52 protein-coding genes (1 of these 52 running past the window's edge) are annotated in these 57,671 nt (G+C 35.6%); 28 read left to right on the top strand and 24 right to left on the bottom strand.

Annotation, left to right across the window (positions count from 1 at the left end; all coding sequences use genetic code 11):
- From AC27VX_RS20005 to AC27VX_RS19970, 8 genes are all read left to right on the top strand, one after another.
- Positions 1 to 313 carry the 3' end of an LIC_10190 family membrane protein gene (locus tag AC27VX_RS20005; protein WP_488697522.1) on the top strand. It extends 1,322 nt beyond the left edge of the window, so only the last 313 of its 1,635 coding nucleotides appear in the window; its start codon lies beyond the left edge, outside the window; its stop codon occupies positions 311 to 313.
- A 50-nt stretch (positions 314 to 363) separates the two neighbouring features.
- A complete protein-coding gene (aroC, locus tag AC27VX_RS20000; RefSeq protein WP_236855985.1) occupies positions 364 to 1,434 on the top strand; it encodes a chorismate synthase in 1,071 nt (356 codons plus the stop codon).
- A 17-nt stretch (positions 1,435 to 1,451) separates the two neighbouring features.
- Positions 1,452 to 2,015, top strand: coding sequence for a thioredoxin family protein (locus AC27VX_RS19995; RefSeq protein WP_236855986.1), 564 nt, complete (start codon positions 1,452 to 1,454; stop codon positions 2,013 to 2,015).
- Between the two features lies 1 nt (position 2,016).
- The gene (locus AC27VX_RS19990) at positions 2,017 to 2,769 is read left to right on the top strand and encodes a hypothetical protein (RefSeq protein ID WP_488697520.1); all 753 of its coding nucleotides are present in this window, start codon (positions 2,017 to 2,019) and stop codon (positions 2,767 to 2,769) included.
- A gap of 5 nt (positions 2,770 to 2,774) precedes the next feature.
- Entirely contained in the window at positions 2,775 to 3,323 is a 549-nt protein-coding gene (locus AC27VX_RS19985) for a TlpA family protein disulfide reductase (RefSeq protein ID WP_236855988.1), read from the top strand.
- A gap of 84 nt (positions 3,324 to 3,407) precedes the next feature.
- Positions 3,408 to 3,749, top strand: a complete 342-nt coding sequence (locus AC27VX_RS19980) for a YkvA family protein (RefSeq protein WP_236855989.1) — start codon at positions 3,408 to 3,410, stop codon at positions 3,747 to 3,749.
- Between the two features lie 120 nt (positions 3,750 to 3,869).
- Positions 3,870 to 5,249 carry an orotidine-5'-phosphate decarboxylase gene (gene pyrF / locus AC27VX_RS19975; RefSeq protein WP_300690435.1) on the top strand — a complete coding sequence of 460 codons (1,380 nt, stop codon included), beginning with the start codon at positions 3,870 to 3,872 and terminating at the stop codon, positions 5,247 to 5,249.
- A 53-nt stretch (positions 5,250 to 5,302) separates the two neighbouring features.
- Positions 5,303 to 8,125 carry a gluzincin family metallopeptidase gene (locus tag AC27VX_RS19970; RefSeq protein WP_488697517.1) on the top strand — a complete coding sequence of 941 codons (2,823 nt, stop codon included), beginning with the start codon at positions 5,303 to 5,305 and terminating at the stop codon, positions 8,123 to 8,125.
- Between the two features lie 128 nt (positions 8,126 to 8,253).
- On the opposite strand, the gene AC27VX_RS19965 is transcribed toward AC27VX_RS19970, so the two are convergent.
- The 3 genes from AC27VX_RS19965 to AC27VX_RS19955 all read right to left on the bottom strand — a co-directional run bounded on the left by AC27VX_RS19965 (position 8,254) and on the right by AC27VX_RS19955 (position 10,867).
- The gene (locus AC27VX_RS19965) at positions 8,254 to 9,063 is read right to left on the bottom strand and encodes a T9SS type A sorting domain-containing protein (RefSeq protein ID WP_488697515.1); all 810 of its coding nucleotides are present in this window, start codon (positions 9,061 to 9,063) and stop codon (positions 8,254 to 8,256) included.
- A gap of 127 nt (positions 9,064 to 9,190) precedes the next feature.
- The gene (locus AC27VX_RS19960) at positions 9,191 to 9,982 is read right to left on the bottom strand and encodes a T9SS type A sorting domain-containing protein (RefSeq protein ID WP_300690441.1); all 792 of its coding nucleotides are present in this window, start codon (positions 9,980 to 9,982) and stop codon (positions 9,191 to 9,193) included.
- Positions 9,983 to 10,075: 93 nt separating this feature from the next.
- Positions 10,076 to 10,867 (bottom strand): T9SS type A sorting domain-containing protein, encoded by a 792-nt coding sequence (locus tag AC27VX_RS19955; RefSeq protein WP_300690442.1) that lies wholly within the window; start codon positions 10,865 to 10,867, stop codon positions 10,076 to 10,078.
- Between the two features lie 178 nt (positions 10,868 to 11,045).
- Here AC27VX_RS19955 and AC27VX_RS19950 point away from each other — a divergent pair, with 178 nt between their 5' ends.
- Complete coding sequence (locus AC27VX_RS19950; RefSeq protein ID WP_236855995.1) at positions 11,046 to 14,246, top strand: DUF8818 domain-containing protein; 3,201 nt, start codon at positions 11,046 to 11,048, stop codon at positions 14,244 to 14,246.
- Between the two features lie 206 nt (positions 14,247 to 14,452).
- Positions 14,453 to 15,448 carry a tRNA dihydrouridine synthase DusB gene (dusB, locus tag AC27VX_RS19945; RefSeq protein ID WP_236855996.1) on the top strand — a complete coding sequence of 332 codons (996 nt, stop codon included), beginning with the start codon at positions 14,453 to 14,455 and terminating at the stop codon, positions 15,446 to 15,448.
- A 53-nt stretch (positions 15,449 to 15,501) separates the two neighbouring features.
- Here the strand turns inward: dusB and deoC are convergent, their stop codons facing one another.
- From deoC to AC27VX_RS19920, 5 genes are all read right to left on the bottom strand, one after another.
- Positions 15,502 to 16,245, bottom strand: a complete 744-nt coding sequence (gene deoC, locus AC27VX_RS19940) for a deoxyribose-phosphate aldolase (RefSeq protein ID WP_488697512.1) — start codon at positions 16,243 to 16,245, stop codon at positions 15,502 to 15,504.
- Positions 16,246 to 16,249: 4 nt separating this feature from the next.
- A complete protein-coding gene (locus AC27VX_RS19935; protein ID WP_236855999.1) occupies positions 16,250 to 16,720 on the bottom strand; it encodes an Lrp/AsnC ligand binding domain-containing protein in 471 nt (156 codons plus the stop codon).
- A gap of 30 nt (positions 16,721 to 16,750) precedes the next feature.
- A complete protein-coding gene (locus AC27VX_RS19930; protein WP_300684905.1) occupies positions 16,751 to 17,686 on the bottom strand; it encodes an endonuclease/exonuclease/phosphatase family protein in 936 nt (311 codons plus the stop codon).
- A 364-nt stretch (positions 17,687 to 18,050) separates the two neighbouring features.
- Positions 18,051 to 18,722, bottom strand: a complete 672-nt coding sequence (gene trmD / locus AC27VX_RS19925; protein WP_236856001.1) for a tRNA (guanosine(37)-N1)-methyltransferase TrmD — start codon at positions 18,720 to 18,722, stop codon at positions 18,051 to 18,053.
- Positions 18,719 to 19,981: an NAD(P)/FAD-dependent oxidoreductase gene (locus AC27VX_RS19920; RefSeq protein ID WP_236856002.1), complete on the bottom strand. Its 1,263-nt coding sequence runs from the start codon at positions 19,979 to 19,981 to the stop codon at positions 18,719 to 18,721. Before AC27VX_RS19920 ends, trmD begins: the two co-directional genes overlap by 4 nt.
- A gap of 66 nt (positions 19,982 to 20,047) precedes the next feature.
- Between AC27VX_RS19920 and AC27VX_RS19915 the strand changes: the two genes are divergently transcribed.
- Entirely contained in the window at positions 20,048 to 20,911 is an 864-nt protein-coding gene (locus tag AC27VX_RS19915; protein ID WP_488697509.1) for a glycoside hydrolase family 25 protein, read from the top strand.
- Positions 20,912 to 21,105: 194 nt separating this feature from the next.
- Here AC27VX_RS19915 and AC27VX_RS19910 read toward each other — a convergent pair whose 3' ends face one another.
- A complete protein-coding gene (locus tag AC27VX_RS19910) occupies positions 21,106 to 22,755 on the bottom strand; it encodes an alpha/beta fold hydrolase (RefSeq protein WP_488697507.1) in 1,650 nt (549 codons plus the stop codon).
- 144 nt (positions 22,756 to 22,899) lie between these two features.
- A complete protein-coding gene (locus tag AC27VX_RS19905; RefSeq protein ID WP_236856005.1) occupies positions 22,900 to 23,412 on the bottom strand; it encodes a 5' nucleotidase, NT5C type in 513 nt (170 codons plus the stop codon).
- A 213-nt stretch (positions 23,413 to 23,625) separates the two neighbouring features.
- On the opposite strand from AC27VX_RS19905, the gene AC27VX_RS19900 reads away from it, so the two are divergent.
- Positions 23,626 to 25,518, top strand: a complete 1,893-nt coding sequence (locus tag AC27VX_RS19900; protein WP_300684892.1) for an ABC-F family ATP-binding cassette domain-containing protein — start codon at positions 23,626 to 23,628, stop codon at positions 25,516 to 25,518.
- A 79-nt stretch (positions 25,519 to 25,597) separates the two neighbouring features.
- Here AC27VX_RS19900 and AC27VX_RS19895 read toward each other — a convergent pair whose 3' ends face one another.
- Entirely contained in the window at positions 25,598 to 26,653 is a 1,056-nt protein-coding gene (locus AC27VX_RS19895; RefSeq protein ID WP_488697504.1) for a Gfo/Idh/MocA family oxidoreductase, read from the bottom strand.
- A 184-nt stretch (positions 26,654 to 26,837) separates the two neighbouring features.
- On the opposite strand from AC27VX_RS19895, the gene AC27VX_RS19890 reads away from it, so the two are divergent.
- From AC27VX_RS19890 to AC27VX_RS19880, 3 genes are all read left to right on the top strand, one after another.
- Positions 26,838 to 29,108 (top strand): TonB-dependent siderophore receptor, encoded by a 2,271-nt coding sequence (locus tag AC27VX_RS19890; RefSeq protein WP_488697502.1) that lies wholly within the window; start codon positions 26,838 to 26,840, stop codon positions 29,106 to 29,108.
- A 95-nt stretch (positions 29,109 to 29,203) separates the two neighbouring features.
- A complete protein-coding gene (locus AC27VX_RS19885; RefSeq protein ID WP_236856009.1) occupies positions 29,204 to 29,719 on the top strand; it encodes a hypothetical protein in 516 nt (171 codons plus the stop codon).
- A gap of 268 nt (positions 29,720 to 29,987) precedes the next feature.
- Positions 29,988 to 30,578, top strand: coding sequence for a porin family protein (locus AC27VX_RS19880; RefSeq protein WP_236856010.1), 591 nt, complete (start codon positions 29,988 to 29,990; stop codon positions 30,576 to 30,578).
- Positions 30,579 to 30,675: 97 nt separating this feature from the next.
- Here the strand turns inward: AC27VX_RS19880 and AC27VX_RS19875 are convergent, their stop codons facing one another.
- Positions 30,676 to 31,311, bottom strand: a complete 636-nt coding sequence (locus AC27VX_RS19875) for a peroxiredoxin (RefSeq protein WP_488697500.1) — start codon at positions 31,309 to 31,311, stop codon at positions 30,676 to 30,678.
- 94 nt (positions 31,312 to 31,405) lie between these two features.
- Between AC27VX_RS19875 and AC27VX_RS19870 the strand changes: the two genes are divergently transcribed.
- Entirely contained in the window at positions 31,406 to 32,293 is an 888-nt protein-coding gene (locus AC27VX_RS19870) for a mechanosensitive ion channel family protein (RefSeq protein WP_236856012.1), read from the top strand.
- A 189-nt stretch (positions 32,294 to 32,482) separates the two neighbouring features.
- On the opposite strand, the gene sucC is transcribed toward AC27VX_RS19870, so the two are convergent.
- Positions 32,483 to 33,673 carry an ADP-forming succinate--CoA ligase subunit beta gene (gene sucC, locus AC27VX_RS19865; protein WP_236856013.1) on the bottom strand — a complete coding sequence of 397 codons (1,191 nt, stop codon included), beginning with the start codon at positions 33,671 to 33,673 and terminating at the stop codon, positions 32,483 to 32,485.
- Positions 33,674 to 34,251: 578 nt separating this feature from the next.
- Between sucC and AC27VX_RS19860 the strand changes: the two genes are divergently transcribed.
- Genes AC27VX_RS19860 through AC27VX_RS19850 form a run of 3 tightly spaced genes read left to right on the top strand, consistent with a single transcriptional unit; the run spans position 34,252 to position 38,627 of the window.
- Positions 34,252 to 35,925 carry a peptidase domain-containing ABC transporter gene (locus AC27VX_RS19860; protein WP_488697497.1) on the top strand — a complete coding sequence of 558 codons (1,674 nt, stop codon included), beginning with the start codon at positions 34,252 to 34,254 and terminating at the stop codon, positions 35,923 to 35,925.
- A gap of 1 nt (position 35,926) precedes the next feature.
- Entirely contained in the window at positions 35,927 to 37,240 is a 1,314-nt protein-coding gene (locus AC27VX_RS19855; protein WP_488697495.1) for an HlyD family secretion protein, read from the top strand.
- The gene (locus AC27VX_RS19850; RefSeq protein ID WP_488697494.1) at positions 37,224 to 38,627 is read left to right on the top strand and encodes a TolC family protein; all 1,404 of its coding nucleotides are present in this window, start codon (positions 37,224 to 37,226) and stop codon (positions 38,625 to 38,627) included. Before AC27VX_RS19855 ends, AC27VX_RS19850 begins: the two co-directional genes overlap by 17 nt.
- An 86-nt stretch (positions 38,628 to 38,713) precedes the next feature.
- On the opposite strand, the gene AC27VX_RS19845 is transcribed toward AC27VX_RS19850, so the two are convergent.
- The 5 genes from AC27VX_RS19845 to AC27VX_RS19825 form a co-directional block, all read right to left on the bottom strand.
- Positions 38,714 to 39,991 carry a chloride channel protein gene (locus AC27VX_RS19845; RefSeq protein WP_236856017.1) on the bottom strand — a complete coding sequence of 426 codons (1,278 nt, stop codon included), beginning with the start codon at positions 39,989 to 39,991 and terminating at the stop codon, positions 38,714 to 38,716.
- 171 nt (positions 39,992 to 40,162) lie between these two features.
- Positions 40,163 to 40,549, bottom strand: a complete 387-nt coding sequence (locus tag AC27VX_RS19840) for a DUF423 domain-containing protein (RefSeq protein ID WP_236856018.1) — start codon at positions 40,547 to 40,549, stop codon at positions 40,163 to 40,165.
- Between the two features lie 31 nt (positions 40,550 to 40,580).
- On the bottom strand, positions 40,581 to 41,243 hold the full coding sequence (locus tag AC27VX_RS19835) for an energy transducer TonB (RefSeq protein ID WP_488697491.1): 663 nt from the start codon (positions 41,241 to 41,243) through the stop codon (positions 40,581 to 40,583).
- A 1-nt stretch (position 41,244) separates the two neighbouring features.
- Positions 41,245 to 42,333 carry a hypothetical protein gene (locus AC27VX_RS19830; RefSeq protein ID WP_488697489.1) on the bottom strand — a complete coding sequence of 363 codons (1,089 nt, stop codon included), beginning with the start codon at positions 42,331 to 42,333 and terminating at the stop codon, positions 41,245 to 41,247.
- Positions 42,334 to 42,499: 166 nt separating this feature from the next.
- Positions 42,500 to 43,828, bottom strand: coding sequence for a hydroxymethylglutaryl-CoA reductase, degradative (locus AC27VX_RS19825; RefSeq protein ID WP_236856021.1), 1,329 nt, complete (start codon positions 43,826 to 43,828; stop codon positions 42,500 to 42,502).
- 155 nt (positions 43,829 to 43,983) lie between these two features.
- Here AC27VX_RS19825 and AC27VX_RS19820 point away from each other — a divergent pair, with 155 nt between their 5' ends.
- On the top strand, positions 43,984 to 45,243 hold the full coding sequence (locus AC27VX_RS19820; RefSeq protein ID WP_488697487.1) for a putative DNA modification/repair radical SAM protein: 1,260 nt from the start codon (positions 43,984 to 43,986) through the stop codon (positions 45,241 to 45,243).
- A 40-nt stretch (positions 45,244 to 45,283) separates the two neighbouring features.
- Here AC27VX_RS19820 and AC27VX_RS19815 read toward each other — a convergent pair whose 3' ends face one another.
- Positions 45,284 to 45,649, bottom strand: coding sequence for a winged helix-turn-helix transcriptional regulator (locus AC27VX_RS19815; RefSeq protein WP_236856023.1), 366 nt, complete (start codon positions 45,647 to 45,649; stop codon positions 45,284 to 45,286).
- Between the two features lie 94 nt (positions 45,650 to 45,743).
- On the opposite strand from AC27VX_RS19815, the gene AC27VX_RS19810 reads away from it, so the two are divergent.
- Positions 45,744 to 46,607, top strand: a complete 864-nt coding sequence (locus AC27VX_RS19810; protein WP_488697485.1) for a pirin family protein — start codon at positions 45,744 to 45,746, stop codon at positions 46,605 to 46,607.
- A gap of 108 nt (positions 46,608 to 46,715) precedes the next feature.
- Complete coding sequence (locus AC27VX_RS19805) at positions 46,716 to 47,474, top strand: TIGR03915 family putative DNA repair protein (RefSeq protein WP_488697483.1); 759 nt, start codon at positions 46,716 to 46,718, stop codon at positions 47,472 to 47,474.
- 838 nt (positions 47,475 to 48,312) lie between these two features.
- Here AC27VX_RS19805 and AC27VX_RS19800 read toward each other — a convergent pair.
- Genes AC27VX_RS19800 through AC27VX_RS19790 form a run of 3 tightly spaced genes read right to left on the bottom strand, consistent with a single transcriptional unit; the run spans position 48,313 to position 49,748 of the window.
- Positions 48,313 to 49,113, bottom strand: coding sequence for a DNA alkylation repair protein (locus AC27VX_RS19800; RefSeq protein WP_488697481.1), 801 nt, complete (start codon positions 49,111 to 49,113; stop codon positions 48,313 to 48,315).
- Positions 49,110 to 49,529: a peroxiredoxin-like family protein gene (locus tag AC27VX_RS19795; RefSeq protein WP_488697479.1), complete on the bottom strand. Its 420-nt coding sequence runs from the start codon at positions 49,527 to 49,529 to the stop codon at positions 49,110 to 49,112. The genes AC27VX_RS19800 and AC27VX_RS19795 overlap by 4 nt, the downstream gene beginning before the upstream one ends.
- Positions 49,530 to 49,748, bottom strand: coding sequence for a hypothetical protein (locus AC27VX_RS19790; RefSeq protein ID WP_488697477.1), 219 nt, complete (start codon positions 49,746 to 49,748; stop codon positions 49,530 to 49,532). It lies immediately after the preceding gene.
- A 96-nt stretch (positions 49,749 to 49,844) separates the two neighbouring features.
- On the opposite strand from AC27VX_RS19790, the gene AC27VX_RS19785 reads away from it, so the two are divergent.
- The 4 genes from AC27VX_RS19785 to gap all read left to right on the top strand — a co-directional run bounded on the left by AC27VX_RS19785 (position 49,845) and on the right by gap (position 53,239).
- Positions 49,845 to 50,195: a winged helix-turn-helix transcriptional regulator gene (locus AC27VX_RS19785; protein WP_488697475.1), complete on the top strand. Its 351-nt coding sequence runs from the start codon at positions 49,845 to 49,847 to the stop codon at positions 50,193 to 50,195.
- A gap of 80 nt (positions 50,196 to 50,275) precedes the next feature.
- The gene (locus tag AC27VX_RS19780) at positions 50,276 to 51,133 is read left to right on the top strand and encodes a DUF4846 domain-containing protein (RefSeq protein WP_488697473.1); all 858 of its coding nucleotides are present in this window, start codon (positions 50,276 to 50,278) and stop codon (positions 51,131 to 51,133) included.
- 83 nt (positions 51,134 to 51,216) lie between these two features.
- Complete coding sequence (pfkA, locus tag AC27VX_RS19775; RefSeq protein WP_236856030.1) at positions 51,217 to 52,203, top strand: 6-phosphofructokinase; 987 nt, start codon at positions 51,217 to 51,219, stop codon at positions 52,201 to 52,203.
- A 31-nt stretch (positions 52,204 to 52,234) separates the two neighbouring features.
- The gene (gap, locus tag AC27VX_RS19770) at positions 52,235 to 53,239 is read left to right on the top strand and encodes a type I glyceraldehyde-3-phosphate dehydrogenase (protein ID WP_236856031.1); all 1,005 of its coding nucleotides are present in this window, start codon (positions 52,235 to 52,237) and stop codon (positions 53,237 to 53,239) included.
- A gap of 56 nt (positions 53,240 to 53,295) precedes the next feature.
- Here gap and AC27VX_RS19765 read toward each other — a convergent pair whose 3' ends face one another.
- Complete coding sequence (locus tag AC27VX_RS19765) at positions 53,296 to 53,682, bottom strand: hypothetical protein (protein ID WP_488697471.1); 387 nt, start codon at positions 53,680 to 53,682, stop codon at positions 53,296 to 53,298.
- 180 nt (positions 53,683 to 53,862) lie between these two features.
- On the opposite strand from AC27VX_RS19765, the gene AC27VX_RS19760 reads away from it, so the two are divergent.
- On the top strand, positions 53,863 to 55,053 hold the full coding sequence (locus AC27VX_RS19760) for an oxygenase MpaB family protein (RefSeq protein WP_488697469.1): 1,191 nt from the start codon (positions 53,863 to 53,865) through the stop codon (positions 55,051 to 55,053).
- 28 nt (positions 55,054 to 55,081) lie between these two features.
- Here AC27VX_RS19760 and AC27VX_RS19755 read toward each other — a convergent pair whose 3' ends face one another.
- Complete coding sequence (locus AC27VX_RS19755) at positions 55,082 to 56,029, bottom strand: hypothetical protein (RefSeq protein WP_488697467.1); 948 nt, start codon at positions 56,027 to 56,029, stop codon at positions 55,082 to 55,084.
- Between the two features lie 603 nt (positions 56,030 to 56,632).
- Between AC27VX_RS19755 and recA the strand changes: the two genes are divergently transcribed.
- Entirely contained in the window at positions 56,633 to 57,634 is a 1,002-nt protein-coding gene (gene recA / locus AC27VX_RS19750) for a recombinase RecA (RefSeq protein WP_236856035.1), read from the top strand.
- The last annotated feature ends 37 nt before the right edge of the window (positions 57,635 to 57,671 follow it).

Raw genomic sequence — 57,671 nt, 5'->3', positions numbered from 1 at the left:
ACCTGGAAATTTTATGGTGGGATTTGAAAAAGAACAGCTTTATCAACCTTCAACCTACGAATACCATCAATTCGATAATTATAAAGTCGGCAATTTAAAATTCAATGTTTCCAAAGACTATCCTTATAGCTTTGATACACCATTGCCTTCTATTTCCCCTAGCTATATTAATGACGATAACAAGGCGGGAATTTTCCCTCAGCTTATTGATAAAAAAGACATCAGAAAAGGATTTATCTGGAAGAGAATGAATTCTGATGAAAAAAAGGAGGCAGAAAAAGTGATCAATAATATCGAAAACACTGATAAATAGAACAAATCCAGAAACTTTATTATTTGGAGAAAAAAAGGTAATTTTGTATTATGTTCAATACATTAGGTAATCTTCTTAGTCTTACAACATTTGGAGAAAGTCACGGAGTGGCTTACGGTGGTATCATTAATAATTTTCCGGCAGGTTTAACGGTAGATCTTGATCAGGTTCAGTATGAGCTGAACCGAAGAAAACCCGGCCAGTCCGCAATCGTTACACAAAGAAAAGAAAGTGACACAGTAAAGTTTCTTTCAGGAATCTTTGATGGGAAAACAACAGGTACACCCATTGGTTTTATCATCGAAAACGAGAATCAGAAATCAAAAGATTATGACCATATTGCAGGTGCATATCGTCCAAGTCATGCAGATTTCACTTATGATCAGAAATTTGGTTTCAGAGACCATCGCGGCGGGGGAAAATCTTCAGCAAGAGAAACGATGAACTGGGTAGTGGCAGGAGCTCTTGCCAAGCAGCTTTTACCCGATATTGAAATCAATGCTTACGTTTCTTCCGTAGGTGATATTTTCTGTGAAAAACCCTATCAGGCTTTAGATTTTTCTAAAACTGAAAGCAATGATGTCCGTTGCCCTGATGCTGAGACTGCTGAAAAAATGATTGCCAGAATCAAAGAAATCAAAAAAGAAGGGAATACTATTGGCGGAACAATTACCTGTGTAATTAAAAATGTTCCAGTAGGAATTGGAGAACCTATATTCTCAAAACTTCAGGCTGAACTTGCAAAAGCAATGCTGAATATCAATGCCTGTAAAGGTTTTGAATACGGAAGCGGTTTCTGTGGTGCTAAAATGACAGGAAAAGAGCATAATGATGCTTTCAATACAGATTTTACTACAAAATCTAACCTTTCCGGTGGTATTCAGGGAGGAATTTCCAACGGGATGGATATTTATTTCCGTGTTGCATTCAAACCTGTGGCTACTATTCTAAGACCTCAGGACAGCATTGACAAAGATGGAAATCCTGTGATCGTAGAAGGAAAAGGACGTCATGATCCATGTGTGGTTCCCAGAGCAGTTCCTGTAGTGGAAAGCCTTGCAGCATTTGTATTGGCTGATCTGTTTCTGATCAATAAAACAAGAAACATCAACAATTTTTAACATAAATATTTTTGGTAATGAAAAATTACTGGGATCAAGGAATTTCTTTTGAAGAATACCTTACAATTGCAAATAAAAGATTAGAAAATCCTGCCAACCAGCAGGAAGCTGACTATAAACAATATTACGAACTGGGTCTTCAGAGAATGGACAGAACGGTAAAGAAATACATTCCCGATGAAGAACAGCTGAAAGAACTGGCGGCAAAAAACTTTGACGGAAATATTTTAATTATTTCTGAAGCTTGGTGTGGTGATGCCAGTGCAACCGTACCTGCTCTTTTCAAATTCTTTGAAGGACGCAACGAAGTCCGGGTTTTCTTAAGAGACAGTGATAAAAGTTTAATCAACCAATTTTTGACCAACGGCACAGAATCTATTCCGAAAGTACTGATTCTTGATAAGGATTTTAATGTGAAAAATTCATGGGGCCCTCGTCCAAAATATGGATACGAGCTTTTAATGAAATATAAAGCAGATCCTGAAGCCTATCCAAAAGAAACCTTCTATAATGATCTGCAGATATATTATGCTAAAAACAGAGGGAAAGATGCTGTTCAGGAAATTCTAGACCTTATCTAATATGACAAAGCTTTTCAGATTTCTGGTTACATTTTGTCTTATTTCAAATATCTCATATGCTCAAAAAGGGAAATCTGAAAATAAGGAAATCTATTTTTTAAAGGAATATGAAAAGTTATTGGACAATAATGATTTTGACACTAAAGAAGCTCAATCCTTAAAATTCTCAGGAGATTTTAAAAAGTTTATTTCTGAAAATCCGGAAACACTTACCAAGGATTTTAAGGAGTTGAATAAAAGATTATACATCATTACTTCTGAAGATAAAAAATTAAGATTTTATGTTTGGGATACAGAACTTGGAGGAACAATGAAGAGTTTTGATCAGATTGTTCAGTATTCTTCCAACGGAAAAGTACAAACATTATATGATAAGGGACAGTCTGACACTCCTTATTTTGTATCTGAAATTATAAAAACGAATATTAATAATCAAAAATATTATCTTGTTATTTCTAATGGAATCTTCTCTACGAAAGATCAGTCGCAGGCCATTCAGGCATATACGATCAGAAATAACAAATTAATTGATACGGATAAAGTTTTTAAAACGAAGACCAAAACAATTAACAGAATTGAAGCTGCATTTGACTTTTTCAGTGTTGTTGACAGACCGGAACGTCCTCTGAAACTTATTAAATTTAATCAGGATAAACTTTATATTCCTGTCGTGGATGAAAAAGGTGCGGTCTCACAAAAGTTTTTACTTTATCAGCTAAATAATAATTACTTCCAGTATATTGGAGTAAAATAAATAATATGAAGTTCATCAAGAAAAATGCAATTTATTTAATATTGCTAATCATCATCGGGGCGGTTTTTGTCATTCCAGGAGTGAAAAATAAGCTGCAGGATTTATTTTTTCCGGTTGCTACCATTGAAAATGCTGTTCACATCAGCGAAGAAGATTATGATGTGGAGCTTAAAGGAATTAATACTCCAAGCACCAATCTTAAAAACTTCAGGAACAAAGGTGTTTTCTTAAACTTTTGGGGAACCTGGTGCCCGCCATGCAGAAAAGAATGGCCTTCTATTCAGAAATTATACGACTCCAGAAAAGATAATGTAGATTTTGTATTGATCGCTATGAACGATAAAGAAGAAGATATAAGAAAATTTTTGAAAGAAAATAATTATAACGTTCCCGTGTATATTGCACAAAGCCCAATCTCAGAAAAAATTCTTCCTAAAGTATTTCCTACCACTTTTCTTTTAGATAAAACCGGAAGGATCCTTATAAAAGAAGATGCTTCAAAAGATTGGAACACAGAAACTGTACATCAGTTCATTGATAATATTATCAAATAGTTATTTAACTTAATTTTATAATTTATTGGTACAGGATTTGTGAAATTTATAGCATTGAAAAATTTATTTAAATCCAAACACAAAATGAAATATTCAAAATTAAATCTTGCAAAAGAAGCTATCAACCACAAGGGCTTTGTAAAAAAAATTCCTGATATTTTCAGAATGGTCAAAATGTGGAAAAGAGGAATCTATCCAATGAAGTCTATAGATATTCTTCTTCCTCTACTTGGAGTTGTATATGTGATCTCTCCTATTGATCTGATTCCTGAATTTGCTATACCGGTACTGGGAGTGATGGATGATCTTGTTGTATTGTCACTAACCATTCCAAAGCTTATCAAAGAGGTAGACAAATTCCTGCTTTGGGAAGCTGAACAAAAATATAAAGGCAATCAGATAATTGATGCCGAAATCATAAAATAATAGTTTATTATATTTTTCAAACCATCCTGGAATATCCAAGGGTGGTTTTTTATTTAAATGGGCGATAAATTTTTAAGCCTTATTTCAAATCCTTAAATTTGCAACATCTAATAAAAAATAATGGAAAGTAAAAAAGAATTCTTCTTAGAGTGCTACAAACTAGGTATCATCAAATTCGGAAGGTTTACCCTTAAAAGTGGTATTGAAAGCCCTTTTTATGTAGACTTAAGACCTTTGGCTTCAGATCCTAAAATTTTAAAAAATCTTGCTAATTATTTATTGGAAATGCTTCCATTGGATAATTTTGATTTAATCTGTGGAGTTCCTTACGCTGCTCTTCCTATGGCGACTGCGATGTCACTGGAAAGCTATATTCCATTAATTATTAAAAGAAAAGAAGCAAAAAGCTACGGAACAAAGAAACTTATTGAAGGAATTTATCAGAAAGGACAAAACTGTCTTTTGGTAGAAGATGTGATTACTTCCGGAAAATCTTTGGTAGAAACACTTGCTGAAGTTGAACAGGAAGACCTTAAAGTTTCGGATATTGTAGTGGTACTGGACAGAGAGCAGGGAGGAAAACAGCTATTGGAAAACAAAGGATATAGAGTACATACTCTTTTCAATATTTCGGAAGTATGTGACATTCTTCAGGAAACCGGTGAACTTTCTGATGAAGAGGTAAAAAGAATTCAGGATTTCCTTCAGGGGAACCACATTCAGTTTGAAGAAGAAATCAGAGCTTCTTATGAACAAAAACTTCAGAATACACAGCATTCTGTGTCTAAAAAACTTCTGGAAACGGCTTTAGCAAAAAAATCTAATTTGATTGCATCTGCAGATGTTACAACGACTCAGGAACTATTGGATTTAGCTGAAAAAGTAGGCCCTCATATCATTGCTTTAAAAACGCACATCGATATTATTTCAGACTTCGACTATGAGAAGACAATCACTCCTTTAAAAGAAATTGCAGCAAAACACCAGTTTTTACTGATGGAAGACAGAAAGTTTGCTGATATCGGAAATACTCAGGAGCTTCAGTTCACGAGTGGCGTGTTCAAAATTACAGATTGGGCAGATTTCGTAACTTCTCAGGTAATCGGAGGTTTTGAATCGTTAGACTGTTTCAGTAATGTAGGAGTGGTAGCCATCGTTGGGATGTCTTCCAAAGGAGCATTAACTACTGCAAACTATCGTGAAGAGGCTTTAAAAGTTGCTTTATCTCACCCGAATGTAATAGGAGGTGTATCTCAGAATAAAATTCCTGAAGAGCTTTTATTATTCACTCCTGGAGTAAACTTAGCAGATTCTGGAGACGGAAAAGGGCAGCAGTATAATACGCCTGAACATGTTTTCAAAACCCTGCATACTGATTTTATCATCGTAGGAAGAGGAATCTACAAGTCTGACAACCCGGAGCTATCTGCTGTTACTTACAAAAATGAAGGTTGGAATGCTTATATTAATTCTTTAGAAAAAAAAGCAATTCAGGGTTAAAATCCTACAAAGTATATACAAAATAAGCTATATTTGAGCTTTATCACGAATATTTGAAAAAGATCAGCATTTGTCTTATTTTGTTTTGGGGAGTTGTACAGGTTTCTGCACAGAAAGACAGCATATATATTGAAGCTAAATTGTCTTCTGACAAAAAGAACCTTGAGGTTAATCAGGAGATTGTGTATTACAATCATTCTGAAAGAGACCTGCATTCTGTAAAACTTCTGAACTGGGTTTCTGCCTATAATAAACGAGGAACATCGTTAGTATACAGAAAACTGGAAGACCGGAATAATGATTTGCATTTTGCAAAAACGAATCAGCTGGGCAAACTTCTTGAACTGAATATAAAAAATTCAGACAACGAGATCATTCCTATCAATACCCTTTCAGATGAAAATCTTTTTATTCCTCTGAAAGCAGTATTAAAACCTGGTGAAAGTGTCACTTTACAGTTACAGTACCGGATGCAGCTTCCTGATAAAAAATTTACAGGATATGGTACATCCCCTCAGAATACACTATTAAAATATTTCTTTATTGTTCCGGATCATTTTGATCCGGACAATATTTACAAGAGAAGCTATAACGATATTGAAGAATCGGTAAGTTTCAATACTTCCTGGACCATAAATTTCGACATCCCGGTCAACAGTTTTGTGGAAGGAAACCTTCCTCAGGTACAGATGAATTCTTTCAAAGGTGATCTTAATTCCGATCCTGAATTTTTGATTTCCCCAACTGAACATCCTTCTATAATAACTACTATTGACGGAATGGATACTGAAGTGAAATTCGGTTATAATCTACAACCTGCAGAGAAAGAAAATCTAGAGTTTTATCTTCCTCTGCATTTAAAATTCATTAAAGAAAAAATGGGTTCGCTCCCAAAAAGTATTTTTATTTCTGATAAATTCAGAGCTAAGGAAGACTTTTTCGGAAACAATGATATTACCTTCTGGAAATTCAGATTTCCACTATTCGCAGATGCTGAGAAAACGGATCTTGACTATTTCGGAATAATTGCTAAAAAAGTTCTCGACGAAAGTGTCATTGCTGACAAACAGAAAGACCATTGGTTTAAAAATGGATTAAAATCTTATTTTGAAATCCAGTACCTGAAGAGATTCTATCAAGATGCAAAACTTTTGGGTATCCTGACAGATGCAAGTATATTCGGAATTAAACCTCTAAAAATATTCCATGCTTCCCAGGTCAAGCTTCTGGACCGCTACGGCTTAGCCTACCAGTATATCATGCTTCAAAACCTGGATCAGAAGATTGATGAAAATTTTACTGCTTTGAGTAATTTTAATGATATGGCCATCAGTAGTTTTGAAACCGGCAGCCTGTTCAATTATTCAGCTGATAAAATGGGGTATGAAGCCTTCAACGATGTTGTAAAAAACTACCTTGCTCAAAATACCGGAAAAAAAATTAATACAGAAGAATTCCTTACAAACCTTTCTGAAAAAAATAAGTCCACGAGTTATCTTTCCGGCTTTTTAAAACAGAAAAACCGGGTCGATTTTAAATTAAAGCATATTATAAAAGAAAACGACTCTTTACAAATAAGAATCGCAAAAAATACTGATATAGCCATTCCTGTAAAGCTGGAAACGGAAACGAAAAAAGGAGAAAAAAAGGTTTACTGGATAGATACTGAAGAGAATCAGCATATCACCAACTTATCACTTCCTGCTTCTGATAATATCTATAAAATAACATTAAATAATGGCTACCTTTTCCCGGAATCAAACTATAGAGATAACTTTCTGTATGCAAAAGGTTTGTTCTCGAATGCAAAAAAAGTTAAACTTAAATTAATAAAAGATATTCCAAATCCGGAATACAATGAAATTTATATAAGCCCGAGGGTTCGTTTCAATAATACTTACGATAAGTTTCTTTTAGGTGCTAATTTTAAAAATCAATCTTTTTTTGATCAGAAGTTTCTGTACTCGGTTACTCCATTGTACAGTACAGGAACGGGAAAACTCACAGGATCCGGTGCTGTCTCCTACTCTTTTCTACCTGCTGAAAGCATTATCCGAAGCCTGACTTTTGGAGTTTCAGGTTCTTATTTCCATTATGATTACGGGCTGGCCTACAAAAAGACGTCCCTGAGTTCATCAATCAGCTTTAGAAAAGATCCAAGAAGTACCGTAGGCAGAAGCATTGGAATTTCTTACAATTATTTTGAAAGAGATCTGAGTCCTGCTATGATCGCAAGCAATGATTACAGTAAATATAATCTGTGGAGTATTGGCTATGGCTATAGTGATAGCCAGATGATCCATGAAAAAAGTTTCAGCCTGAGCACTCAGGGAATGGAAGATTTCAATAAAATAACAGCTGAAGGGTTTTACAGATGGGAATTTGCGCCTAAACAAAAATTAAGTTTGCGCTTATTTGCAGGGTATTTCCTAAGAAATGACACCCGAAATAATTTGTTTAACTATGGTATTTCCAGGGTTTCCAACTATTCTTTCTCATATACTCTTTTGGGAGAAAGTGCCAGCAGTGGTCTGCTTTCTCAGCAGTTTATCTTAGCTGACGGTGGTTTCAAGTCATTCCTTCCCGGAACTGTCAATCAATGGATCACCTCTGTGAATGTAGACTCCAGCATTTGGAAAATATTCCATGTTTATGCAGATGCAGGAATTTATAAGAACAAAGATTTTCCGACAAAATTCATCTGGGACAGCGGTATTAAAGTAAGGATTATACCAGACTTTTTAGAAGTTTATTTTCCCATACAGTCTTCTCTTGGTTTTGAACCTGCTTTCAAAGATTATGCAAAGCGTATCAGATATACATTGGTTCTTAATCTGGGCTCTGTTATTAATGCCGCGAGAAGAGGATGGTATTAGATGAATTCAAAAATGGAAGGTTTTCTTAATATTTTTAATGATTAAATTGGTATGAAGAGCTACCAGTTTCTTCCAGATAATTAAAATAAAAGAGCAGTTCACGTCATGAACTGCTCTTTGTAATAAAACTAATCTTTTATAATTTTCTGTGAAATAGGAGCATTATCAATTGTTCCTGTCACAATATAAGTTCCTTTAGGTAATTCTGAAATATCTAACATCGAAGCTAGTTTGGTAGGTGATTTTTTGACAACCTGTCTGAATGTGTCATATACTTTCACATCCCTCACCTCGGTTCCAAAAACAATCGTATTATCTTTAATAAAGGGGTTTTGTACAAATCCTGCTTTTACATTTCCTTCAAGAAAAAATTCCGTCATATTATCACTGTTATTCTCTGAAATTCTTTTTATCGCCGTTGTCGTCGTTAAAGATGGAGCCGGACCTTCCCCTTTAAACTGGTCAGCACCGGAACCATAGCCTACAAAATCCAATACATTAGATGCTGTTGGCCCTGTCACCTGTACAATATTTCCAGCCAAAGCCAGTTTTCCAGATATATTGGATATTTTTATACCTGAAGATGTATTGGGAGTTCCATCAAAATTGGTAATAGAAGTTGCGATAAAATCCGGCGTTGGCAGATTCTCAGTACCTCCTTCAAGCGCTGCTTCCTGTATCAGATAAGTTTGCTGAGGGCCAAGAGTAAAATCCGGAAGAGTGTGGTACTGTGTAAAAGCCCCTACTGCAGGAGCATACTGTATACTTGCTCCCGTTAAAGATATTAAATTTGTTCCAACATTTTTGAGCATAATATAACTATTCTTCAATGCAGTTCCAGAATCAGCATTACCGCCATAGATCTCATTGATAACAATTTGGGCGTTCGAAAATGCTGTTGCCAACACCGTCCCAACAATAGTAAATATTTTTTTCATCATTTTAATTTTAGAAATGGTTTTCTAATAAAAATATCAAAAACAGTACCAGTTCTTTTAAAGAATTAAATATAAAAAAGGCCGGTTATTTTGATTAAAATAACCGGCCTTTTTATAGTTTTTTTTGTTATTGTTTTAAAATTTTCTTAACAATAATATTACCATTTTGATTAATTTGAACAAAATTAACTCCTACAGGTAATTTTGAAGCATCAAAAGTAGCAAAGTCTCTTACTTTTTGGCTATCAATTATTTGTCCTGAAGTAGAAATAATTTTTACTTCCGCATTACCTGTTAAATATAAGTCAAAAGAATTTTTCACTAAAGTATTGGAAATCTTAATACTGTTTTTTAGAATCTCCGGACTTTTTGTTCCTAAACTACCAGCTGCTGCCAATACTATATCATCAAAATAAATAGCACCTGTAGTGACATTATTCTGAGCATACACTCTTAAGCTTACTCTTAGCGTTACTGTACCAGGAAGCGTCGTTGTAGTAGCTGTAGTATTTACCCATCCGGCATTATCTGTAGTATATGTTGAAGGCTGAAAAGGATTTCCTGCTGCCGGAGAAATATTTGCCGTTGCACTTCTAAACTGGACCCAATGTCTTGCTCTGGCATTAGGATCATTATCAAGAACCCAGTAAGATAAAGTATATTCTGTATTCTCAGCCACAGGAACATCTACGTAATCCAGATTTCCATTTGTAGTTGCCGAGACTGGAGAAATCTTAACTGAATTACTTCCACTATGCACAATTGATGTTTCTTTAGCCCCCCCTGCCATACTAAACCAACCATCTGGTTTAACAGAAGCGTCTGTCCAGGTTTCAAGACCACCATTCGTTATAAGGTTTTGAGCGTTTGAGCACGTAAATGCTGCGACGGCTGCTAAAACTGTAAAGATCTTTTTCATAAATATTTTTTTTTAATACATCATAAAACTACAAAAAAAGCGCTATTCAAATTGAACAGCGCTACATATTTAACAATTAGTTAATTAATGATACTATTTTTTAATCACTTTCTCAGAAACATTTTTCCCATTTACCGTTCCTGTTACAATATAAGTACCTTCTTTAAGGTCGGAAACATTCAATGATTGATTTTCAGACACAGCAGCCGATTTTACAACCTGACCTGCAATATTAAAGATCTTAATATCAGATTTAGCTCCGAAGGTAATATCATTATTTACAACAGTATTCTTAACGAAAACAGCTTTAGGTTTATTTAAATTAGAAGTTCCTAATGTAGCAGCCGTTCCTACCACTTTTACATCATCAATTCTATAGTTACCATTACTACTTGTAACAGAAGACCACCTAAGGCTTAAAGTTGTAGCATTCTCTACCTGTACTGGCAACTGAATAGCTACACCACCATTTACAAGAGCCCAAGAAGTACTATTTTTAGAATAGGTATAAGCTACACTATTCCATGTAATCCCATCCACACTCCATTGAAAATCAACATTTTGAGAAAAAGTGCCAGTTCCTCTACCAGCCCAGATAATATTAATATTACTGTATCCAATGGTTGATAAAGAATAGGTTAATGTGTGAGTAACTCCTCCTGATCCTATCCCATAAAATACCGCATTCGCTCCTCCTGAAGCTCCGGCATATGAAGTTGAGGCAGAAGCTGTACTCCCAGCCCATCCATTAGTAGTATTTGTACTTGTCCAGCCTGTAGGTAAAGTATTATTTGTAGTTCCAAAAGTTTCAGACAAAAGAGTTGTCTGTCCAAATGCCGTTACGGCAAAAATAGTTGCTGCAACTAACGAATAAAGTTTTTTCATGATTAAAAAATTTTTGTTATTAATAATTTCGGACGCTAAATTACGTCGATTTTTTATTACTCCACAATATTTGGATTAAATTTCTGTTAATAATAGTTAATCCATTGCTGTTATTATTTTTTAAGTATTTTTACCAATTATTTTTCAGGAATTGCGGAATTTTATTATCCTAGTCGTTTTGTTTTTCTTAGGCATATTTTCAGGAAATGCTCAGGTATTTTCGTGGAAAAATCCCAACATTCCTCAAGACAGCGTAAAAAGAGACAGTATTCTCGCAGCAAGGCTGGAGCAGGACCTTTTTGTGAAAGATACCCTAGACTTTATCAGAACCAATAATAAGATTATTATTGATGAAGCTGTGCTCGCTAAAAATGATAAAAAAAGATTCCTGGGAGAGCTTAATTCTAAAGGTTCTATTATTCGTGGGATTACATTTGGTAATAACCAGGGACAGTCTGTACAAAGTTCTATGGATCTTCAGATTTCCGGACGTCTTTCTAAGGACGTTACCATTTTAGCAAGTATTTCCGATCATAATTTGCCTATTCAGGCTGATGGATATACCCAGACGTTGGAAGAATTCGACAAAATCTATATGCAGCTTAATATTAAGGATAAATCAATCCTTAGAGCAGGGCATCTGGATCTTGTGGAAGCGAAAAATTATTTTGCCAAATACCAGAGACGAAGTATGGGACTGCAGTTCCAGACGCAATTCGGGAAAGAAAATAAAACGTTTTTAGATATTTCTGCCGGGGTAGCACGAAGTGAGTTTCACAGAATCCGTTTTCAGGGAGTTGAAGGAAACCAGGGTCCCTACCGCCTTACCGGTAAAAATGGTGAACAGTTTATCACCCTTATTTCCGGCTCGGAACAGGTTTTCATTGATGGGATTTTGATGAAAAGAGGAGAAAATCAGGATTATATCATCAACTACAATACCGGTGAGGTTACTTTTACCAGTTTCCGTCCTATTTTCCAACAGAATTTCATTACGATTTCATATAATTATGCCAACAGAAACTATTCCAGGTATCTGTTCACTGGAAAGCTGGAACACCAGAGAGAAAGATTCAAGGTTGGTCTGAACTGGTTCATGGAAAATGATAATAAAAATGCTCCCCTTTCTTTAAGCCTTTCCAAAGAAGATGAACAAATACTGGCGGAAGCCGGAAATAATCCTGATCTGATGTATGCTCCATCAGGAGTTGTTACCGAATATGACGTTAATAAAATTTTATACCGTTTAAATACAGCTGGAAATTTCTACGAATTTTCTACCGATCCTTCCTTAACACTTTATCAGGTTTCGTTTACTTATTTTGGGGTTAATATGGGGGATTATAAAATAGCCCAAACTACCAATAACGGTCGTGTTTTTGAATACGTAGGTCCGAATGCCGGAGATTACAGAGCCGTAAGAAAACTTCCTTCGCCGCAAAAATCACAGGTATTCTCTCTTAATTCAGAATATTTATTGAATGAAGGAAAAATAGGAGCAGATATTTCCCTGAGTAATTATGATATCAATTTATTTTCATCTAAAGATTCTGATCAGAATATGGGCTATGCATGGAGAATTTTTGGAAATAAAAGTTTTACCAAAAACTCATGGAAAGGAACTCCAAGCTTTGAATACCAATACATTGACAAACAGTTCCATATTCTGGACCGTATCAATGATGTGGAATTTTCCAGGGACTTTAACTTAGCTCAGGAATTTAACCAAAAGACCCAAAACAGATTTACTTTCAGTTTTTTAAATAAGTGGAACAATAAATCTACTGTAAATTACCGTATTAACTACTTGAATGAACAGAATTCTTATAAAGGGATTAAGAATGATGTAGATTTTGGCTGGATTACAGGGAAATTCCTCACCAAAGGAAATTTATCTTACCTGACAACCAATGCAACTCTCCAGGATACTAAATTTATCCGTGGGGGAGCTTCAACAGAATTCACCGGTAAAAAGGGAAGCTGGGCTATTGGAGGAAGCATGGAGCACAATGAAAAGAAATACAATGATACCCAGCTTATGGATGTCACAAGCTTCAGTTGGAAGGAAATCTTTGTACAGAAGAAAATTGGAGATAGTACCCGAACAAAATTATTGGCAAAAGTATATATGAGGGACAATGACTCAGTCCGTGATAACAGGCTTCAAAATATGAATAATATTCTTGGATTCATGGCAGAAAGTCAGATTATAAAAACCGATAAAACTACTTTAAATGCACTAATTCATTATCGTAAATTTTTTTATCAGAATGCTGATCCCAATACAACAAGAAATAATGATTTTGTGGTAGGAAACATTCTTTACAATCAGCAGCTTTTCAGAAACGGAATGCGTCTTCAGGCCTTTTACGAACTAGGAAACGGACAGGAAGCGCAAAGAGAATTCCAGTATATAAAAGTAACTGATGGACAGGGAGTATATAAATGGACAGATTATAACGGAGATGGTGTTCAGCAGCTTGATGAATTCGAGATTGCCGAGTACTCAGATTTGGCTCAGTATATAAGGGTTTACACTAATTCTGTAAGGTATATCCCTTCCAATAAAAATAAACTACAGCTGGCTTTATTTGTGAACCCGGCAATAATATTCAATTCAGAAAATGCATTTTTAAAACGCTGGAATTTTAATATTTCATTAAATTCTCAAAATTCATTTTATAAAAAAGATAAAGTTCTGGTATTGAATCCTTTTGAAAAAAACAGTGATCAGATCCTTAAAAATCAAAATATTCTGGCATCCGTACAATTCAACCCTACTGATAAATCAGGATGGAACGGAAATTACCGATTGATTACCAATGACAACCTCATCAATGCTAATTTCAGTAACGAGGAACGTCAGCAAACTTCTCATTTCCTGAATGTAGGATATTGGTTTAATAAAGAATTCAGGGTAGACTGGGAGAATTCTGTACACGATATTAAAAACTCTTCACAGCTTTTTACAACAAGAGATTACCGTCTAAATAATTTTGAAACCAAGCCTAAAGCAACGTATAAATTTACAGATGCCATACAGGCCGAATTATCTTCTGCATTCCGTCAGAAACAAAGACAGGATGGTGAAGAGCTTCTGAAAGCATTTGATGTTACCGGAACCATTCAATGGGAACGAAGAAAGACATCTATCCGTGGTAATTTCTCTTTTATCAGCAACAACTTTACCGGCAATAATTTCAGTATTGTAGGAAACCAAATGCTGGACGGATTGAAGCCTGGGAAAAATCAGGTATGGAGCGTATTTATTCAACAGGCGGTCAACTCTTTCATTCAATTGAACCTGAATTATGAAGGAAGAAACTCCGGTGACAGAACAATCCATATCGGAAGTATGCAGGTGAAAGCTAGCTTTTAAGAATGGAACATAGAGAATTGAAAATGTAAAATTGAAAGTGGAAAGTTGAAAATAAATAGGATATGGTATAAGAGTTTAGGTTTGTAAAGCTCTCCTATACCGGATATTGCCTTATTATGAGTCTCCATTATTAATTTTCCATTTTCCATTTACACTGATAGATAATATCATATTTTCTTATGTTCAGAATTTTGTAAATTTGCACCATGATAAAAATAGGCAACATAGAACTGCCGGAATTTCCACTTTTGCTGGCTCCGATGGAAGATGTAAGTGATCCTCCCTTCAGACGTTTGTGTAAAATGCACGGTGCAGATTTAATGTACTCGGAATTTATTTCTTCCGAAGGCTTAATTCGTGATGCCATGAAGAGCCGTAAAAAACTGGATATTTTCGATTATGAAAGACCGGTTGGCATACAAATCTTTGGTGGAGACGAAGAGGCAATGGCCATGTCTGCAAAAATTGTTGAAACAGTAAATCCGGATCTGGTAGATATCAATTTTGGATGTCCTGTAAAAAAAGTTGTCTGCAAAGGAGCAGGAGCGGGAGTTTTGAAAGATATTGACCTTATGGTTCGTCTTACAAAAGCAGTTGTACGTTCTACTTCTTTGCCTGTAACCGTAAAAACTCGTTTAGGATGGGATAGTTCCAGTATTAATATTGACGAAGTAGCAGAACGTTTACAGGAAACAGGGATCAAAGCATTAACTATACATGCGAGAACCCGTGGACAGATGTATAAAGGAGAAGCAGACTGGGAGCATATTTCAAGAATAAAACAAAATCCTAATATTGAGATTCCAATTTTTGGAAACGGAGACATAGATTCTCCAGAAAAAGCATTGGCATACAAACAAAAATATGCTTGTGACGGAATCATGATCGGCCGTGCAGCAATTGGCTATCCATGGATATTTAATGAAATCAAACATTTCTTTAAAACAGGTGAGAATTTACCTGCCCCTGTCATAGCAGACCGATTACTTGCCGTACGCCAACACGCGGAATGGAGTGTTGAATGGAAAGGAGAAAAATTAGGACTTGTTGAAATGAGACAGCATTACAGCAATTATTTCAGAGGAGTTCCTCACTTTAAAGAATTCAGAAAAAGATTTCTTGAGGTATTTACTTTGGAAGAAATGGACAGCTTAATCAAAGAAACCCAGCAATTCTACGAAGAATATCAGGAACAGGTATAAAACAAAAAACCATCAATTGAATTGATGGTTTTTTTATGATTTGAAGATTGAATTTAATATCCTTCAGATGAAGATTTATCTTCAATAAGTGCTAGCGCTGAAGAGGTTCCTATTCTTTTCACTCCCATGCTGATCATTTTCTCGGCATCTTCAGGAGTTCTTACTCCACCTGCAGCTTTTACAGGAAGTTTCCCTGCGTTATCCAGCATGATTTTTATGCCCTCAAATGTTGCACCGTTAGGTTTCCCATCAGCTGTTGCATAGAATCCCGTAGAAGACTTTACAAAAATTTTGGATAAATCATTTTCCTGGAAGTTTTCCTCTGCCCAGCCAGAAATATTTTTGGTAAGATCTGCAATCTGCTCATTATTCAAAGCGGCAGTTTCAATAATCCACTTTGCAATTTTATGATGTTCCAAAGCAAGCTTTGTACACTTTACAAATTCATCTTTTACCAGTTCTCTACTTCCTGTAAGGTAAGCGTTATAATTAATAACAAAATCCAATTCATCTGCTCCATCTTCAATTGCTTTTGATGCTTCTGCAAGCTTCTCTTCAACCGAATACGTTCCTTCATGAAAACCTATTACAGTTCCCACTACCACATTTGAATTCCTTTCCTGGATATATTTCTTAATGTCTGCTACATAATCAGGGCGGATCATCACGGCAAAAATACCATTATCAATTGCTTCCTGGGCAAGTTCTTTATCTTTTTGAAGAGTTTCTTCGTGGGAAATACCTGATTGTTCTGGTGTTTTCAGGTAGGTTGAATCCAAATATTGTGCTATATTCATATTGTTATACTTTCAATTGTCTGTAAATACCTTGTTCCAAAGATATAAAAGTTTCTGTTCTTGTTACTCCTTTCAGCTTCTGAATCTTGCTAAGGATCTGCATCAGATGATCGTTATCTTTACAAAGAACTTTCAGGAATATGGTATAATTTCCTGTTGTATAATGAGCTTCTACCACCTCATTAATATCATGCAAAGACTTTACCACATCAGGATAATGACTTGGCTGATCCAGAAAAACGCCGATATATGAAGTTACTTTATATCCTATTTTTTTAGGATTAAGGAATGAAATAGAATTTTCAATAACTCCTGCATGCTCCAGTTTTTTAATTCTCTGATGTACCGCTGTTGTAGAAATTCCAACATTTTTTGAAATATGAGCTAAAGAAGTTTTAGCATTGTCCATTAACATATAGATTATTTCTTTATCAATAGAATCTAAATGGTAGCTTGTGTTGCTCGAATTTTTCATTTTGTAATTTTTTTTATTATTTATGTTTTTTTACTGTAAACTTTTAAATTTTACAAAAACCGGAAAATGATCGCTATAGCCTCCTAAATACCGTGTTCCTGCATAAGTTCGGAAAGGCCGCCCTTCAAAGTTCCTGATTTTGCTGCTGATTTTTTCAGAATTGAATATATGGGCATCCTGAAAAGCCAGTGTTTTATTATCAAGAAGAGATCTTGACATCATAATCTGATCATACAGCAATCCAGACTTATAATGAAAAGTAGAATAATTTCTTGTAGAAAACAATTCTTGAAAAGGATTCATCAAAACCTTCTTGTGATCGTTATCAGAGAGAATTTGAACTAAATTTTCATCATCTGGATTTTCGTTAAAATCACCACACAATATGATATGTTCTTTATCAATATCCACAATTTTCATGATCCGTTCCCGTACCTCATTCAATATGAAGGCTCTTTTAGGTTTATTGATATCTTTTTCGCGCTTAGAGGGAAGATGAGCGACAAAGACATTAATAATTTCCCCTTTATATTTAATTTTCGAAAAAAGTACGTCCCTTGTTGTATCGTAATATCCTTTATTTTTATTTGTTATTTCAAAAAAGAAAGTAATGGTTTCAGAATCAATTACCTCTACTTTAGTCTTATCATATAACAAGGCGACATCCACCTTTCTTTCATCCATAGAATTATAATGTACAATTCCATATTCTGAGTTAAAAGGTTCCATCTCTACAAGATCTTCCAACACTTTCCTTCCGGAAACTTCTGCCAATCCAATTATAAACGGCAAAACACCGTTATCCTCCTTCATCAATTGAAATACATGTGATATTTTAAAAAGTTTATTTTTATATCTTTTTTCATCCCAATTTCTTAAACCTGACCGGGTAGGATCTAATTTATGGACAGGTTTCGGATCTGGTAAAAATAAGTTTTCGACGTTGTAAAAAGAGAATAGCTCCATCAACATTAATTTCTATACTTTAATTTATTATACTCTTTTCCAGCTGTAAATTTATTATTTTTTCTCAAGTTTTATTAGTTTTCAATAATATCAAAAAAAATGAATTTGCATCAATGAATAATCCAAATATAATAAAAACAACCAATAAAACTAACAATATCAAACTAATTTTTCAATTATTATGGATTTTTGATACATAATTAAAAATCAAAAAATATTGAAAAATTAAAAAAAAGAAAATAAAATTTTATAGTAAAAAAAAGAATGTTAATATTTTTCTTATTATTCACACTTGTTACAAATATTATTCCACTTTTAATTAAATTATCTTAAAAAAAGCGCTCAAATAGGTATAGAAACCTTTTTAAAGTAAATCAGGCCGTTTCTCCTGGGTAATCCTCACCGCTTCATCATGGCGCCACTCTTCAATCATTTTCAAATTTCCACTCAGTAGAATTTTAGGAACATCTAGTCCTTTATAGCTTTCAGGTCTTGTATAAATAGGCGGAGAAAGGAGGTCATCCTGAAAGCTGTCGGTAAGGGCACTCTGTTCATCATTTAAAACTCCGGGAAGCAGTCTTATAATAGAATCAGCAAGAACACATGCAGCCAGTTCACCACCAGTAAGAACATAATCTCCAATAGAAATTTCTTTTGTAACATGAAGGTCACGTACTCTCTGGTCTATTCCTTTGTAATGTCCGCAAATAAAGATTAGATTATCTTTTATAGAAAGAGAATTGGCTATTTTTTGGTTCAATGTAATCCCGTCCGGAGTCAGATAAATTACTTCATCATAGTTTCTTTGAGATTTAAGCTCTGAAATACACTTATCCAGAGGTTCAATCATCATGACCATTCCTGCACCGCCTCCATAAGGCTCATCGTCTATTTGTCTGTGTTTGTTGATTGCCCAATCTCTCAGCTGATGAAAATGTACTTCTGCCAGTCCTTTATCCATTGCTCTCTTCAAGATAGAAGTTTGAAACGGACTTTCCATCAATTCAGGAAGTACGCTTATTATGTCAATTCTCATTGTAATGTTCCGTTTTTCTTAGTAGGTATAATAATTAATCTCAAAGAAGAATCTTTGTTGATATAGCTCCACATCCAGTTGAAGAATATGGCAAGCTTATTTCTAACGCTCAAAATTAGCATTAAATGGAGAAACATCCAGAAATACCATGCAAGAAATCCCTGAAATTTTATAAATGGCAGATCCACAACAGCTCTGTGCTTCCCTATAGTAGCCAGCGAGCCTTTGTCATCATACTCATATTCTTTCCATTCACTTTGGTTTTTCTTTAAGAGATTTTTACCTAAATTTTTTGCCTGATTAATTGCTACGTTGGCTACCTGTGGGTGGCCTTGTGCATATTTTGGAGTTTCCATATAGGCGATATCTCCGATGGCATAGATATTATCGTAGCCCTTTATTTTATTGTATCGATCTACAATGTATCTGTTTCTTACTAATTTATCTTCAGGAAAACCGGCAACCACATTTCCGGTAACGCCAGCAGCCCAGATAACATTATTGGAAGGTATTTCTTTTCCGCTTTTCAGATGAACCTTATCTCCGTCATAATCTGTAACGACCTCTCCGCTCAGGAAAGTTACTCCAAGGTCTTTAAGGTATTTTTCAGATTTATTCTGAGCTTCAGGGCTCATTACTGCCAATGGTTTCTCTGTGGAACTCACCAGAATAATTTTCAGGTGATCGAAATTCATATACGGATAATCCCTTGGAAGAATGTCTTTTTTCATTTCGGCAAAAGCACCGGCCAGTTCTACTCCGGTAGGACCGCTTCCTACGATAACAATATTCCAGTTTCCGTCGTCACTTCTGCTTTTCTCAATAATCAGTTTTTCAAAGGTCATTAAAACATGATTTCTTATACTGATGGCTTCCTGGGTATTTTTCATTCCGAAAGCTTTACCTTCAAGCTCTTTATTCCCGAAAAAATTAGTTTTACAGCCCGTTGCAATGATAAGTTTATCATAGGTAAACTCTGCTTCATCGGTAACTACCTTATTGTGAACGGGGTCAATCTCTTTAACATCCGTCATCCGGAACTGTGTATTTCTGGATTGCTGAAAAATCTTTCTGAAAGGGAAAGAAATGTTGGATGGTTCGATCCTTCCGGAAGCTACCTGATAAAAAAGCGGCTGAAACATATGATGGTTCATCCGATCCAGAACAATAACCTTTTTGTTCTTGTTATTCAACGTTTTTGCAAGTTGCAGCCCCGCAAATCCTCCTCCTATAATGATGATTTTTTCGCGTGTTTCCATAATACACAAATTTACTGATTTTATTTTAGCATTTCGTAATGAAAAAAGTTAGTTTTGCAAAACTTTATGACACCTAAAAAGTACACCAAAAAAACTGCCAAACAGATCCATAAGACCAGACGGAAGAACTATTTTTTCCGCAGATGGGTAATATTGGCAATCTTAATATTAGCTTTAATAGGGACCGGTTTTTACTTAAAACAGTCTGTCAGCTACTACTATGCTTTGTACTTCAATAAATTTAAGCATAAAAAGCTTCATAACAGTGAAAAAGAAGCATTAAGAATTCAGACCATTATCAGCAGCAATCTTGATAAGACTTATGGCTTTGACGTTTCCCATTATCAGAATAAAGAGGATATCAAATGGGACAGCCTTAGTATTGGAAACAAAACCATTCCGCTGGAATTCGTGGTGATGCGTGCTACAATGGGAAACCGAAGTGCCGACAAACATTTTGATGAGTTTTGGGAGACTGCTAAAAAACATGATCTCATCCGTGGGGCCTACCACTTTTACAGGGCTGATGAAGACCCTGTTATTCAGGCTAATAATTTCTTAGCCACAGTAAAGCTTGAAAGTGGTGACCTCCCTCCTATTTTAGATATTGAAAAAATACCAAGGCGCAAAAGCAATGAAAAGCTTGTGGAAGATCTGAAAATATGGTGTAAAATAGTAGAAGAAACCTACGGTGAAAAACCTATCATCTATACCTATTATCATTATTATAAAGACTTTCTGAAAGGTGAGTTTGATGGCTATCCGCTCTGGTTAGCCAATTACAATGATGTTCCGGCTCCTTCACCTGATGACCAATGGGATTTCTGGCAGTTCACCGAAAATGGTATCGTTCATGGAATCAATACGAAGGTTGATCTTGATATTTACAATGGAAATTCGTGGTCTTTGAAGAGACTTACACTGGATTGAGAATTGAAAGTGGAGAATTGAAAATTGAAAGTTGAAAGTTAAGAGTGACAGGAAAGAAGAATAAGACAGAAGGTAGAAAACTGAAAGAAGGAAGTTGTTTCGTTGATAAGGAATGGTTTCTGTGGCTTTTCCTTCTTTTTTAAACTCGGTCTGATAATAATTCCTAACCTTCTTCTCCCAGCTTCCTTTCATTTCTATTTTTCACCAAGAAACTGCAGAATATCGGCATTTAATTCTTCTGCTTTTTCGAAAGGAATCATATGACTAGCATCTTTGTAGATCTTCGATTCTGCATGAGGAATTTCTTTTGCTATAAATTCTGTATGCTCAGGCTTGATAACATCTTTATCTCCTGCAATTATCAATACAGGGCTGGTAATTTTATTTAAATCCTTTTTGCTGATATTCGGTTCTGTGATCATTAGGTTCAAAAGCCTGATTTCATTGTACCTTCCCGGTTCATTCAGCATTTGTATGATATGCATCTGTTGTTTGAAATATGTAAACAGTTTCTCATCCACACCTTTAGGAAAGGCATTAGCTCCAATGGTAACCAGTTTATTAAGATTTTCCGGATACTTCAGGGCAAACTCAAGTCCGGTATTTCCTCCGTCACTCCATCCTGCAATATTAATTTTTTTAAGATTTAGTTGATCAACAAGTACTTTCAAGTCATCTGCAAACTGTTTATAGGTAAAATCTTTTTCGGAGGTATCCACGCTTTTCCCCTGTCCTCTTGTATCTATGGCTATTACCTTATATTGTTTAGCCAAAACGGGAATCTGCTGATAATAATCTTTTATACTTCCTGAATTACAGTGAAGAAGGACCAAAGGCTCCCCCTCACCGTAAATTTCATAATAAAGGTTGGTATCTTTCAGTTTCAGATAATTTCCGGAAGAAGGATCTTTCCCATAGGCTGTCAATGCCGCCGCCTCAGCATATTTGGAGACATCCGGAAACATTCCTCCTGCACTATCATATGAATATGCATTTTCGTCTTCGGTATTTCCTCCGTTTTTATCCATTTTTACATCAATATTTATAGCAGGTGCTGCAATACTCATCTTTTGCCAGTCTCCATAAAATTCCCTTATAAATCCTGTTCTGAAGAGCGCGGCACTTATTTTAATACTTCCATCAAAATCTTTTAAGAATTGAATACCAACAAAAAATTTTCCCTGAACCCAAATATTACGATCATTGACATCCAGGGTATAAGTTCCGTCTTTAATCATATCTTCAGTAAGTTCAACGGTAATTTCTTCATCTAAAATATTCTTATCCGGAAACCCGTCTTTTTCACTGTAAATACTGTACCTCATCAGAACCGGTTGACTGGAGGTATACCTGGCGATATTCAGATTAATATTTTTGATCTTGGAGCGTTTTTTTGCATTAAACTCCAATGCAGTTTCTCCTAAAAAATTGTTTTTGTTTAGAGCTGGATTTACGGAATATAAAACGCTTTTTGTTTTTGTATTGACTCCCCAGTTTTTATCAACAAGTTTCTTAGGCTTAATAGCAATTTCTTTAATATTTTTTGTTTTCTCTGTTAAAAAGATTTTTTGCTGATCATGCTTTTTAAAATCCTGTACTGTTTCCTGATACAATTCATACCCGGGAACTTCTATTTTTATTTTTTGCTGTGGTTCAAGGCTGGAAAGATCAATGGAAAATTTTCCTTTTTCGTCAGAGATCGTACCAATGGTTTTCTTTTCCACTCCTATTTTCACATAAGAAATAGGCTGATTTTCGTTTTTAGAAATAATGGTTCCTGAAATAACCTGTGCATTAAGGGAAAAAGCACTAAAAAGAATCAATAGAGCATTAAGTTTTTTCATGTTAAAAGTTTGGTGCAAACTTATTTATTTTCTATACCCTGCTCTCATAAGACGCTATTAAATTTATTCTCTTTTTAGTTAAAGTTCTTTTAAAGCCTCCCTATATTTATTCAATAATTCTAAAAAACATTTAAAATTTCAGGTTTAAAGGATAGCCATTACCTCTTCCCATGAGCCTACTCTTTGATAAGTATCATTTTCTACCAATTCATTATGGGGTTGAGTAAATATCAATCGGTCACCCTCGAAATGATTCAGGTTTTTTGGATAGTCATCAATCATTACATCTCCGGCAACCACTCTTTTGCTACCACAGAGAACAATCTGTTCCCAGCTGATAAATGGGAAATGTTCTTCCAGCCAGTCATATTTTTCTCTTAAACTGTTCGGAAACTCCATCCCTGCAGAGACAATATAAAGCTCATATTTATTGTTCAGATATTCTATCGCTTCACGGCTGCCTTCTATCAGAGGTAAAGTTCTGAAGAAACCAGGTTCATTCACATGTTTTTTACCATTTGGGAAAGCTTCTATTTCTGGCTTTCCTTTCAGGCTGCTGATCTCAATCTCTCTTCCGGTATCTCTTTTTTCAAATTGTATCAGCTGATGGTATACATCTGCCATTACACCATCCATATCGACAATAACTTTTTTCATTACTTCAAATCAGGTTTTATATTATTTATTCTAAACACTCATTTTATATTGAGTCTTATCAAATTTACAGAATTGCTTTCTCACACAAAGGATACAGTTTATTAAAAAAACATCAATAATGAATGTTATAAAAGAGGTTCCGGAAAATTTTATGGTTTCATTTTCGTATTTTTGCCATTCAATTCAAAATTAAAATCAAACCATTAATTTCCAATGAATTACGTTTCTGCAGAAAATCTTACCAAATCTTACGGCATCAAAGTTTTGTTCGAAAACATTTCTTTCCACATCAATGAGGGAGACAAAATTGCCATTGTTGCCAAAAACGGAAGTGGGAAATCTACCCTTCTGAAAATATTAATGGGTAAAGAAATTGCAGACAGTGGTACTGCGATCATCAATAAAGATATCCAGGTAGTACTTTTTGACCAGGAGATCAATTATGATCCTAAACTAAGCATTGAAGAATTCATGATGACTCTGGATTCAAAACCAATTCTGGCGTTAAAAAACTATCATAAGTCTCTTCATTCTACTGATCATGACTTTATTGAAAAAGCATTAGCAGAAATGGAGGTTCATAAAGCCTGGGATCTTGAAAATGAAATGAAACAAATCCTTTCTCAGCTTAAGATCACCGATCTGGATGCTAAGATGGGAACACTTTCAGGAGGGCAGATCAAGCGTGTGGCACTGGCAAAACTATTAACAGAGACCAGAGCTGAACACAGACATACTCTTCTTATCATGGATGAACCTACCAACCACCTGGATGTGGATATGGTAGAATGGCTTGAAAACTATCTGAACAAAGCCAAGATCACTTTGCTGCTGGTAACCCACGACCGATATTTTCTGGACAGTGTCTGTGACATTATCTGGGAGATAGAAGATAATAACCTATACTTTCACAACGGTTCGTATGCTACTTATCTGGAGAATAAAATGATCCGTGAGGAAAACCTTAATGCTACCATTGATAAGGCCAACAACCTTTACAGAAAGGAACTGGAATGGATGAGAAGACAGCCAAAAGCCAGAACTACAAAATCAAAAAGCAGGATTGATTCTTTCTACGAAACAGAAAAAGTAGCCAAAACCGACACCAGAAAGGATGGACTGGAACTGGATTTTGAAATGAAACGTCTGGGGAATAAAATCCTTGAACTTAAACATATTGATAAAAGTTTTGGCAATAAGGTTCTTTTAAAAGATTTCAGCTACCAGTTTCAACGTGGTGAGAAGGTGGGAATCATCGGAAAGAACGGAGCCGGAAAATCTACTCTGTTAAATATCATCCAGGGGTTTGAAAAAGCCGATCATGGAGAGATTGAAACGGGAGAAACTATTTCTTTCGGATATTTTGCACAGAAAGGGCTTACTTATAAAGAGGATGAGCGTGTCATAGATTTTATCAAAGAAATTGCAGAATTTTATCCTTTAGCCAATGGAAAAAGTCTTTCCGCATCACAGTTTTTAAGATTATTTTTATTTGACGACCAGAGTCAGTATTCTCCTATCTCAAAACTTTCAGGAGGGGAAAAAAGGAGACTTCACCTGATGTATATTCTTTATCAGAATCCTAACTTCCTAATTTTTGATGAGCCTACAAATGATCTGGATCTTCCAACATTAACGGTTCTAGAAAATTTCCTTCAGCAATTCCAGGGATCATTGATTATCGTTTCTCACGACAGGTATTTTATGGACAGAATTGTAGATCATGTTCTGGCGTTTGAGGGTGATGGAAAAATCAGAGATTTTGTAGGAAATTTCTCAGAATACCGCGATGCGAAAAGCCGTGAAGATGCTTTGGAAAAAAATACGGCTGTAAAAGCTGAGCCGGCTAAAGAGAAAGTATCTGCCGCAGAAACTCCTTCGTCTTCTACTTCTAAAAGGAAATTAACATTCAAAGAACAAAGAGAGCTGGAGACTATTGAAAAAGAAATGCCTGAACTGGAAAAGCAACGCGCTAAGATTCTTGATCAGCTTAATAATGAAGCTGATTATGAAAAAATAGCCAAACTTTCCTCCGAACTTGAAATGGTATCCGGAAAACTGGAAGACCACGAGATGAGATGGCTGGAAATTCAGGAGCTGCTGTAAAAAATAATGAATGATGAGTTAATTAAGGTTGTTTGTAGTCTCAAACCATTCAATTAACTCATCTTTCACAATTTATCATTTATAATTCTACTATTTTTTCTTCTTTGGCACTTTTCAAAGAAGCATCTATAATTTTCATATTCAGAATGACTTCTTTTCCGGGAGATGGTAAAGCATATCCAAAAACGATGTGTTCGTAAATCTTCTGGTAGTAATCCATATAATTTCCGGCTTCACTAGAGGTCAGAACTCTCTCTGTTTCGGATTCTTCATTTAAAAAGTTTAAAATTCCGTCTGTACCATTTAATGGCTGTGTCCAATCTGTTCCATATACAGGAATTTCTCCGGCTACAAGTTCATTTTCCTGATTATCGGTTCTTTCCTGTAGAAAGCTTCCTTTATTTCCATGAAAAGTATATGCATTGTGGGCCTCTTTACTGAACACTGAAGATTTAAGTCTTACTCTTAAATCATTTTTGTAGAATAAGAGAATTTCAAAGTAATCATTAGCGAACTCCGGACCTTTCATAGAAAAAACGTCAGCAAAAAGTTTTTCAGGATATCCAAAATACTGCACTGCCTGATCTACGAGATGCGCTCCAAGATCATGAAGTGAACCGGAACCTATCTGATCTGGGTTTTCTTTATGCTGCTTCCCGCTTGGGGTGGTACGAAATCTATCAAAACGGATTTCAGCTTCTTTAATAGTCCCTAATTTACCTCCGTTTATCATTTTTTGAACCTGCAAATAGTCACGGTCAAATCTTCTATTTTGATATACACTTATAAAGAGTCCTTTTTCTTCTGCAAGTACTGTTAATTCTTCAGCTTCAGAAACATTAACTGTAAAGGGCTTTTCAACAATGATATTTTTCCCTGCTTCCAGTGCTTTTTTTGCATATTCATAATGTGTTTGAACCGGAGTATTAACAATCACCAATTCTATATCTGCCTGCTGAAGCATTTCTTCTACAGAATGATAAATAGTTGCTTCAGGATATTTTTCTTTAGATTCTTCTTTACTTCTTTCTACGATAGCAGAAATGAAGAAACCCGGATGTTCTTTCAAAAAGGGTGCGTGAAAAACTTTTCCGCTCATTCCAAAGGCACAAAGTCCCGCTTTTATCAATTGCATATTTAAATTTTTCAACAAATATATTCATAAAAAAGCCCGGATTAGTTATGTATGGCAGGTATAGAAACAATCCATTCCCCGCCTTACAGACTAAATGATAAAAGTCATTTAATTATTTTTATCTATTCTAAACAAATACTTACATTTGCGCGTTATTTAAAATCGTTCTACATAAAAGTAAAAAATGAAAAGACATCTACTTTCTTTGGGACTTCTATTTGCAGCTGTATCAGTGAGTTCACAGATGAAAAACGCTGAAGCAGATACGATCAGAACCCAGACCATTGAGGATATTAACCTTCACAAAACCGGAAATCCTAACCAGGCAAGACCATTATCCACAAAGTCTAATCTGACCGTAATGGAGAACCCGCAGCCTATAGCCATTATAACGCACGAAATTATCGAGCAGCAGCAGGCAAAACAGCTGAGTGATGTTCTACAGAATGTGAATGGGATGTATGTAACCTCTTCAAGAGGGAATTCTCAGGACAGCTTTGGTGGACGTGGCTTCAGTTTAGGAAATGATAATATTTTCAAGAATGGAGCAAGAGTAAACAGTGGTGTTTTCCCGGAAGTGAGCGGTTTGGAAAGAGTTGAAGTATTAAAAGGAGCCAATGCTATGCTTTTTGGTAATGCTGCTGCAGGGGGTATTATTAATATGATTACCAAGAAACCTAAATTTAATTTTGGTGGAAGCGTAGGATTAAACGGCGGAAGCTGGAATTCTTACAAACCAACTGTAGATATCTATGGACCTCTATCAAAGAATATTGCATTCCGAGTAAATGGTGCCTATGAATATGCGGAGAGCTTCAGAGATGTTGTAAAGTCCGAGAAACATTATTTTAACCCTTCATTTTTATTCAATATCAGCCCAAAATCTCAATTGATCATCGAAGCTGATTATCTTAAAAACGATTTAACTCCAGACTTTGGTTTAGGGACGATAACAAAAAAAGATGGTCTTACCTATGAACTGAATAGCCTTTTACCAAGAAATGCCTTTTTAGGAGCAGACTGGCAGTATCAAAATGTTGAACAGGTTTCTACAAATGCTACTTTCAATCATCAGTTTAATGAAAAATGGTCATTGAATGCTGTAGCATCTTATCAGAATTATACTAAAGATTATTTTTCCACAGAAAGAGTACAGTGGGGATATGACAGTAATGACCGTCTTTTCTGGAAAAGACCACTAAACAAAACTTATAACGAGCAAAACTATACTTCTGCCCAGGTTAATATCAATGGAGAATTCAGAACCGGAAGAATAGATCATAAAGTTTTAATTGGCGCAGATGCAGATTACAGTACTGCTGATTCTTATACTTACTATGATCCTAATATAACAGATCCTAAAAAAGTTTCTCTTTTTGGCACAAACTATTTGTATGGTACAAATGGAAATTCAAATGGACTTGTCTACCTTGATGATGCATCAACATGGGCGAGCGGAAGTATGCCAAGTGCTAAAACTGCGGAAAAAAACCGTATCAATACAAGAAGAATAGGAGTATATGCTCAGGACTTTATAAGTCTTACTAAAGAATTTAAAGTATTGGCAGGACTTCGTTGGTCATATATTGAAAATATGCCAACCATTAATACAAAATTCAGAACTAATGATAAAGGACTTGTTAATGACAGCTCCACATCAGATCAGGCAATATCTCCTAAAGTTGGGATCGTTTATATGCCTAACACTAACTTATCTGTGTTTGCAACCTACACCAATTCATTCGTAGCCAATACAGGAAAAGATATTTACAGCACAATTATTAAACCTACTACTGTTGACCAGTATGAAGCAGGTGTAAAGAAAAACTTCTGGAATAATGCCCTGGCAGTAAATTTAACTGTTTACCAGATTAATTATAACAATTATTACCAGACCGCAGCTTTTCTTGCCGATGGTAAAACGGCCAATAATGATCCTTTGATTAAGGAATTTGCAGGAAAAATGAGAAGTCGCGGAGTAGAATTGGATATTACAGGAAATCCAACAGAAAACCTTTCCATCATTGGAGGGTTCTCTTACAATAATTCTGTATATCTTGATACCCCTGATAACTTTGGATATGTTGAAAAGCAAAGAATTGTAAGAACACCAGCTACTACAGCCAATGCTTCTGTATTTTATAAATTTACAAGCTTTGCAAAAGGCCTAAAAGTAGGTGCAGGTGCTTACTTTATTGGTGACAGATTAGCAGGATGGAATGACACAAAAAACGGCTCAACAAGTTTGGATGCAAGAAAAGGTATCAGCAGATCATTTGCTTTAAAAGATTATACAACTGTAAATCTTTCTGTAGGATATGACTGGAAGAAATTCTCTATCCAGGGTAAAGTGGGTAACCTGTTTGATGTGGTTAATTATAATGTTCATGAGAATTATTCTGTGAATCCTATTACTCCGAGAAACTATTATTTTACTCTGACGTACAGACTTTAGAATTAAATATATAATTTATTCTCTCATTAAAAGTGGAAGTTGCATTTTTGCAGTTTCCACTTTTGAAATTTAAAAACAAAAACAAACAATAAGATATGGACAAGATTAAAGACACCAGAAGCTTTATGAGAATCACTCACCGTTACCTTGGGTATTTCCTTGCAGGTATCATGGCAGTATATTCATTAAGCGGAATTCTTCTGGTTTACAGAGACACTGATTTTCTGAAAAATGAGAAAAAGTATGACAAGACCATTGCTAAGGATCTTACTGAAAAACAATTGAAAAAAGAACTGAAAATGAAAGGCCTTGAAGTAGAAAAAACTGAAGGAACTGTTCTTTACTTCAAACAGGGAACTTATGATGCAGCAACCGGAAAGGCTTTATATTCCAAAAAAGAACTGCCTTTTGTACTTGACAAAATGGTTTCTCTGCACAAATCTCAGTCTAAAGACGCCATTTCTCCTCTAAGTGTATTTTTCGGGATTTCGCTTTTCTTTTTTGTGATTTCAAGTTTCTGGATGTTTAATCCCAAAACAAAAGCTTTCAAAAGAGGAATTAAGTTTACCATTGCAGGGCTTATAATTTCTTTGATTCTTTTATTTATTTAATCAAAAGAGGGACTCGAAAAGGAAAAAGAAAGTAATATTACAATAATAATAATTTTCTTAAATATAGTAAATCTTCTTTCCTACGTTCTACTATCCTTTCATTATGATTATAAAAGTATCAGCTAACATACTACAAACCTGAATCATATACTATTCATGACATTAACATTAATTTGGAAATTTTATCTAAAATTAAGAGTCTGGCACATTTATTGTTTTTTCTATAATTCGTGAATAATAAAACATTTAATTATTAAAATAATAAATTATGAAAAGACTTATTGTAACAGGGATATTAGCTGTAGCAGGTTTAACAGCAACTGCAAACGCTCAGATTCAAAAAGGTAATTGGATGGTAGGGAGCAGTATTGTAGCCAGTAATTTTGGTTTAAATACTGGTGGAGGCTATAATATTTCATTACAGCCGAAAGCTGCTTACTTTATTCAAGATAATGTAGCTGTTGGAGGATATGTTGACCTAGGATTTAATAAAGTTACTAAAGGATCACCTACCAACTTTGTATATAAAGTAGGAGCTTTAGGACGTTATTATGTATCTCCAGGTGAAAAAGGTGTAGATAACCTATTGCACCACGGAAGATGGTTCCTTGAAGGTAATGTAGGTGTTGGAGGAACATCCACAGAAGGCTCAAACTCTACTACTGGTTTAGATTTTGGTGCTGGTCCGGGATATTCTTATTTTATTACTCCGAACATCGGTATTGAAGGTTTAGTGAAATATAATGGTGTTGCAGGTTTCGGTAGTGAAGGTTTAACTTCTACTTTGACTTTCAATGTAGGATTTAGTATCTATTTACCTACTTCTAAAGGTAAGCAGATCATTAACGACGTTAAGTAATCACTGAAATACTTATAAAAAATGAAAGCGCCCCGGAAATTTTATTCTGGGGCGCTTTTCGTACAAATTAAAACTAAACTATAAAAAATCAAATAAATCATATATCAGGCTGGGGCGTATATCGTAAATACGGTTTTATTTCCGTTACCCCTTTTGGAAATATTTCTCTGGCTTCCTCCGTGGAAATTGAAGGCGGTATAATAACATCTTCCCCTTCTTCCCAATTCACCGGGGTCGCAATTTTATGACGGTCTACCAACTGTAAAGAATCCAGCACTCTAAGGATCTCATCAAAGTTCCTTCCTGTAGAGGCCGGATAGGTAATAATCAGTCTTACTTTTTTAGCAGGATCAATGATCAGTAAAGAGCGTACCGTAGCAGTAACTGAAGCATTGGGATGAATAAAATCATATAACTCCGAAACTTTCTTATCCTTATCAGCAATAATCGGAAACAGAACATTGGTATTCTGTGTCTCATTGATGTCTTTCACCCAATTTTGATGATCCTCTACTCCATCTACACTTAAAGCAGTTACTTTTGTTCCCCTTGCATCAAATTCAGATTGTAATTTTGCTGTGTACCCCAGCTCTGTAGTGCAAACCGGCGTATAATCTGCAGGATGTGAGAAAAGAATTCCCCATGAATCTCCCAAATAATTATAAAAATTGATGTCACCTAAAGATGACTCTGCCTGAAAGTTGGGTGCTGTATCTCCTAGTTTGATCGACATAATATGCTGTTTTTATAGTCTACAAATTTAGTAGACTTTTTCGAACTGGCAAATTTTTTGCATAAAATTTATATCTTTAATTAAAATTTTATTCATGGAGAAAACCGGAATTACTTATATCGACCTGGTGTACAAGGTATTAGATAACTGGTATGTAACCTTTGCAAGGCTAACCCCAAAACTAGTTGTCGGAATTTTAGTATTTACATTTTTTCTTATCACCAGTAAATACATGAGTCAGGTTGCTGTAAAATTATTTCACAAATTTTTCCCGAAAAGTGAAAAAGAAAGCTCGCTGGTTACTTTAATCAGTATATTCAGATTTCTGATCATGATGATGGGGACTTTTATTTCTCTTGAAATAATGGGTTTCAGCGGTTTTCTTTGGAAATTTATCGGAAGTTTAGGAGTTGCCGGAGTGATTGCGGGGGTTGCTTTGAAAGATCTTGTTTCCAGTATTTTCTCCGGAATGCTTATCGGAATTGATAAAGCATTTAAAGTAGGAGATTATATCACCATAGGAACCCATTCGGGAACGGTACAGGAAATCGGTTTTTTAACAACAAAGATTCTTACTGATGATGGTAAGAAGGCTTACATTCCCAATCAGGTTGTTTTCAATGCACCATTTTATAATATTACAGCTTCACCACAGCGCAGGATTATTTTAAATTTTGAAATTCCTGCAGATGAGGATATCAGCAAAGCACAGAAGGGAATCCTGGAAGTGATCAAAAATCTAGATAATGTAGATAAGTTAGATACTGTGGAAGTAATCTTTACAGATCTGAAACAAGGCGCATTTAACCTCCAGGTAAAGTTCTGGATAAAAGTAGGAGCTAATTTGGCTCAGATAAGAAGTAAAGCTTATTTAAGTATTAAAGAACGCTTTGATGCGGATAAAATCCAGTTGGTAACGCCTACCAGTATAAGTATTACCAACGGTGAGACCAATTTACCGGAAAGCTATCAGGATAAGTAAGAAATCATCTATAAAGATAAAGACTATCTCAGTTTTGAGGTAGTCTTTTCTTTTTATACTATTTACAAAAGGCTGAATATCGTAATCGAGCTAATGATATCTAAAAATTAGAAATCTTTGTTCCTTTGCCTCCAACAAAAAAAACCGTTTCAAAAATGAAACGGTTTCTATGTATTTTAAAATTTTAGATTAAGCTAAAACTTCTTTTACTTTGTTTGCTGCTTCTTCTAATGTAATTGCAGAGTGTACCGGAAGACCAGACTCATCAATTAGTTTTTTAGCTTCTACTGCGTTAGTTCCCTGTAATCTTACGATCAATGGAACCGGAAGGCTACCCATAGCTTTGTAAGCATCTACAACTCCCTGAGCAACTCTGTCACATCTTACAATACCTCCGAAGATGTTAATCAAGATCGCTTTTACGTTTGGATCTCTTAAGATAATTCCGAAAGCAGTCTGCACTCTCTGAGCATCTGCAGTACCCCCTACATCAAGGAAGTTAGCCGGGTTACCACCTGATAATTTGATGATATCCATAGTTGCCATTGCAAGACCAGCTCCGTTTACCATACAAGCAACGTTACCATCCAGTTTTACGAAGTTAAGACCAGCTTCACCGGCTTCAACATCGATAGGATCTTCTTCTCTTGTATCTCTTAATGCTTCAAGATCTTTGTGACGGAACAATGAGTTACCATCTAAAGTTACTTTAGCATCTACAGCGATAATTTTATTATCAGAAGTTTTTAATACTGGGTTGATTTCGAAAAGAGAAGCATCAATTCCTACATATGCGTTATATAAAGAAGTAATGAACTTTGTAAATTCTTTGAAAGCATTTCCTTCAAGACCTAGGTTGAAAGCAATTTTTCTTGCCTGGAACCCTTGAAGACCTAAAGCAGGATCAATAAGTTCGTTGTGGATCAAATGAGGAGTTACTTCTGCAACATGCTCAATATCCATACCACCTTCAGTAGAATATACGATTGTATTTTTCCCTTCAGCTCTGTCTAAAAGAATAGAAACATAAAATTCTTTAGTTTCAGATTCTCCAGGATAATAAACATCTTCTGCAACCAAAACTGAGTGTACTTTTTTACCTTCAGCAGAAGTTTGTGGAGTTACCAACTGCATTCCCAGAATGTTCTGAGCGTTTTCTTTCAACTTATCCATGTTTGGAGAAAACTTAACACCACCACCTTTACCACGACCACCTGCGTGAATCTGTGCTTTTACAACCCAAGCCTGTGCTCCGGTTTCAGCAGTCAATTTTTCAGCAGCTGCTACAGCTTCATCTACGTTGTTGGCAACGAAACCACGTTGGATAGCTACTCCGTACTTTGATAAAATCTCTTTTGATTGATACTCGTGAAGATTCATATTATTTTTATTATTTTATTTTAATATTTAAAGGTTGACAAATTTACTAAAAATGAACAAGGTTAAAAAGAAATTTGTCTAACTTTTAATTCATTCTGTAAGTTTAAGGGTGATCTTTTCAGATTCAAAGCGGTGAATCTATGAATAATATGATAATGATCATAAAAAAAAGAAATCCGGCCGTCATTTTCTAATGACATTTTAATCCCATTCTAATGTAGATAAGAGTATTAACAAATCCCATCTATTATCTTTGACCTCCGGAAATAACAGAGATATAGGACATGAATTTTCAAATTAAATCTATAATGTACGAAAAGCCATATTTCAAAAATGCAGAAAAAAAGAAAAATCCGGAAAAGTTGATACTAAAAACAGATCAAAACGAATCTATTAAGTGTTGCTTAAAAAAGTATCTATTATTCCAATTTACTTTATCTGTCTAAAAGAATTAACATCCTATATCTTATGTAAGTTATCTGAAAAATAGACTTCCGGTCTTATTTTCTGATAACCATTACCCTTGTTTATTGAAAAAACTGAAACAGATAAACATTAAACTCTACTAAATAAGAAAAATGGAAATAACAGCAAACGAACAGGGCAAAAGACTGATACGTTATATTACAAAAGAAAAAAAGGATGTTACCAATATTTACTTTTATGCAATCCTTAACGGCCTTGTTTTACTGAGTGTTCCTTTGGGAATACAGTCTATTGTAAGTTTTGTGATGGGAGCTACCATGACAACTTCTATTTATATTCTCATTTTTTTTGTAGTTATAGGAACATGGCTTGCCGGATATTTCAGACTAAAAGTTATACAGATCATTGAAAAAATCCAGCAAAAAATATTTGTAGAATTTTCCCTAGCCATTGCAGAAAAAATACCTAAGGCAGATCTTTCTTATACCAGAAAATACTATCTGCCAGAACTGGTAAACCGGTTTTTTGATATTCAAAATCTACAGAAAGGGATTTCAAAAATTCTGTTAGAAATTCCCACCGCTCTGATCCAGATTGTTTTTGGGATTCTTTTGCTTTCTTTTTACCACCTTTGGTTTTTGGCATTCGGAGCCCTGGTCGTTATTTCTGTTGTTATTATCTTCCGGTATACCATGGAAAGCGGCATAAAATCCAGTATTGAGGAAAGCAACAAAAAGTATGATACTGCTGCCTGGATAGAAGATATTGCCGGATCTGTGAAGACTTTCAAAATGCATTCTGATAACAACTCCCATTTAAAAGGAACAGATGAAAGAGTGGTAGAATATCTTAAGCACAGAACTTCTCATTTTAAAATTCTTGTATTTCAATACAAAACTATTATTGCTTTTAAAGTCATTATTACTTTAGCAATGCTTGCTATCGGGACCTATCTTCTGATCAATCAGAAATTGAATATCGGAGCTTTTATTGCAACAGAAATTGTTGTTCTTAGTATTATGGCAGCGGTCGAAAAGCTTATTGTAAGTCTTGAAAGCTATTATGATCTTATCGCCTCTTTCGCTAAACTTTCAAAAATCACAGAGCTTAAAGAAGAACCAAATGGTGAAATTATATTGTCCCGGAAAGAAAAGGGAACAGAGATAGAATTTAAAGACGTTGGCTTTTTATTTAGTGACAGTACTCCAATCCTTTCAAATCTGAACTTTAAAATTCAGGAAAATAGTATCACTATTTTAACGGGTACACTGGGAGCTGGAAAAACACTTTTAATCAATATGATCACGGGATTTTTTGAACCCACTGCAGGAACCATATTATTAGACAGAATCCCTTTAAAAAACATTGACAAACAAAAATTTAGAAACAGCATAGGTTTATATCTTGAAAATATGAAAATCGTTCAGGGAACGGTGAAGGAAAATATCATATTGGGCAACCCCAAAAGCCATACGGAAGATATTCTTGAACTCTCAGAAAATATAGGAATAGAAAATATTTCCAGCATGTTCAGCAAAGGATTTTTCACTGAAGTTAGTGAGACTGATTCTGAAATAACATTCAGTTCAAAGAAAAAAATATTGCTTCTGCGTGCTCTTCTTGGAGAAAAAAAGCTGATCATTCTGGAAAACCCTTTTGCGGGAATCCATGAAGAATATCAGGATAAGATGATACAATATCTTCAGCAGATGAAAGAAAAAGCGACAATCATTATTGTTTCACAGGATCCCGAACTACTTCAATATGCTGACCAGCATATTCATATGGAAAACGGGACTTTAAAAACATATCAAAAAAAGCAGTAACATGGAACTACAGTCATTTGACAAAATATATCATATCCATAAGAAATCAAGGGTAAAAAGATGGTTCTTATTTATTTTCATTGGAGGAATTATCACTTTATTTCTTCCCTGGACACAGAATATAAAAGTGAAAGGAAACATAACTTCTCTTTATCAGGAACAGCGTCCACAGCAGCTTCACTCTCCTATTCCGGGGAAAATCATCAGATGGAATGTAAAAAATGGAGATTATGTAAAAAAAGGAGACACTTTGCTGCAGCTTTCAGAAGTAAAAGAAGACTATTTAGACCCTCTTTTGGTACAGAGAACACAGGAGCAGGTGGATGCTAAAAAAGGAGTTCGAAATTTTTATGAAGCTAAAGTAGGAACCGTTAAAAACCAGATTCAGGCACTACACTCGGCAAGAGACCTAAAGCTCAATCAGTTAAAAATCAAAACCAGCCAGCTGAATAATAAACTTGCTGGTGAAAAAGCTGAACTTGAAGCAGCTACCAATGAGCTTAAACTATCTGAAGATCAGTATATCCGTCAGAAAAAAATGTATGAGGAAGGTTTAGTATCTCTTACTCAGTTTCAACAGAGAAATATCTCGTACCAAAATACCATTGCAAAAAAAACAGCTTCGGAAAATAAAACCGCCCAAACCCAGCAGGAAATTATCAATACTGGAATTGAACAAAATTCTGTGATTCAGGATTACATAGAGAAACTAAGTAAAATAGAAGGAGACCGTTTTCAAAGTATGGGACAAATAGAAGGAAGTGAAGGTGATATTGCCAAGCTTGAAAACCAGGTAGCCAACTACAAAGCCAGGCAGGGTCTTTATTTCATCATTGCCTCACAGGATGGTCAGGTAATACAGCTCAACAAAGCGGGGATTGGCGAAATTTTGAAAGATGGTGAAAATATAGGAACCATAGTACCCACTATTGTAGATTATGCTGTAGAGATTTTTATAAAACCGGTAGACCTTCCACTGGTTAAAGAAGGGCAGCGCATCATGTGCATCTTTGATGGTTTTCCTGCAATTGTATTTTCAGGATGGCCTAATTCCAGCTACGGAACATTTGCCGGCAAGGTGGTTGCTGTGGAAAGTAATATCAGCAGTAACGGACTTTTCAAAGCTCTGGTTACGGAAGATAAAGAAGAAAAAAGATGGCCTCCTAAAATTAAAATGGGAGCCGGAGTACAGGGTATTGCTATCCTCAATGATGTTCCTGTCTGGTATGAACTCTGGAGAAATATAAACGGTTTTCCACCTGATTATTATGAAGTAAAAAATGATCAATCCGGCAAGTATGAGAAAACGAAGTAAATTTCTTTTTATTCTGATCATCTCTTTTTTTCAATATGGTCAGGCTCAGGATTCTTTAAGTATTTCATCAAAGGAATTCATTTCGATAGTCAAAAATTATCATCCGCTGGCATTGAAATATCAGCTGCAGAATAAAATAGCTCACGCAGAGATTACCAAAGCGAGAGGAAGCTTTGATCCTGTTTTGGGAGGAAAGCTTGGCGAAAAAAATATTGACGGACTACAGTACTACAGACAGAAAAATATTGAACTGGGTATTCCCACCTGGTACGGAATTGATGTGACAACTGGATATCATTATCTGGATGGCGAAAAGCTGAATTCCAGTGAAACCAAAGGAGGGCTTTACAGTATGGGGATTTCTGTTCCTTTGGCTAAAAATCTTTTGTATGATAAACGAAGAGCGATGCTGGATCAGGCAAAGTTTGCTTTAAAAATGACACAAGCTGAGCAGACTGTATTAACCAACGAACTTCTTCTTGACGCTGAAAACACCTATTGGGAATGGGTAAAAAGCTTCGAAATCTACCAGCTGCAGACGAAAGCAGTTGAAATCAGCAGAAAGCGTCTGAACCTTACTCAAAAGACTTTTGAATATGGAGAAAGAGCGGCTATAGATACCACTGAAGCGGCCTCTCAGTTGCAAAACTTTGAAATTCAGCAGAAAGAAGCTTTTTTAGACTTTATCAAAAATACCCAGCAGCTACAGTTATTTCTCTGGAAAGATAATCTAGAGATCTATGAAATTTCTCAGTTTATTTATCCCGCAGATCAGCTTTCGGACCACATTGCTTATTCGGATTTTGAATTTCTTTTACAGGAAATTCAGACAAAAGAAACTGCCAGTCATTGGTCTGTGCATTATTATAATCAGAAACAGTATATTTTAGAAAGTGAACGTAAACTGAAATGGCAGAGCTTTCTTCCTAAAATTGACTTTACTTATAACTTTTTCAACAAAGAAAGTTACCGTGCAGATTACCTCCCACTCTTTGAAAGTAATTTTCAATATGGTTTAAAACTTGAAATCTCCTTATTCCAAAGGGAAGCCAAAGCTCATTATCAAATAGCCAAAATTAAAATAGAACAAAACCAGCTTGATACTGAACTCAAAAAAAGAGAACTTACCACTAAAATTGAAACGTATAAGAACGAGCTTTTGAATTATCATACTCAGATAAGTCTTTCACAAAATAATCTTGTGAATTATCAAAAGCTTCTTACCGCAGAAGAAACAAAGTATACGAACGGTGAAAGCTCACTTTTCCTTATCAATTCGAGAGAAAATAAAATGATTGAGGCACAGGAAAAATTCATTTCCGCCAAAACGAAATTTCTCAAAAGTTTCAATAAGCTTAAATGGCTGAAAGAAAACTTCTCTTTATAAAATTAAAAAAAGTTCAGGAAATTCCTGAACTTTTTTGATATAGTGATCTTTAAAACAGATCATAAATTATTCTATAAATCACTTTTCTACTCTTCAACCAATTTTTCAGACTGTGATCCGATAAACGGAATTTTTGGAGCAAGGAAATATCCTGTCAGGCTGGCGAATAATATGGGTACAAAATAAGTAAATCCGGTAAGTGTACCCAAAATAATCGTTGTACTCATAGGAGTTCTCGTCACACAGGCATTGATGGCGGCCATACAGCTTACAATCGCCAAGGTAGTGTCTACTCCAGGAAAAATTGTATGGATAATTAATCCCAAAGTGGTTCCCACGAAGAACAATGGAATGATAAAACCACCCCTCCATCCGGAGGTTACGGTAATCGCAATTGCCAGTATTTTAAAGATCAAAACTAAGATTAGAAATTTCAGACCAAAATTTCCACCGATCAGCTGATTGATTTCATGATGTCCAAAATATCTTGTAATTGGAAAGTTATAAGCGATAATTCCCAAAATGATCCCGCCCACAAATGTTTTAATGTAGATCGGAAATTTTCGGTACTCAAAAGCTTTCTTGAAGAACTTAACTACAAAAATAAAAATCCATCCAAACAGTGTTCCTACAATTCCAAAAGCTATGGCATAGGCAAAATCATATGCCCCTGTATAATGATAAGCTTTCAGATCCCAGGTTGCTCCTATTCCGAGATGGATAATTAAAGCAAACATAAGGTAACTGAAGCAGCTTGCCACCAATGCGGGAATAATGGCCCTGTAATATTCCACGGCATGCTTATGATGCAGGATTTCCAATGAAAAAAGACTTCCTCCCAGAGGAGCGCCAAACAGAGCTGTAAAGCCTGAAGCCATCCCTGCAATACTTAAAGAGCGTAATTCTTCTCCTTTTAATCTGAAAATTTTCCCCAGCCATGTTCCTGTAGAGCCTGTCACCTGTACCAAAGGAGCTTCCGGACCTAAACTTCCTCCTGAAGCCACACAAAAAAGGGATGACAAAATCATGGAAGGGTTGTTCTTCGGATCAAGTTTTCCTTTATTGAATCTGATATTATTGACAATCAGATGAATTTCTCCCGGATCACCAATAAAATGGATGACCAATCCTGCCAACAGACCACAGATTGCCATGGTAGGAATCACCTGCCACCCTTGAAATCCCGAAAGAAATTCTGTAAAATATTCCAGCACAATCCAATATCCGCCGGCAATAATACCTCCTACGAGACCAGTAATAGCCCACATAAAAAAAGTACGGCTGAATACAAAAGGATTAAATGTAATGGGTTGATCTAAAAGGTTGAATGTTCGTATTAACCGCCGCCTTCTATTGATTTTCATTTTAATTTATTTTAAAATTACAATCATCATTTGTTATTGATATTTTAAAGCCTTTGCTCTGTCTGAATACCACTGCAAACGTAAAATATTTCATTGATAAAGATCCCTGCGAACTTCCTGCTGAAAGAAACTCATGAGATCCATATGCAGGTGTATTAATACTATTTATTCTTAAATTTTATTTTTAGCAAAGTAAAAAATAAGCATTCCCCAGCTTAAGATCATCATCAGACCACCAAGCGGAGTAATAGGGCCTAAGAATTTAAGATTCACTCCTAAGTAATCCTGCATACTCAAAAAGTAAATGCTCAGTGAGAATAAAAGAGTTCCTGCAATCATTAAAATTGAAGTCCATTTTTCAGCTGATGTTTCAAATTTTAAGATATATCCGATGATCAGCAGGAAAAATGCTGCGTACATCTGGTATCTTACTCCTGTTTCAAAACTTTCCAGTCTTTCCACAGCCAGTATTTTCTTTAAAGCATGCGCTCCGAATGCACCTAGGATTACAGATACCATTCCGTAAACTGCTCCAAAAACTAAAGTAATTGTTTTCATTTAAATTTAACTTAAAATATTTTTACTAGAATTATTCTATTGCCAAGGTAACCGGCAGGCTATACATATTTCTGATCGGTTCGCCATTTTTCATTTCGGGTAAAAAAACTTTCTGGATTGAGTAAAAATTCAAAGCAGAAAATAATTTAATTTCCTCATTATCTGTTCCTGTCACTTTAACTTCTTTCATGATACCATCTTTATCTACAATAAAGTTAAATCTAAGTTTCAGAGGGGCATCCTGATTTTCTAAAAGTTCACTTCCACTAAACGCTTTAATCACTTCATTGCGGATAATGTCTGGTGAAAACGGCTGTGCAGCAGATGAAGGACTATTGTTTTTTATCGAAGAAGCTTCCTTATTTTCTTTTTCAACTTGTTCCAGCAATGATTTAAGCTTTTCTACTTTTTGAGGCTGGTTTTTATTCTGACAATCAGAATAAGAGCTTTTCAAAGTGTTGAATTGCTTGGTATATTCCTGCTCATCAGCTTTTGAGAGACTTCCATTTGGTGATTTCCCTGCTATTGCTTTATATTTTTCATCTAGAATTTCAATGTCTTTCCCACATTTCTTTCGTATATCAGAGTAAAGGCTATTGACTGTTTTTCGTAAAGTAGCTCTGGTATTTTGAGCAAGAGCAGCAGTAACAATCGTGCAGGCTACAAGTGAAAAAATTTTTCTTATGATTATCATTTTACAATTCTTCTAATTCTATGGTTAAATCATTTTTAGTTTTATAATCCTGCCAGGTTCCTGTAATTTTATTCCCGCTCATTTCTGCTTCTACAAAGGCTCTGATGATCCATTGATTTGTCTCCTCACTGTAGTATTCATTTTCAGTAATTGAGATATGGTTTCCTTTCATCTTTCCGTTCCACTCAATAAGTTTTTTACTTTTATCATACCAATACCATGCAGAAAAGGAACTTTCTCCTTTTGCGTCTTTAGCATCATAAAAGTTTTTTATAAGAACTGTCACCGGATATTTTCCGCCTATCATTCCTTTGTACAGTTTATTCCTGAAACTGGTTTTATCAGCTTTTGGAGATCCGTTAAGTAAATTCTTCGCATAAGGACTCCAGTAATTATCAAGCTCTTTATAAGACAGTTCAATAACATGCTCATCCAGCTCATCCAGTGCTCTCATAGCGTGATTCGCACATCTACCGGCAATAAATTTAAGCTTATCTTCGGTGAAATAATATTTGATTCCATCTAAAGTATAATCTGTATAGCAGCCTTCATAAATAGCAATCTGATCCAACACTTCTTGTGAAGGATTTTTTTCTGATTTTAACTGAGTGAGAAAATCATTAATATTTTTTCTTATTCTTTTCTGAATAATACTTTCCACTACTTTAACGGCACCTGGCTGAAAAAGATCCTGAATATTAATCAAATTTCCGGTTCTGAGGTCAAAATTCTTCCAGATCATGAAATATTCCGGGTAGGCTCCGGAAGCCTCTCCATCTATGGCAAGACACAAGATATTCTTTGGTGCATCCCTCTTTTCCCAGCTATAAAAATCAACATAGTTAGAGTAAGACGTCTTTCCACTGGAAACCAGCTTAAAGGGGTTTCCTCCTGAACCGGGAATATATTCCAGCTGATCAACCTGTAAAAAAGTATTGATCTTATTTTCTACTGTTGGTTTATCTGCATAAGAAACCACAGGAAAATTACAATTTTCAGATTTCGGCTGTAAAAAATTTATTTTCAGGTTTTTCTGCTGTGAAAAACTTAAACCTGAAATCAACAGAAAAAATAAGGTACTTTTTTTCACTATTTCGACTTTAGATACATTAAAATAAACTTGGCAACCAAAGTTGAAACTCCCAGTATAATAAACATATTGGCAAATCTTCTGGAACTTTTAAAACCTTCCATTGTTGTTTTCTTTAAAAAGAATCCAAAGAGAAGGAATATAACGGGCAAAATGATCTGTAGCATTAGTTTCCTCTCATTCGGTTAAACTCATTGATCACTTCATGATGGCTTACCGTCTTATCTTTAAAATAGGCAACAAAGTGCTGTTTTTCTTCTTCTGTAGCGCCCAGTTGGTTCAAAATATTCAATAAGTGCATTTTCATGTGACCTTTCTGAATTCCTGTAGTAACTAAAGAACGTAATGCTCCAAAATTCTGAGCCAATCCTGAAACGGCGAGAATACTCATTAATTCCTGTGCAGAAGGTTTTCCTAATAATGCCAGAGAGAATTTTACCAGAGGATGAAGATTGGTCAACCCTCCTACAACTCCTACAGAAATTGGGAGATCAATCCAGAATCTGAAAACACCATTGTCAGTTGTACAATGCGTCAGAGATCTGTATTGTCCGTCTCTGGCAGCATAAGCATGAGCACAGGCTTCAGTAGCTCTGAAGTCATTTCCTGTAGCAATCACTACAGCGTCTACACCGTTCATCACTCCTTTATTGTGAGTAGTTGCACGGTAAGGTTCAATTTCGGCAATGGTAACCGCCTGTTTGAACTTGGATGCAAATTCTTCAGGAGAAATTCCGCTGTCATCTTTTAAATCTTCCATTTTACAGGAAACCTCAGCTCTCACGATACAGTCAGGTGTAAAGTTGGAAAGAATATTCATTACGATCTGTAAAGAGTTCTTTTCATCCTGTGTAAAATCTTCGCTGGTTGCCACTTCCTGTCTCAATGTTTTTCCAAACTGTTCAAGACACGAATTGATAAAGTTTGCGCCCATAGAATCTACGGTATCGAAACTTGCTTTCAACTGGTAATAATTCGGCATATCTGCAGTCTTATCCACCAGGCTTATATTTAAAATACCTCCTCCACGTTTTCTCATGTTGGATGTAATATCTTCTGTAGCTTCAAGCAGTTTTTTCTTTAGGCTGAAATTAAAGAAATGTAAAAGTTTGTGAGATTCTACATTGAATATAAAATGGGTATGCCCTAGCTTTTCTGTATTGATGATTGTGGTTTTAAAACCGCCTTTATCAATCCAGAATTTTGCAGCTTTCGAAGCAGCTGCTACTACTGAACTTTCTTCAACTGCCATGGGAAGTGCCAATAGCTTTCCGTCAATCAAAAAGTTTGGAGCAATTCCGTAGGGCATATAAAAATTGGAGATGGTATTTTCAGAAAATTCGTCGTGAAGTTTCTGAAGGTCTGCATCTTCGTTCCAATATTGTTTTAATATATTTTGGTATTCGTGATTTCCTTCAAGGTATTCGTTTACGAGCCAGTCGATTTTCCCCTGTTTTGGAAGCTTGGAAAACCCTTCGATTGGTTTATGATTCATAATATAAACTTTAATGAGCCGTAAATATAATGATTTTGAGGGGCTTTTTTGTTGATAACTTCTATGAAAAAAGATTGACATTTATCAATTTTGGAGCTAAATTTGAACACTATTTAATTAAAGTCCGATACAAATAATATCAATTCTTAAGAAATATGAATTTTGAACGCCTGAAAGAAAAGCTCGAAATCCTTGCCGATGCAGCGAAATATGATGTTTCCTGCTCTTCCAGCGGAGGGACCAGAAAAAATAAAAAAGGGGCTTTAGGAGACAGTTCCGTAAGCGGAATTTGTCATACCTATACGGAAGACGGAAGATGTGTTTCTCTTCTTAAAATTCTATTGACCAACCATTGTATCTATGATTGTGCTTACTGTGTTTCCAGAAGTTCAAATGATATTAAAAGAGCAGCTTTTACAGTTGAAGAAGTGGTAGATCTTACAATTAATTTTTACCGTAGAAATTATATTGAAGGCTTGTTTTTAAGCTCAGGAATTTTCAAAAATGCAGATACTACTATGGAACGGCTCGTAAGAGTAGCCAAAAAGCTGCGTGTGGAAGAGAATTTTAATGGCTATATTCATTTGAAATCTATTCCAGGTGCAAGCGACGAGCTGATGCAGGAAGCTGCGCTATATGCAGACCGATTATCTGTAAATATTGAAATTCCAACGGAAAGCGGATTAAAATTGTTAGCTCCTGAGAAAAACAGACAGGATATGATCAACCCGATGCGCTACATTCAGAAAGGAATCACCCAATATCAGGACGAGAAAAAAGTTTTGAAAAAAGTTCCCAAGTTTGCTCCGGCAGGACAGTCTACACAGATGATTGTAGGAGCCACTAACGAAAATGATCTGCAGATCATCAAAGTTGCCGATCATTTTTATAAAAATTTTAATCTGAAAAGGGTGTATTATTCAGGTTATGTTCCTGTTTTAGAAGATAAAAGACTGCCTTCTTTAACTACCGAGGTACCTATGCTTCGTGAAAACCGTTTGTATCAGTCGGATTGGCTGATGAGATTTTATGGTTTTAAAGCGGAAGAAATCTTAGATCCAAACGTTCCTTTTCTTGATCTGGAAGTAGATCCGAAATTAAGCTGGGCTCTACGGAATTTGCATCAGTTTCCGATCAACCTTCAGACTGCGGATTATCAGATGATTTTAAGAATCCCGGGAATAGGAGTAAAATCTGCCCAGAAGATTATCAGCGCAAGAAGGTTTCAGATTTTAACGATGGATCACCTCAAAAAACTGGGAGCAGCAGTGAACCGGGCTAAATATTTTATTGATTTTAACACCGGAAATGCTTATCTGAAATATCTGACGGATAAAAACTTTAGAAAACTGCTTGTAGGGGGAAGCTCTTCCAAGTTTCACAATCAATTTTCTCAGCAGTTGAGTTTGTTTTGATTATAATCCGGAAAAATACAGAGCTCGGGCAGGGATGATATTATTTATGGTATTCGGAATTGTCTTCCTGCATTTCCCTAATCGTTTTTTCTCTATGGCTTTCACCCCATTTTTCCATGGAAGTCAGTACTTCCTGTAAGCTTTTACTGTACGGAGTAAGCTCATATTCCACCGTAACAGGCTTCGTATCAAGAACCGTTCTGCTTACAAGACCATTGACTTCCAGCTCCTGCAATTCTTTAGATAAAATACGGGGCGTAATCCCCACTTCACGGGATAATTCTCCAAACCTCCTTTTCCCACTCATCAGAACTGTGACCAGTACCAATTTCCATTTGCCTCCTACCACATCCAATGTATCTTTAAGCGCACGGATAGATCTCTGACATGTTTCTTTAGTATGCATAAGTATCTTTTTTGTAACTACTATCCTTTAGGTAACACATGATAAATGTAGAGATTTTTTTTGGAAATTTGACTTATAAATAAAAGCACTTACAATGATACAACGAACAATAAAATCAGTAATACAAGGGTCATGGCGACAAGGTTTTTTAGGAAAAGGGCATAAAGCATTAAACGTATTGGAAAATATTCCTTATCAGGATTCTGATCCGTTTATTGTATTTATGGACGATGATATGAATCTTCCGGGTGGACCTCCGGTAGGCGGTCCCCACCCCCATGCAGGAATTGAAACATTAACCCTCGTATTAAACGGTGACGAAAAAGAACTGTTAACCGGCAGTCTTGAAATCATGAGTGCAGGAAAAGGCATTATTCATACAGAGGAAATATCAACAGAAAAAAATGTACATTACCTGCAGGTTTGGATTGTGCTGCCTCTTGACAAAAGATGGACGCAGCCAATTTTTCAAAAAATACTTTTAGAGGATGTTCCTAAGATCATCACCGATCACTATGAAATAAGAATTTATAGTGGCAGCAGCAACGGACTCACTTCTCCTGTTAAAGATTACACCCCCTTCAGTTTAATAGACTATCACATGAAAAAAAATGCACATATAGTGCAGGAAATGCCGGGAGATTATAATGGTTTGATCTATGTATTAGATGGCTCTGTGAAGATTTCCGGAAGAACTGTAAAAACAGGTCAGACCGGATGGCTCAACAAAACAGGAAGTGACGAAGAGAGCCAGTTAACATTTGAGACAGGCGACCAAACAGCCCGCTTTGTACTTTATGCAGGAAAACCTCATAATGTTTCCGTGGTACAGCACGGACCATTTGTTGCCGACAGCCCTGAAGATATCTCAAAACTCTACAGAGAATACCGTAACGGTGAAATGCCACACCTCAACGATCTTCCTGAATCTCAGAGAATACAGTATTTCAAAGAATAAAAAAGAACAGAGCAATTTTATTTTAAAAAAGGACACTCACTCAGTTTTAGTGGGTGTCTTTTTCGTTATTTTTGTACATAATGCACCTTCGCTACCAAAAAAAGAATTATGATTACAATGATTTATGACGGAAGTTTTGACGGAATTTTAACCGCGGTATTCGAAGTTTTTGAATATCGTTATAAAGAGGTTGAAATATTCAGAAAATCGCGTTTTCACCAGAAGAATATTTTCGCTGAAATTCACGAAGTAGTTACGCAGAATGATAAATCGGAAAGAGTTTTAAATAAACTCGAAGACAATATAGGTAAATCAGGAATTCATAAGTTACTTAAGGTTTTCTTATCAGAAGAAGCCGAGTCAGAACAACTTATTTTGTCGGCTGTACAACAATCCATAAAACACCCGATGGAAAATATACTTGAAAATTATGCCGACCGTGATATTTTAAAAATATCAAAAATCTGCAAATCTGTAGATCGTGAAAGACACCGGATGACTGCTTTTGTCCGTTTTGAAAAAATGCTGGATGGCGTTTTCTTTGCGAAAATAGATCCGGATTTTGATGTACTTCCACTGATCAGAAAACATTTTAAAGACCGCTACCAGGATCAGAAATGGATGATCTACGATTTGCGAAGAAACTATGGTATTCTTTATGATCTGGAAAACTGCGATTTCTTCTACCCTGATGAGAAATTGGACCTCAATAAATATCATGAGAAATTTCACGATGATGAAAACCGTTACCAAACCCTTTGGCAGAGATACTTTACCAAAACCAATATTGTTGAAAGGAAAAATCTTAAACTTCATATTCAACATGTCCCGAAAAGATATTGGAAGTACCTGACCGAAAAGTGGTAAGCTTTTTCATTTACAACATATTGACTATCATATACAATGAAATCAACATTTTCACTTTGTGGATAACTTTCTCAGTTATTTGGCAAACAAAAATTCATGCTAAGCACTTCTGCGAGGACTTCTAATTAAAAAACTCATTAATAGTTATTTACAGTAAAAAACAAATCAGCACTCTGATATTGTGGATAACTTTTTTAACCATAAATGATAATACTCTATGTAGATCTTCTTCTTATATGAATGGCATCCGTGTCCTATTTTTATTAGATCTTCGAAATATCAAGGATCTGCCGGGATCCAATTCTAATTTCCACTTTGTGGATAACTTTTTCAATAACCTAAAAATAAAAATCCACGATAAGCCCCTTCAAATGCAACTTTCATACTACACTAATGATCAAGTATTTATAATCACACAAAATCAACAATCTGACTTTGTGGATAACTTTTACAATTACAGACACCATAAGTCTCATAAATTTTCACACCCTATATATTGTATGTTGTACTCTTTCTAATTTTTTATTTCATTTGGAAAATTAGGAGGGAAACTAATCAGCATTTCCATATTGTGGATAACTTTTTAAGTTAGATAAGAAACAAAAATTCACGCCAAAGCCCTTGAGAAGAAACTTCATTAACTTTTTAAATTACAACTACTTCGACTAAAAAATAAATTAACATTTTGATATTGTGGATAACTTTTTTAACTAAGTATTATAGAGATTTGAAAAGATTCTTATGTCAAATCCTTTATTGAAGGGATTCATATTCAATTTTTCTCCGGTCCAAAATTCGGATAGAAAATGAACCGGCAAGTTTGTTTTGTGGATAACTTTTATTTCCTGATGGTTCGTAAAGCTTTTTTTACAATATACTGGGTTTCTTTTGCTGGGTTTTCTTTAAGCCATTCATCACAAATTTCTATGACAAACTCAGGTTTTGACTTACCGGCATCATTAAGCCAATTTCCTACACTATCCTGCACATATCTGGATGAATCAGATTGTAGTGGCTCCAGAATTTCTAATCCTAATCCCGGATTTTGTTTCAATTCCGCGATATGTTCACACCAGACCCCCCTTGGTCTTGTTGACTCGCTGGCAAAACGCCTTATATTTTCATTTTCATGAGTGGCCCATTCAGATAAGATGGAGATAGCTTCGGCAAGATTTTCTGAAATGTCAGGACGTACTGTCATCCAGCAAATTTCCCTTACTCCAAAATGAGTATCTGAAGCAAAAGCACGGATTTTATTTAATTTTTCTCCGATATTCAGATTCTTGTTTCTTCCCACAGCATACGCAGCCCAGCAGCGTACCAGATCTGACTGATGGGTAGAAATCTCTGATAAAAAAGCCTGATCATGATTTTCGACTGCCAGATTGAGTAGTCCTACTCCAATGGCTTCGTTGATGCTGTTAACTGTTTGCTTTTTAAGCTGATCTATATTTTCTAAAACTGTCTTCAGATATTTTGTACGGTTTTTCTGCAGAAGCAGACTTTCCAGTAAAATCTTTTGATCTACTGCCAGCCATTCTGTAAGATTAGCCGTCTCCAGTCTGCCTTGGTTCAGCTGCTTTAAAATGTCTGCAGGAATATCTTTGATGGAGCGCGCTCCTTTTCGTTTTTCCGTCATAACGCCTGTAATAATTTTTCCATATCTACTCTGTTCATGTAATTCACGTCTAAAAACTTATAGGTGACGACTCTGTCTTTATCTACCACAAATATAGCCGGGACCGGCAAAGTGTTGTTTTCACTTTTATTAAAATCAAAAAGGTTAATTCCTAGATCTTGATAATAAGGAATGACAAACTCCTGTAATTGGAATACAATTCCTAATTTTTCAGCAAAAGCATTATTAAAATCTGTAAGTACTTCAAATTCCAATTTGTTTCTTTCAGCCATAGGTAATGAATGATCCGGACTTTGTGGAGAAATAGCCACCAAAACAGTATTTTTATCATTTATTCCGGGAAGATTTTTCTGCAAAAAATTCAATTCCAGATTACAGTAAGGACACCAGGAGCCTCTGTAAAACACTAAAATCATTTATTGTTTTTTAAGAACTCCCAAAGAATCTATCATTTCACCATATGCGTTGGGTAAAAAAAACTCAGGAATCCTGGCACCTATCTGAATGCTGTTTTCTTCAATGTTTTTTGTTCTCAAATCCTCTATAGATTGCCCAAATACTTTTAAGGTTTCCTGGGTAAGCTTTGAGGACAAGTCATTATTCAATTTCTCAATCTGCATTGCCAGTGTATTCATTGCTTTTAAATTTATTATTTTCACAAAGGTGTAAAAGCCTTTATAAATGGGCAATACCGCATATTTTTCGCCCATAGGGGTAAAAAAGTCAATTTTATGGAAACAAAGGGAAGAGCCGGAGAAAATAAAATCTGTCCGTTGGAAGTCGCCGTTAACAGCATCAGTGGAAAATGGAAAATTCCTATTGTATGGCAGCTTAATGAAGGAAAAAAACGTCCCAGTGAATTTCTCCGCGGAATTGCTAAAGTTGACCGTCGGGTTCTTAATCAGCAATTAACTGAAATGGTGAAAGATGGAATCCTATCGAAACATTCTTATAATGAACTTCCTCCAAGAGTAGAATATACACTTACTGAACTGGGAGAAAAACTGGTGAAAATTCTCTGGCATCTGAATGATTGGGGGAAGTTACTTCTTCCCGAATCCGAAGTGCCGGAAGAGAAGTAAACAGGTTTCTCTATTGATTCACCTAACCCTGACCTATCTATTACAAAAATGCTCATATTTGTAATAGAATCAAATACAATATGAAAAAAAATATTTCAGGACTGGTCATGGCCATTGCTCTGTTGGGCTGCACTCATGATAAATCTCCATCCAACCTCAATCGTCAAGACTCTGAAAGCTTTGTAAAAATCAATAAAGATAAAAACACCATTAAAGAAAGATTTTTTGCTCCTCCAGAGTATAGATGGGTAGATGAGAAACCGGACAGCTTTGGGTATTTTATTGAGAATTTTAAGTTGAAACCTTATGGAAGTCAAATTTTAAAATACGACGGCAATCCTATTTCCACACAAGATCTTCACGAGGCTGTTCTTGATATTGATACAGGAAACAAAGACCTGCAACAATGTGCCGATGCTGTCATCCGACTGAGAGCCGAATATTTATATAAGATGAAAATGACGGATGAAATTAAATTCCATTTTACAAGCGGCGATCTCATCAGCTGGAGTGATTATAAAAACGGAACAAGAGCTTTTGTCAATGGAAATTCTGTCAACTTCCGAAAAACATCAGGCTTTGATGATTCTTACCAGAACTTCAGGAATTACCTGGACCTCATCTTCAACTATGCAGGAACCATTTCATTAAATAAAGAAACAAAACCCATAGAAAAAAACGCGGATTTAAGAACGGGAGACATCCTGATTACCCCCGGAAGTCCCGGACATGTTGTTTTTATTGCCGGAGTAAGTAAAAATAAGGAAGGGCAGAAATTATTTTTATTAGGAGAAGGATTTACCCCGGCACAGTCTATTCACTTGCTCTCCAATCCGTTTAACAAAAATATTTCGCCTTGGTACAATCTTGATATCAACGATAAGGAAACCAAAACAGCCCGATATATTTTTAAACCTACAAACTTCAGAAGCTTTTAATAATTTATATTCAAAACTATTGGAAAGTTACTACGATAATCTGAACTTGTTTTTGTAAATTTGTGTTCGAAATTTTTTACTTGATGAAAGAGAGTGCTGTAAAAAAGATTGCAGTTCTTACTTCAGGAGGTGACTCTCCGGGTATGAATGCGGCATTAAGAGCGGTAGTAAGAACCGCCAATTACTATGATATCGAATGTTACGGAGTGAGAGAGGGCTACAATGGCCTTATCAGCAACGATTTCCTGAAAATGGGAGCTCGTTCCGTAAAAAATATAATCAACCAGGGTGGAACAATTCTAAAGTCTGCCAGATCTACTGAATTCAGAACCAAAGAAGGCCGTCAGAAAGCGTATGACAATTGTGTAAAGCTTGGAATAGACGGATTGGTATGCATTGGTGGAGACGGAACCTTCACAGGCGCCAAAATCTTCAGTGAAGAGTTCGGCATCAGAGTAGTGGGTGTGCCGGGAACTATCGACAATGATATTTTCGGAACAGACAATACGATCGGATACGATACTGCTCTGAATACTGCGATGGAAGCGATTGACAAAATCCGTGACACGGCTACTTCCCACAACAGAGTTTTCTTTGTTGAGGTAATGGGACGTGATGCAGGTTTCATTGCTTTAAACAGTGGGTTGGCAACGGGTGCTCTGGATATTCTTATTCCTGAGAAAAAAGACTGCAGAGATGAGCTTTTCGCTAATTTCAGAAAGGCAGAGAAAACAGGAAAAGCATCCAGCATTGTTGTGGTAGCAGAAGGTGAGAAACAAGGAAGTATCTATGATCTTGCAAACAAGACTAAAGAAGAATTCCCGGAATATGACATTCGTGTAACTGTGTTAGGACATATCCAGAGAGGAGGTTCTCCCAGCTGTGCAGACAGAGTACTTGCCAGCAGACTTGGATATGGTGCGGTAGTAGGATTAATGGAAGGGCAAACTAATGTAATGGCAGGAATGCGTTCCAATGATTTAGTATATACTCCTATTGAGGAAGCCATTAAAAAGCATAATGAAATCAACAAAGATCTGATGTTGATTTCGGAAATTTTAGCAATCTAATTATTTTTATAATCTATAAAAACAAACTATTATGTCAACAATTAAAGTAGGTATCAACGGTTTTGGTAGAATTGGACGTCTTGTTTTCAGAGCAATGACTGAAAGAGACAACATTGAAGTTGTAGGAATCAATGACCTTATCAATGCAGAATACATGGCTTACATGTTAAAATATGACTCTGTACACGGTATTTTTCCAGGTGAAGTTTCTGTAGAAGGAAATGATCTTGTAGTAAACGGAAAAAGAATCAGAGTAACTGCTGAAAGAGATCCGAACAACCTAAAGTGGAATGAAATTGGTGCTGATTATATCGTAGAATCTACAGGTCTTTTCTTATCTAAAGATTCTGCTCAGGCCCACATCAATGCAGGTGCTAAAAAAGTAATCCTTTCTGCTCCTTCTAAAGATGATACTCCAATGTTCGTAATGGGTGTAAACCACAAGGAACTTACTGATGATATCAAAATTTTATCAAACGCTTCTTGTACTACAAACTGTTTAGCTCCTTTAGCTAAGGTAATTCACGATAATTTCGGAATCGTAGAAGGTTTAATGACAACTGTACACGCTACAACAGCAACTCAAAAAACTGTTGACGGTCCTTCAATGAAAGACTGGAGAGGTGGTAGAGCTGCTCTGAACAACATTATCCCTTCTTCTACAGGTGCTGCTAAAGCGGTAGGAAAAGTAATCCCTTCATTGAACGGAAAATTAACTGGTATGTCTTTCAGAGTACCAACTGTTGACGTTTCTGTGGTAGATTTAACAGTGAGAATTGAAAAAGCTGCTTCTTATGAAGAAATCTGTTCAGTAATCAAGGCTGCATCTGAAGGTGAATTAAAAGGTATCTTAGGATATACTGAAGATGCTGTAGTATCTCAGGATTTCGTAGGAGATAAGAGAACTTCTATCTTCGATAAAGATGCTGGTATCATGCTTTCTCCTAACTTCGTAAAACTTGTTTCTTGGTATGACAACGAAATGGGTTACTCTAACAAGTTAGTTGATATGCTTGTACACGCTGCTTCTTTATAATAAGATCTCAGCAATACATCATATAAAACCTTCCCGGTCGGGAAGGTTTTTTTGGTTTATACGGGACACACAGCACCAATACCCTTCTGGAAAAAATACTTGATAATGATCTTTACTAAAGATTTCACAAAAACTCCTAAAGGAATAATTTGTGCAATGGCTTCCAGAATAAAATCAATGATTTTACCAAAAACACTATCCTCCCGTACTATGGAACAAAATATTTCTTTCAGCTTACTCCACAATGCTTGTAAATTAACACTTGCAGCTGTTAATGACACTGCATTTACATTATTTACTAAAAACATTTCAGACTGTTCCTGAGTGTATGAAATATAAAGTTCTGCCAAAGCGTTCTGAGCATCCTGTTCAGTAACCTCTGCCTGTCCTAATCCTTCAGTAAGAATCTCGTTAGAATAAACAGAGATATCTACTAGTTTCATGTTTTCGTTTTTTATCAGCATAACCTAAAGTTTTAATGGTTGCAGCAAAGTTCAAAAATCCCTCAATGTGAAGCAATTACCCTTTTGGGTAATATTGAGAGTCACAAAGTATCATCCTATACCCTGATAAATCTCACCACGGAATTTCGGCGTAAAACTTGTACTTTTATAGGTAAAGGAATGAACATGCTACACCCCCGTTTTAAAGATTCACCCCATTTCAAAGATTTCTGGAAAAATGGCAATGGAAAGTCACTTATAAAATTTTCCGGAGCACAGGTAAGTTTTCAAGACTTTGAAAAATTCTCTTCTTTTTTTTATCATGTGGATGAAATTGGCGATGAGGTTGTAAAAGATGTTTATTTTACTAAAAAATTCAATGAAGCTTCACGAGAAATTGAACATTATATAAGAACTGGAGTTTCTGAAACAGATTCTGTTCCTGAAAGTGTAAAAAGACTTTTCTCCCAAACCCAGGAAATTCCTGCATGGCTTGATCATAATTTATTAAAAAGCGGAGCCGAGCTCTGCATGAGAAGCAACTTAGATTCTCTGATCTCACTAAGGGATTACTGCCTGATGGGAGGTTATGATTATGCTTACCTTAATAAGCCACTCATCGTAACAGAAGCTTTAAAAAAAGGAGCTGTAAAGCGTCTTTCAGAAACATTGGATTTCTGGGTGAATGCCACACGGTATAATGCTTTGGAACTTCACGCAAAAGGGTATGAATTTGCCATAAAAACGAGGCTCATCCATTCTTACGCAAGACTTTCCATTAAGAAACATTATAAAAACTGGGATACCGAAAATTGGGGCGAGCCCATTAATTCCTGGGATATGATGGCAACATATATCGGATTCAGTCTGGTTTTTCTCCATAGCCTTAAGAAATTGGGGAATACTTTTTCCATTGAAGAAGAACAGGGAATTTTCCACCTTTGGAAATATGTAGGATATCTTCTGGGAATTCCGGAACATCTTCTTCCAGATGACAAAAAACAGGCTACGGAATATTTTTATTTATGGACTTCCGTTCAGCCTCCTGCTGATAAAGATTCCGTTCTTCTTGCTCATTCTTTACTGAATGAATCGCTGGAAAATCCAATTTTAAAATTTGAATTTCAAAGAAAAAATTTAAGGTACCTGCACATCTGCTGTACCTGGTTCTTACTGGATGATGAAGTTTGTAAAAGATTACTCATTCCCGAAGTCCCCAATAGAAAGCTTTTCCCCAACTCAAAGATTATTTTCAATAAAATCTATGACAGGATGGTAAGCAGAAATGCCAGAATAAAAAGAGGAAACAAAGATCAGATGAAAGTGCTGGAAGACTATCTGAATATTACCCAAAATTCAAACTTTCATTAAGCCCTTCATTTTTCAACGAAGCAGGAAGTCATATTTGCTCGTTTCTGTTAAAGTGATCCGAAGAGGGTTTACTTCTTGTGAAATTCCAGATCAGATACAATAAAAATAAAACAAGCCAGACGCTAATGACAGCAATAGTGAAAATTTTTCTGATGGAAGGATGGAGGTAGTTCGGTTTGTAGAACAATCGATCAAGGGTTGCAAATTTCTCTTTTAAACTATTTCTTTCATAAGTATTCCGAATCGCATTCAGAGGCTCCTGCTGATGATCCCGGTAATACAAGACATCTTGAGTCAACGTTTTCGGAACTATCTGCGTTTCTATATTATATTTTTTTAAAAGGTTATCCAGCCTCTGAAACGAGTAAAGCAGCGAATCCTGGCCATATTTGTAAAGCAAATTATATCTTTCGACTGCATTCTGATACTGTTGCTGCTTTTCTGAGATTTTATGCAATGGAGAAAACAGACTTTTGTTTTCAAGAAAAATACACATCTTCTCGTCGTATTGAGGATGTACCTCTGCTCCTTTAAAGATAATTTCGGTACTATCCCCTATCTTCTTTTTAGAAATAATCCTTTTTTCCAGCTCTTTGGCGTCAAGCCCAAGAAAATCAAGTACCAATTTAGCTTTGTTGTTTAATTTTTTATGATCATTGCTCAGCATTGTTAGCGTATCAATACTGTAATAGCTGGATTCCGTTGAGTAATAATCCCTATTATTCGGATCGTAGTATAATGTATCTCTCTGCTCAATCACAGGATAAGGTTTGGGATATAAAATATTTTCAGGATTAAAGAGTTTCTCTGAACTGTAGGAAGTATAGTTGTATAAAAAAGGCTGTAAGACATTCAGCAGCGTCTTATCTTTATTAAGATCTTTTTCAGGCAGTTCAGTTCTTAGTTTTGCATTGATTCCCAAACTATAACTGATGAAAAAGGTCAGAGACGAAAAGGACACTAACAGCAATATCATTCCGATTACCAAAATTTTTGAAAGTTCATTTCTTTTTTTAGAATGGTTCCTAAGGAGGAGAATAACAAAGAAAAACAAAAAAAGGCCGGATATAAAAAAGTGAGAAATAGAGACATCATCGTAAAATTTGAACCTATAAAATTCTGTATAGATACTAATTTTCTGCACACCTTCAAACTTTATATATCCGTAAATAAAGTAAGCAAGGTGTATAACAGCTAATACAGCAAAAGATTTAATCAGGAATAGTTTTAATTTTCTGTCCATATTACGATCTTAAAATCATTGTTATAAGATAAGCATTTTTTTATATTGGATGGAGATAAAACTACGGTTATAATCATCAATAAGCTGTCAGGATTATAAATACTGGAAATCATTCATTCAACACTAACTTCCCCCAGCCTTCTGCTTACTGATTCCAACTATAACTTTCTTATCTTAAATTTATTTTTTCAATACCGCATTCCCATCTCTCTCGTTATGAATAACATCACTCATGAAATTTTATCATTTTTTAACTTTAAGAACAGCTTTCAGCAACAAATAATATTAGTTTTTGATGTTTAAATTATGTATTTTTGAGAAATTATTTTAATAGCGATGAGTAACATAGATGATAAGAAAAAAGCACTTGCTTTAGTGCTTGACAAATTAGATAAAACATACGGAAAAGGGACTGTAATGACTTTGGGAGATTCTGCCATAGACACTACAATAGAAGTAATTCCTTCCGGTTCTTTAGGATTAGATATTGCGTTGGGAATAGGTGGATATCCAAAGGGAAGAATCATTGAAATATATGGTCCTGAATCTTCAGGTAAAACAACACTGACTCTTCACGCTATTGCTGAGGCTCAAAAGGCTGGAGGTATTGCTGCTTTCATTGATGCAGAGCACGCTTTCGACAGAACTTATGCTGCGAAATTAGGAATCGATTTAGAAAACCTTATTATTTCTCAGCCGGACAACGGAGAACAGGCATTGGAAATTGCTGATAACCTTATTCGTTCAGGAGCTATCGATATCGTAGTTATTGACTCTGTTGCAGCTCTTACGCCAAAAGCAGAGATCGAAGGTGAAATGGGAGATTCCAAAATGGGTCTTCACGCAAGATTAATGTCTCAGGCATTAAGAAAACTTACAGCTACTATTTCAAGAACGAAGTGTACTGTAATCTTCATCAACCAGCTGAGAGAAAAAATCGGTGTAATGTTCGGAAATCCTGAAACTACTACCGGAGGTAACGCTCTTAAGTTCTATGCTTCTGTAAGAATTGATATCAGAAAAGCAAGTGCACCAATTAAGCAAGGTGACGAAGCTATCGGAAGCCGTGTGAAAGTGAAGATTGTGAAAAACAAAGTTGCACCTCCTTTCAAACAAGCTGAATTCGACATCATGTACGGTGAAGGAGTTTCTAAAGTAGGTGAAATTCTGGATACTGCAGTAGATATGGGAATTGTGAAGAAAAGCGGCTCTTGGTTCAGCTATGAAGAATCTAAACTAGGTCAGGGACGTGATGCTGTAAAAGATGTGTTAAAAGACAATCCTGAACTTTCCGAGGAATTGGAAAACAAGATCAAGGAAGAAATGAAAAACAAATAATTTTTCAGAAAAAATAATAAAAAGGCAGTCTTCGGAT

It is taken from the genome of Chryseobacterium sp. 14P4.3.2 (assembly GCF_057799275.1).
This window is presented reverse-complemented; position numbering and strand designations above follow the sequence as displayed.

Excerpts from the sequence above, each read along its gene's own strand:
- aroC (WP_236855985.1), top strand. The coding sequence starts at position 364 with ATGTTCAATACATTAGGTAATCTTCTTAGTCTTACAACATTTGGAGAA.
- AC27VX_RS19995 (WP_236855986.1), top strand. The coding sequence starts at position 1,452 with ATGAAAAATTACTGGGATCAAGGAATTTCTTTTGAAGAATACCTTACA.
- AC27VX_RS19990 (WP_488697520.1), top strand. The coding sequence starts at position 2,017 with ATGACAAAGCTTTTCAGATTTCTGGTTACATTTTGTCTTATTTCAAAT.
- AC27VX_RS19985 (WP_236855988.1), top strand. The coding sequence starts at position 2,775 with ATGAAGTTCATCAAGAAAAATGCAATTTATTTAATATTGCTAATCATC.
- AC27VX_RS19980 (WP_236855989.1), top strand. The coding sequence starts at position 3,408 with ATGAAATATTCAAAATTAAATCTTGCAAAAGAAGCTATCAACCACAAG.
- pyrF (WP_300690435.1), top strand. The coding sequence starts at position 3,870 with ATGGAAAGTAAAAAAGAATTCTTCTTAGAGTGCTACAAACTAGGTATC.
- AC27VX_RS19965 (WP_488697515.1), bottom strand. The coding sequence starts at position 9,063 with ATGAAAAAAATATTTACTATTGTTGGGACGGTGTTGGCAACAGCATTT.
- AC27VX_RS19960 (WP_300690441.1), bottom strand. The coding sequence starts at position 9,982 with ATGAAAAAGATCTTTACAGTTTTAGCAGCCGTCGCAGCATTTACGTGC.
- AC27VX_RS19955 (WP_300690442.1), bottom strand. The coding sequence starts at position 10,867 with ATGAAAAAACTTTATTCGTTAGTTGCAGCAACTATTTTTGCCGTAACG.
- dusB (WP_236855996.1), top strand. The coding sequence starts at position 14,453 with ATGATAAAAATAGGCAACATAGAACTGCCGGAATTTCCACTTTTGCTG.
- deoC (WP_488697512.1), bottom strand. The coding sequence starts at position 16,245 with ATGAATATAGCACAATATTTGGATTCAACCTACCTGAAAACACCAGAA.
- AC27VX_RS19935 (WP_236855999.1), bottom strand. The coding sequence starts at position 16,720 with ATGAAAAATTCGAGCAACACAAGCTACCATTTAGATTCTATTGATAAA.
- AC27VX_RS19930 (WP_300684905.1), bottom strand. The coding sequence starts at position 17,686 with ATGGAGCTATTCTCTTTTTACAACGTCGAAAACTTATTTTTACCAGAT.
- trmD (WP_236856001.1), bottom strand. The coding sequence starts at position 18,722 with ATGAGAATTGACATAATAAGCGTACTTCCTGAATTGATGGAAAGTCCG.
- AC27VX_RS19920 (WP_236856002.1), bottom strand. The coding sequence starts at position 19,981 with ATGGAAACACGCGAAAAAATCATCATTATAGGAGGAGGATTTGCGGGG.
- AC27VX_RS19915 (WP_488697509.1), top strand. The coding sequence starts at position 20,048 with ATGACACCTAAAAAGTACACCAAAAAAACTGCCAAACAGATCCATAAG.
- AC27VX_RS19910 (WP_488697507.1), bottom strand. The coding sequence starts at position 22,755 with ATGAAAAAACTTAATGCTCTATTGATTCTTTTTAGTGCTTTTTCCCTT.
- AC27VX_RS19905 (WP_236856005.1), bottom strand. The coding sequence starts at position 23,412 with ATGAAAAAAGTTATTGTCGATATGGATGGTGTAATGGCAGATGTATAC.
- AC27VX_RS19900 (WP_300684892.1), top strand. The coding sequence starts at position 23,626 with ATGAATTACGTTTCTGCAGAAAATCTTACCAAATCTTACGGCATCAAA.
- AC27VX_RS19895 (WP_488697504.1), bottom strand. The coding sequence starts at position 26,653 with ATGCAATTGATAAAAGCGGGACTTTGTGCCTTTGGAATGAGCGGAAAA.
- AC27VX_RS19890 (WP_488697502.1), top strand. The coding sequence starts at position 26,838 with ATGAAAAGACATCTACTTTCTTTGGGACTTCTATTTGCAGCTGTATCA.
- AC27VX_RS19885 (WP_236856009.1), top strand. The coding sequence starts at position 29,204 with ATGGACAAGATTAAAGACACCAGAAGCTTTATGAGAATCACTCACCGT.
- AC27VX_RS19880 (WP_236856010.1), top strand. The coding sequence starts at position 29,988 with ATGAAAAGACTTATTGTAACAGGGATATTAGCTGTAGCAGGTTTAACA.
- AC27VX_RS19875 (WP_488697500.1), bottom strand. The coding sequence starts at position 31,311 with ATGTCGATCAAACTAGGAGATACAGCACCCAACTTTCAGGCAGAGTCA.
- AC27VX_RS19870 (WP_236856012.1), top strand. The coding sequence starts at position 31,406 with ATGGAGAAAACCGGAATTACTTATATCGACCTGGTGTACAAGGTATTA.
- sucC (WP_236856013.1), bottom strand. The coding sequence starts at position 33,673 with ATGAATCTTCACGAGTATCAATCAAAAGAGATTTTATCAAAGTACGGA.
- AC27VX_RS19860 (WP_488697497.1), top strand. The coding sequence starts at position 34,252 with ATGGAAATAACAGCAAACGAACAGGGCAAAAGACTGATACGTTATATT.
- AC27VX_RS19855 (WP_488697495.1), top strand. The coding sequence starts at position 35,927 with ATGGAACTACAGTCATTTGACAAAATATATCATATCCATAAGAAATCA.
- AC27VX_RS19850 (WP_488697494.1), top strand. The coding sequence starts at position 37,224 with ATGAGAAAACGAAGTAAATTTCTTTTTATTCTGATCATCTCTTTTTTT.
- AC27VX_RS19845 (WP_236856017.1), bottom strand. The coding sequence starts at position 39,991 with ATGAAAATCAATAGAAGGCGGCGGTTAATACGAACATTCAACCTTTTA.
- AC27VX_RS19840 (WP_236856018.1), bottom strand. The coding sequence starts at position 40,549 with ATGAAAACAATTACTTTAGTTTTTGGAGCAGTTTACGGAATGGTATCT.
- AC27VX_RS19835 (WP_488697491.1), bottom strand. The coding sequence starts at position 41,243 with ATGATAATCATAAGAAAAATTTTTTCACTTGTAGCCTGCACGATTGTT.
- AC27VX_RS19825 (WP_236856021.1), bottom strand. The coding sequence starts at position 43,828 with ATGAATCATAAACCAATCGAAGGGTTTTCCAAGCTTCCAAAACAGGGG.
- AC27VX_RS19820 (WP_488697487.1), top strand. The coding sequence starts at position 43,984 with ATGAATTTTGAACGCCTGAAAGAAAAGCTCGAAATCCTTGCCGATGCA.
- AC27VX_RS19815 (WP_236856023.1), bottom strand. The coding sequence starts at position 45,649 with ATGCATACTAAAGAAACATGTCAGAGATCTATCCGTGCGCTTAAAGAT.
- AC27VX_RS19810 (WP_488697485.1), top strand. The coding sequence starts at position 45,744 with ATGATACAACGAACAATAAAATCAGTAATACAAGGGTCATGGCGACAA.
- AC27VX_RS19805 (WP_488697483.1), top strand. The coding sequence starts at position 46,716 with ATGATTACAATGATTTATGACGGAAGTTTTGACGGAATTTTAACCGCG.
- AC27VX_RS19800 (WP_488697481.1), bottom strand. The coding sequence starts at position 49,113 with ATGACGGAAAAACGAAAAGGAGCGCGCTCCATCAAAGATATTCCTGCA.
- AC27VX_RS19795 (WP_488697479.1), bottom strand. The coding sequence starts at position 49,529 with ATGATTTTAGTGTTTTACAGAGGCTCCTGGTGTCCTTACTGTAATCTG.
- AC27VX_RS19790 (WP_488697477.1), bottom strand. The coding sequence starts at position 49,748 with ATGAATACACTGGCAATGCAGATTGAGAAATTGAATAATGACTTGTCC.
- AC27VX_RS19785 (WP_488697475.1), top strand. The coding sequence starts at position 49,845 with ATGGAAACAAAGGGAAGAGCCGGAGAAAATAAAATCTGTCCGTTGGAA.
- AC27VX_RS19780 (WP_488697473.1), top strand. The coding sequence starts at position 50,276 with ATGAAAAAAAATATTTCAGGACTGGTCATGGCCATTGCTCTGTTGGGC.
- pfkA (WP_236856030.1), top strand. The coding sequence starts at position 51,217 with ATGAAAGAGAGTGCTGTAAAAAAGATTGCAGTTCTTACTTCAGGAGGT.
- gap (WP_236856031.1), top strand. The coding sequence starts at position 52,235 with ATGTCAACAATTAAAGTAGGTATCAACGGTTTTGGTAGAATTGGACGT.
- AC27VX_RS19765 (WP_488697471.1), bottom strand. The coding sequence starts at position 53,682 with ATGAAACTAGTAGATATCTCTGTTTATTCTAACGAGATTCTTACTGAA.
- AC27VX_RS19760 (WP_488697469.1), top strand. The coding sequence starts at position 53,863 with ATGAACATGCTACACCCCCGTTTTAAAGATTCACCCCATTTCAAAGAT.
- AC27VX_RS19755 (WP_488697467.1), bottom strand. The coding sequence starts at position 56,029 with ATGATATTGCTGTTAGTGTCCTTTTCGTCTCTGACCTTTTTCATCAGT.
- recA (WP_236856035.1), top strand. The coding sequence starts at position 56,633 with ATGAGTAACATAGATGATAAGAAAAAAGCACTTGCTTTAGTGCTTGAC.